Origin of the sequence: uncultured Sphingomonas sp. (genome assembly GCF_936927845.1) — a bacterium.
Taxonomy (GTDB): Bacteria; Pseudomonadota; Alphaproteobacteria; order Sphingomonadales; family Sphingomonadaceae; genus Sphingomonas.
On the sequence record NZ_CAKZHV010000068.1, the window covers coordinates 1 to 57,117 of the forward strand.

General features: G+C 68.0%; 48 protein-coding genes and 1 riboswitch (1 of these 49 only partly in view). Of the genes, 21 read left to right on the forward strand and 27 right to left on the reverse strand.

The genetic code is table 11. The features are described from left to right. The 10 genes from Q0579_RS15940 to Q0579_RS15985 form a co-directional block, all read right to left on the reverse strand. Positions 1–519, reverse strand: a 519-nt coding sequence (locus Q0579_RS15940) for a hypothetical protein (protein ID WP_298814153.1), incomplete at its 3' end; no start/stop codon positions are given. Positions 520–1,728: 1,209 nt separating this feature from the next. Further along, positions 1,729–2,271 (reverse strand): DUF1003 domain-containing protein, encoded by a 543-nt coding sequence (locus Q0579_RS15945; RefSeq protein WP_298814154.1) that lies wholly within the window; start codon positions 2,269–2,271, stop codon positions 1,729–1,731. A gap of 167 nt (positions 2,272–2,438) precedes the next feature. Continuing rightward, entirely contained in the window at positions 2,439–4,637 is a 2,199-nt protein-coding gene (locus Q0579_RS15950; RefSeq protein WP_298814156.1) for a TonB-dependent receptor, read from the reverse strand. Between the two features lie 90 nt (positions 4,638–4,727). After that, the gene (locus Q0579_RS15955) at positions 4,728–5,429 is read right to left on the reverse strand and encodes a response regulator transcription factor (RefSeq protein WP_298814163.1); all 702 of its coding nucleotides are present in this window, start codon (positions 5,427–5,429) and stop codon (positions 4,728–4,730) included. Continuing rightward, positions 5,429–8,104, reverse strand: a complete 2,676-nt coding sequence (locus Q0579_RS15960) for a sensor histidine kinase KdpD (protein WP_298814165.1) — start codon at positions 8,102–8,104, stop codon at positions 5,429–5,431. The genes Q0579_RS15955 and Q0579_RS15960 overlap by 1 nt, the downstream gene beginning before the upstream one ends. Beyond that, positions 8,104–8,688 carry a potassium-transporting ATPase subunit KdpC gene (kdpC, locus tag Q0579_RS15965; protein ID WP_298814545.1) on the reverse strand — a complete coding sequence of 195 codons (585 nt, stop codon included), beginning with the start codon at positions 8,686–8,688 and terminating at the stop codon, positions 8,104–8,106. Before kdpC ends, Q0579_RS15960 begins: the two co-directional genes overlap by 1 nt. 33 nt (positions 8,689–8,721) lie before the next feature. Next, complete coding sequence (gene kdpB / locus Q0579_RS15970) at positions 8,722–10,749, reverse strand: potassium-transporting ATPase subunit KdpB (RefSeq protein ID WP_298814167.1); 2,028 nt, start codon at positions 10,747–10,749, stop codon at positions 8,722–8,724. An 11-nt stretch (positions 10,750–10,760) separates the two neighbouring features. Further along, on the reverse strand, positions 10,761–12,464 hold the full coding sequence (gene kdpA, locus Q0579_RS15975; RefSeq protein ID WP_298814169.1) for a potassium-transporting ATPase subunit KdpA: 1,704 nt from the start codon (positions 12,462–12,464) through the stop codon (positions 10,761–10,763). A 13-nt stretch (positions 12,465–12,477) separates the two neighbouring features. Beyond that, entirely contained in the window at positions 12,478–12,567 is a 90-nt protein-coding gene (gene kdpF, locus Q0579_RS15980; RefSeq protein WP_298814171.1) for a K(+)-transporting ATPase subunit F, read from the reverse strand. Between the two features lie 105 nt (positions 12,568–12,672). Then, positions 12,673–13,569, reverse strand: coding sequence for a TorF family putative porin (locus tag Q0579_RS15985; RefSeq protein ID WP_298814173.1), 897 nt, complete (start codon positions 13,567–13,569; stop codon positions 12,673–12,675). 236 nt (positions 13,570–13,805) lie between these two features. Further along, a riboswitch (cobalamin riboswitch) is annotated at positions 13,806–14,027 on the forward strand. A 227-nt stretch (positions 14,028–14,254) separates the two neighbouring features. On the opposite strand from Q0579_RS15985, the gene Q0579_RS15990 reads away from it, so the two are divergent. From Q0579_RS15990 to Q0579_RS16005, 4 genes are read left to right on the forward strand one after another with little or no spacing between them, the layout of a single operon-like run. Then, entirely contained in the window at positions 14,255–16,198 is a 1,944-nt protein-coding gene (locus tag Q0579_RS15990) for a TonB-dependent receptor (RefSeq protein WP_298814175.1), read from the forward strand. Beyond that, positions 16,198–17,079 carry an ABC transporter substrate-binding protein gene (locus tag Q0579_RS15995; protein ID WP_298814178.1) on the forward strand — a complete coding sequence of 294 codons (882 nt, stop codon included), beginning with the start codon at positions 16,198–16,200 and terminating at the stop codon, positions 17,077–17,079. The genes Q0579_RS15990 and Q0579_RS15995 overlap by 1 nt, the downstream gene beginning before the upstream one ends. Further along, on the forward strand, positions 17,076–18,062 hold the full coding sequence (locus tag Q0579_RS16000) for an iron ABC transporter permease (RefSeq protein ID WP_298814179.1): 987 nt from the start codon (positions 17,076–17,078) through the stop codon (positions 18,060–18,062). Before Q0579_RS15995 ends, Q0579_RS16000 begins: the two co-directional genes overlap by 4 nt. Beyond that, a complete protein-coding gene (locus tag Q0579_RS16005; protein ID WP_298814180.1) occupies positions 18,059–18,820 on the forward strand; it encodes an ABC transporter ATP-binding protein in 762 nt (253 codons plus the stop codon). Before Q0579_RS16000 ends, Q0579_RS16005 begins: the two co-directional genes overlap by 4 nt. Before the next feature lie 6 nt (positions 18,821–18,826). Here the strand turns inward: Q0579_RS16005 and Q0579_RS16010 are convergent, their stop codons facing one another. Next, positions 18,827–20,326, reverse strand: a complete 1,500-nt coding sequence (locus Q0579_RS16010; RefSeq protein ID WP_298814548.1) for a DUF389 domain-containing protein — start codon at positions 20,324–20,326, stop codon at positions 18,827–18,829. A 166-nt stretch (positions 20,327–20,492) separates the two neighbouring features. Here Q0579_RS16010 and Q0579_RS16015 point away from each other — a divergent pair, with 166 nt between their 5' ends. Then, positions 20,493–21,707 carry a hypothetical protein gene (locus Q0579_RS16015; RefSeq protein WP_298814181.1) on the forward strand — a complete coding sequence of 405 codons (1,215 nt, stop codon included), beginning with the start codon at positions 20,493–20,495 and terminating at the stop codon, positions 21,705–21,707. Between the two features lie 42 nt (positions 21,708–21,749). Beyond that, the gene (locus Q0579_RS16020; RefSeq protein ID WP_298814550.1) at positions 21,750–22,913 is read left to right on the forward strand and encodes an acyl-CoA dehydrogenase family protein; all 1,164 of its coding nucleotides are present in this window, start codon (positions 21,750–21,752) and stop codon (positions 22,911–22,913) included. A gap of 27 nt (positions 22,914–22,940) precedes the next feature. On the opposite strand, the gene Q0579_RS16025 is transcribed toward Q0579_RS16020, so the two are convergent. Further along, positions 22,941–23,210, reverse strand: a complete 270-nt coding sequence (locus Q0579_RS16025) for a LuxR C-terminal-related transcriptional regulator (protein ID WP_298814182.1) — start codon at positions 23,208–23,210, stop codon at positions 22,941–22,943. A gap of 260 nt (positions 23,211–23,470) precedes the next feature. Between Q0579_RS16025 and Q0579_RS16030 the strand changes: the two genes are divergently transcribed. Further along, on the forward strand, positions 23,471–24,808 hold the full coding sequence (locus Q0579_RS16030) for a gluconate:H+ symporter (RefSeq protein ID WP_298814184.1): 1,338 nt from the start codon (positions 23,471–23,473) through the stop codon (positions 24,806–24,808). A 23-nt stretch (positions 24,809–24,831) separates the two neighbouring features. Continuing rightward, positions 24,832–25,509 carry an FCD domain-containing protein gene (locus Q0579_RS16035; RefSeq protein ID WP_298814186.1) on the forward strand — a complete coding sequence of 226 codons (678 nt, stop codon included), beginning with the start codon at positions 24,832–24,834 and terminating at the stop codon, positions 25,507–25,509. On the opposite strand, the gene Q0579_RS16040 is transcribed toward Q0579_RS16035, so the two are convergent. Further along, on the reverse strand, positions 25,506–25,991 hold the full coding sequence (locus Q0579_RS16040; RefSeq protein WP_298814555.1) for a gluconokinase: 486 nt from the start codon (positions 25,989–25,991) through the stop codon (positions 25,506–25,508). The two genes, Q0579_RS16035 and Q0579_RS16040, sit on opposite strands and share 4 nt — an antisense overlap. A gap of 232 nt (positions 25,992–26,223) precedes the next feature. Here Q0579_RS16040 and Q0579_RS16045 point away from each other — a divergent pair, with 232 nt between their 5' ends. Together Q0579_RS16045 and Q0579_RS16050 are read left to right on the forward strand one after the other, a co-directional pair. Next, positions 26,224–28,476 carry a glycoside hydrolase family 3 N-terminal domain-containing protein gene (locus tag Q0579_RS16045; protein ID WP_298814188.1) on the forward strand — a complete coding sequence of 751 codons (2,253 nt, stop codon included), beginning with the start codon at positions 26,224–26,226 and terminating at the stop codon, positions 28,474–28,476. After that, complete coding sequence (locus Q0579_RS16050) at positions 28,473–29,531, forward strand: SMP-30/gluconolactonase/LRE family protein (RefSeq protein WP_298814190.1); 1,059 nt, start codon at positions 28,473–28,475, stop codon at positions 29,529–29,531. Before Q0579_RS16045 ends, Q0579_RS16050 begins: the two co-directional genes overlap by 4 nt. Before the next feature lie 9 nt (positions 29,532–29,540). On the opposite strand, the gene Q0579_RS16055 is transcribed toward Q0579_RS16050, so the two are convergent. The 8 genes from Q0579_RS16055 to rnd all read right to left on the reverse strand — a co-directional run bounded on the left by Q0579_RS16055 (position 29,541) and on the right by rnd (position 38,923). Beyond that, positions 29,541–31,190 (reverse strand): GGDEF and EAL domain-containing protein, encoded by a 1,650-nt coding sequence (locus Q0579_RS16055; protein WP_298814192.1) that lies wholly within the window; start codon positions 31,188–31,190, stop codon positions 29,541–29,543. Between the two features lie 63 nt (positions 31,191–31,253). Continuing rightward, positions 31,254–33,581: a xanthine dehydrogenase family protein molybdopterin-binding subunit gene (locus Q0579_RS16060; protein WP_298814194.1), complete on the reverse strand. Its 2,328-nt coding sequence runs from the start codon at positions 33,579–33,581 to the stop codon at positions 31,254–31,256. Beyond that, positions 33,578–34,561 (reverse strand): xanthine dehydrogenase family protein subunit M, encoded by a 984-nt coding sequence (locus Q0579_RS16065; RefSeq protein ID WP_298814196.1) that lies wholly within the window; start codon positions 34,559–34,561, stop codon positions 33,578–33,580. The genes Q0579_RS16060 and Q0579_RS16065 overlap by 4 nt, the downstream gene beginning before the upstream one ends. After that, a complete protein-coding gene (locus Q0579_RS16070) occupies positions 34,558–35,085 on the reverse strand; it encodes a 2Fe-2S iron-sulfur cluster-binding protein (RefSeq protein WP_298814198.1) in 528 nt (175 codons plus the stop codon). Before Q0579_RS16070 ends, Q0579_RS16065 begins: the two co-directional genes overlap by 4 nt. Before the next feature lie 115 nt (positions 35,086–35,200). Continuing rightward, positions 35,201–36,271 (reverse strand): phosphoesterase, encoded by a 1,071-nt coding sequence (locus Q0579_RS16075; RefSeq protein WP_298814200.1) that lies wholly within the window; start codon positions 36,269–36,271, stop codon positions 35,201–35,203. A 38-nt stretch (positions 36,272–36,309) separates the two neighbouring features. Next, complete coding sequence (locus Q0579_RS16080; RefSeq protein ID WP_298814202.1) at positions 36,310–37,368, reverse strand: metallophosphoesterase; 1,059 nt, start codon at positions 37,366–37,368, stop codon at positions 36,310–36,312. 101 nt (positions 37,369–37,469) lie between these two features. Then, complete coding sequence (locus tag Q0579_RS16085) at positions 37,470–37,754, reverse strand: I78 family peptidase inhibitor (protein ID WP_298814205.1); 285 nt, start codon at positions 37,752–37,754, stop codon at positions 37,470–37,472. After that, the gene (rnd, locus tag Q0579_RS16090; RefSeq protein ID WP_298814207.1) at positions 37,751–38,923 is read right to left on the reverse strand and encodes a ribonuclease D; all 1,173 of its coding nucleotides are present in this window, start codon (positions 38,921–38,923) and stop codon (positions 37,751–37,753) included. Before rnd ends, Q0579_RS16085 begins: the two co-directional genes overlap by 4 nt. A 146-nt stretch (positions 38,924–39,069) precedes the next feature. Between rnd and aspS the strand changes: the two genes are divergently transcribed. After that, positions 39,070–40,893 carry an aspartate--tRNA ligase gene (gene aspS, locus Q0579_RS16095; RefSeq protein ID WP_298814209.1) on the forward strand — a complete coding sequence of 608 codons (1,824 nt, stop codon included), beginning with the start codon at positions 39,070–39,072 and terminating at the stop codon, positions 40,891–40,893. A gap of 91 nt (positions 40,894–40,984) precedes the next feature. Continuing rightward, positions 40,985–42,400, forward strand: coding sequence for an APC family permease (locus Q0579_RS16100; RefSeq protein ID WP_298814211.1), 1,416 nt, complete (start codon positions 40,985–40,987; stop codon positions 42,398–42,400). Between the two features lie 36 nt (positions 42,401–42,436). Here the strand turns inward: Q0579_RS16100 and Q0579_RS16105 are convergent, their stop codons facing one another. Further along, positions 42,437–43,072 (reverse strand): carbonic anhydrase, encoded by a 636-nt coding sequence (locus tag Q0579_RS16105; protein WP_298814213.1) that lies wholly within the window; start codon positions 43,070–43,072, stop codon positions 42,437–42,439. A gap of 51 nt (positions 43,073–43,123) precedes the next feature. On the opposite strand from Q0579_RS16105, the gene lipA reads away from it, so the two are divergent. Then, entirely contained in the window at positions 43,124–44,056 is a 933-nt protein-coding gene (gene lipA, locus Q0579_RS16110) for a lipoyl synthase (RefSeq protein ID WP_298814215.1), read from the forward strand. After that, entirely contained in the window at positions 44,056–44,538 is a 483-nt protein-coding gene (locus Q0579_RS16115) for a type II toxin-antitoxin system RatA family toxin (protein ID WP_298814217.1), read from the forward strand. The genes lipA and Q0579_RS16115 overlap by 1 nt, the downstream gene beginning before the upstream one ends. Here the strand turns inward: Q0579_RS16115 and Q0579_RS16120 are convergent. The 3 genes from Q0579_RS16120 to Q0579_RS16130 are packed head-to-tail and all read right to left on the reverse strand — an operon-like array spanning position 44,478 to position 46,671. Further along, on the reverse strand, positions 44,478–45,026 hold the full coding sequence (locus Q0579_RS16120; protein WP_298814219.1) for a CinA family protein: 549 nt from the start codon (positions 45,024–45,026) through the stop codon (positions 44,478–44,480). The genes Q0579_RS16115 and Q0579_RS16120 overlap by 61 nt on opposite strands. Beyond that, positions 45,023–45,550: a hypothetical protein gene (locus Q0579_RS16125; protein ID WP_298814221.1), complete on the reverse strand. Its 528-nt coding sequence runs from the start codon at positions 45,548–45,550 to the stop codon at positions 45,023–45,025. The genes Q0579_RS16120 and Q0579_RS16125 overlap by 4 nt, the downstream gene beginning before the upstream one ends. Then, on the reverse strand, positions 45,547–46,671 hold the full coding sequence (locus tag Q0579_RS16130) for a bifunctional 2-C-methyl-D-erythritol 4-phosphate cytidylyltransferase/2-C-methyl-D-erythritol 2,4-cyclodiphosphate synthase (protein ID WP_298814222.1): 1,125 nt from the start codon (positions 46,669–46,671) through the stop codon (positions 45,547–45,549). Before Q0579_RS16130 ends, Q0579_RS16125 begins: the two co-directional genes overlap by 4 nt. 104 nt (positions 46,672–46,775) lie before the next feature. Here Q0579_RS16130 and dusB point away from each other — a divergent pair, with 104 nt between their 5' ends. From dusB to hflX, 7 genes are all read left to right on the forward strand, one after another. Then, positions 46,776–47,774 carry a tRNA dihydrouridine synthase DusB gene (gene dusB, locus Q0579_RS16135; RefSeq protein WP_298814224.1) on the forward strand — a complete coding sequence of 333 codons (999 nt, stop codon included), beginning with the start codon at positions 46,776–46,778 and terminating at the stop codon, positions 47,772–47,774. Beyond that, the gene (locus Q0579_RS16140) at positions 47,774–48,835 is read left to right on the forward strand and encodes an ATP-binding protein (RefSeq protein ID WP_298814227.1); all 1,062 of its coding nucleotides are present in this window, start codon (positions 47,774–47,776) and stop codon (positions 48,833–48,835) included. Before dusB ends, Q0579_RS16140 begins: the two co-directional genes overlap by 1 nt. After that, complete coding sequence (gene ntrC / locus Q0579_RS16145) at positions 48,835–50,274, forward strand: nitrogen regulation protein NR(I) (RefSeq protein ID WP_298814229.1); 1,440 nt, start codon at positions 48,835–48,837, stop codon at positions 50,272–50,274. Before Q0579_RS16140 ends, ntrC begins: the two co-directional genes overlap by 1 nt. A 91-nt stretch (positions 50,275–50,365) precedes the next feature. Then, entirely contained in the window at positions 50,366–52,567 is a 2,202-nt protein-coding gene (locus tag Q0579_RS16150) for an ATP-binding protein (RefSeq protein ID WP_298814231.1), read from the forward strand. 4 nt (positions 52,568–52,571) lie between these two features. After that, the gene (locus Q0579_RS16155; protein ID WP_298814233.1) at positions 52,572–53,942 is read left to right on the forward strand and encodes a sigma-54 dependent transcriptional regulator; all 1,371 of its coding nucleotides are present in this window, start codon (positions 52,572–52,574) and stop codon (positions 53,940–53,942) included. A 102-nt stretch (positions 53,943–54,044) separates the two neighbouring features. Then, positions 54,045–54,566: an RNA chaperone Hfq gene (gene hfq / locus Q0579_RS16160; RefSeq protein WP_298814558.1), complete on the forward strand. Its 522-nt coding sequence runs from the start codon at positions 54,045–54,047 to the stop codon at positions 54,564–54,566. A 25-nt stretch (positions 54,567–54,591) separates the two neighbouring features. Beyond that, complete coding sequence (gene hflX, locus Q0579_RS16165; RefSeq protein WP_298814235.1) at positions 54,592–55,884, forward strand: GTPase HflX; 1,293 nt, start codon at positions 54,592–54,594, stop codon at positions 55,882–55,884. Between the two features lie 8 nt (positions 55,885–55,892). Here hflX and mazG read toward each other — a convergent pair whose 3' ends face one another. After that, positions 55,893–56,633, reverse strand: a complete 741-nt coding sequence (gene mazG, locus Q0579_RS16170) for a nucleoside triphosphate pyrophosphohydrolase (RefSeq protein ID WP_298814561.1) — start codon at positions 56,631–56,633, stop codon at positions 55,893–55,895. Positions 56,634–56,979: 346 nt separating this feature from the next. Beyond that, a protein-coding gene (locus tag Q0579_RS16175) for a MerR family DNA-binding protein (protein ID WP_298814237.1) crosses the window boundary here: on the reverse strand, positions 56,980–57,117 show its 3' end. Its footprint extends 267 nt past the window's final position; the window shows 138 of its 405 coding nt (coding positions 268–405); the start codon falls outside the window, past its right edge; its stop codon occupies positions 56,980–56,982.

Genomic DNA, 57,117 nt, shown 5'->3' on the forward strand with positions numbered 1-57,117 from the left:
AGCAGCAATGTCTCGATCCTCGCTGCCAGCGAAATAATCGAGCAATGCCCTATCGGATGAGAGTGTCAGCATCGTGCTATTGGTCGTAACGGGTGACAGCACGAAAGGCTTTGCCGCACGCCCTTGCGCAGCGGCGCCTGCGACAAAGCGGGCGGGTGTCGTTGCCAGTAGTGCGGTAAGCAGGAAGCCCGTTGCCGGGTGACGAGCGGCACCGGGTGCCGCGATCACTCCACCAAGACTGAATCCGATTACGCACACCGGCCCACGTCGCTCCAGTGCAATCATGAGCACATCGATTTCAGCGCGCGCGCGGTCCGCATCGCCATTGCCTGCACGGACGCGGTCTATGCCTAGATAGGCGGGAACGACCACTGTCGCGCGTTCCGCCCATGCCGTAAGCAAATGGTTGAGCGTCGCATGCCCGCCGAGACCTGCCAGCAGACGCTCGTAAGGGCCACCGAACAGATAGACGATCGTACCCGCCGCCGCGTGCTTCGGGACCGTGACCAGCGTAGGCATAACGCCGCTTGCTCCAAGAAAGCCTGCTGTCGTCAGTCTGAATCCGACACCCGCGAAGGTCCGGCCGCAGGTGAAGTCATTCCTCTCTCGAAGCCAGTTGCTCGCCGCGAACACACGCGAGCGAATGTCGCTCCCGCAAGACACGAATGGCGCTGGCGGCGGCATATTGGGAACGGGAGTGAACTGGGCCTCTGGATCGGGGAGGGCCATGGTTTCCCCCGCAATGATCAACCTCCGGGTGCCGGCACCCGCAGTGTCATGTGCCCACGCCTGCGCCGGCTGACGAGCGGCGCGGTAGTCATCGCCCTCTGCGACGGCGGACGCGCTCGCGCCCCCCATCTTTGGATGTCAGATGCTGATCGGCACGGCCTGTCAGCGATATGTGCCAAGTCACAACGGGGCAGGAGTTCTCGCAAATGAACGTGCAGCGGGAAACGCGGCCCCGCGCACGATGACGCTCTCAAAGCGAGTTTTGCTTTCCTAAAAACCTGTTCCCGATTATAGTCACGGAAATTGGTGGTTCGGGAAGGCGCGCACCGCCCGCTGGCTGCTCCTCTACCATGACCGGGTTGCTGGCAACGAAGTCATCATGACGCAAGAGGAACTCGGCGTCCTGCTCAGCTGCCGGCTATCCGGCATCACGAACGCGGTGGCACGACTAGAAGGAGTGGGTGCACTCAAGGGACATCGTGGTCGGGTGGTCTCCGGGATCGAACCCGGCTCGAATTGCTCGCTGGGGGTGCGTATGGCTTCGCAGAAAGCGAATACCGTCGCTTGTTGCACGCGCCTGTCTGAGCGGGTTGGTTTTGTAGGCGCGACAGCCATGCCGGATCGGGCATGCCAACAGTCGGACGTCCGTACACCAGACAGCATTAGGATTTAACATACTCTATCCAATCGGCCTGGGCTGAAGTCTCGTGCGGCAGGCGTGCTTCCTGTCGCAGAGGCTGGTATCGCAGCGGTATCGCAGAAAGTCGACGTTCTTGCTACGTTCTGGTTGGTATCGCTTCAGAAAAGCGTGGAAAAACAATGATTGGCGCAGCTTTTCAGGCAATGGCATTGCGAAGGTCAGGGGTTCGATCCCCCTCGGCTCCACCATTCCTCCAGGCTCTTGTGGCCTGATCCGACATCATGATCGATCAGCGAGCGTCGCGTTATTCCAGTGTGATCGTTTGATCCGCCGGTCGGCTCGTCTGATAGCCGCGCACGTCAGCGCGTTTCTTCTTCCGCCGCCTTGCGCCCCTCGATCTCGTCGAGCACCGCTTCGGGTGCGACGTCGCTTTCGACCTCTTCCATCTCGTGCGGGATGTCGATCGACATCTTGGCGGCGATCGCGTTCACCACGGTGGCGAGCTTGGTGAGTTCGTGCTCGGCGAGCAGGTTGATGTGAAGGTCCAGGTCGGCGCGCTTGTCCGCGGCCTGTTGCATCCGGTTCTGGCTGATCAGCACGAAGGTCGACAGGAAGATCGCCTCCACCGAGGCTTCGGATGCGAGGATGACGAAGCTGGGATCAAACGGCTTGATGCCTGGCAGAACGCCGGCGTTCAGCACGATCCAGGCGGCATAAACCGCCAGGTGCAGGTAAACGAAGCGCATGCTGCCGGTGAAGCGGGTGATCGCCTGCGCGACGCGGTCCTCAACCGATGCCGATGCGGCGTCGGTGGTGCGGCGGTGTTCGAGCGCGCTGATGTTGCGGTGGAGCGCGGCGCCGAGCTGCTTCGGCTCGGGGTGGGGCGCAAAGGAGCCGCTCATCGCCGACAAACCGTCATCTGCACCTCACCCGATCCAACCACGAGCCGGCGCGGCCGGCGACGCAGTCCGAACAGGTGGGGGCGCGACACGATCCGCCGATCGTGCCACGCCCGCCTCCCGCTTGATCGAGGTCAGTCAGAAAGCGTCGGTATGGGCGTCCATGCGCGTCACAGGCCGAAGCGGATCGTCGCGCGCAGATCACGCCCGACGAGCGGGGCGAAATCCTTCAGGAAGCTCGAGGCGCGGCGCGCGTTGACGTCAAAGATGTTGTTGGCACTCAGCACCAGTTGCGTCTTGTTGGCGCGGCCGAACGGCAAAAAGGCGAGGCTGGCGTTGACCAACGTATAATCGTCGGTTCCGGTCTCGAACGCGGCGGTGCGGTTCTGCTGAAACAGATGCTCGACCTCGGCGCGGGCGGTGAAGGCATCGCCCTGAGCCTCGATGCCGCCGAGCACGCGCGGGGCGGGGATGCGCGGCACGGGGCCTTGGTCGACGACGTTGGCGTGAACATAGTCGCCCAGCACGTCGGCGTTGATCCGGGTGGTGCCGAGCGTGAACAGGTTCGCCGACAGATCGGCCTCGAACCCGTAATAACGCGCGTCCGCCTGATTGTATTGGAAGCAGGGCAGGTCGACCGCGCGACCGGCCGCGCCGAACTGCACCGCGGCGGCTTCGCAGATCGCGGGATTGACCTGGTTCTCGTAGATGAAGTTGGTAATCCAGTTGTAATAGGCCGATGCGTCGAAGTTGATGCGATCGGTATGCGCGTGGAGCGTCGCCTCGAGCCCCCAGCTACGTTCCAGGCGGAAGTCGGGATTGCCGAGTTCATAAGCCTGGGTGCCGGCATGGCCCCCGTTGGCGAACAGTTCCTCCGCCGACGGTGCACGCTCGGTGTACGAACCGTTCAGGCCGAGTCGGAGCGCATCGGAGCCGTAACTTGCACCGAGTGAGCCCGAGAAGGCGCCGTAGTTGCGCGTCCCGGTGAAGAAACGCTGGTCGAGATCGGTCTTGGCGGCCTGATCGGCCCATTCGTAGCGCGCACCAGCCTCCGCCTTGAGCTTGCCGAAGTCGAACTGTTGCAGCGTGAACAGGCCGGTCTGGTTGGTTTCGTTGCGCGGCAGAAAGGCTTCGTCACCGACGACGTTGAACTGGCGGTTGAAGTATTGCACGCCCGATGCACCAGACCAGGCGCCGCGCCGCGCCTGAACCAGCTCGAGACGCCCCTCCAGGCCATTGTTGTAAAAGGCGGTGCCAACCGCGCCATCGGGTTCGAGCTCGAAATGGCGATAGGTCGCCTGGCCCGCGCGGATGCGGATGCGATCAAGGAAACCGCCGCCGGTTTCGACCTCGCCGCGCAGATCCACGCGGTTCTGCACGAGGTCGAGCCGTGGTGCCTCTTGTTCCTGACCCACCGCGGTCGCGTAGCGGATCGGGATGCCATAGACGCTGTCGTAATGGCTGTAACTGATGCCGAGCTGGCCGGTGTCGGTGATGATGCTGGCGCCGACGCCCGCGGTCCACGTTTCCGACTGCGTGTTGGGCAGCTTGCCGCGGATGGCGGCGTTGGCGGCGAAATCGATCGGCTCCTCGCCAGGCTCCACATCCTGCGGCAGACCGACCTGGCTGAGCGCGGCGGCCCGCGCGGCGCGTGAGAGAGCGTACCCGCCAATGCGCAGGTTGTCGGTCTTCAGGTACGATCCGTCGGCGTGGAGGACGAGGTGCTGCCCGACCGCGACATCGCCGGCGAGCTCGCCCGAGCGCTCGTTCGCGGCCGAGCCGTAATTGGCGATGCCGCTGAGGCGATAACCGTTCGTGGGCACGGTGCGCGGGATACGCGTGTCGACCACGTTGACGACGCCGCCGACCGCGGACGAACCGAACAGCAACGCGCTTGGGCCCCGAAGCACCTCGATCCGCTCGGCGAGCAGCGGGTCGACGACGACCGCATGGTCGACGCTGGTGTTCGATACGTCGATCGCGCCGATGCCGTCGGTCAGCACGCGGATACGCTCGCCCTGGAAGCCACGCAGGATCGGGCGCGATGCCGAGGGGCCGAACGAGGTCGCCGAAACACCCGGCAGGCGCGACAGCGTTTCGCCGATCGTTGGCCGCAAGTCGCGCGTCAGCGCCTCGCCCGAGAGGACGGAGGTACCTTGCAGCACGTCGCGCTCGCTGCGCGCAACGGGTGCGGTGACGATCACGTCACCGATCGTCGGCTGACGCGCGGAGGTGGCGACGGTCGCTGATCCGGCGTCCTGCTCGGTGTTGGTCGCGGCCGTGCCGCCCGAGGCGGACTGCGCGAGAGCGGGGGTCGCGACCGCAACCGCGGCGAGGCTGACGGTGACACGCAAGAACTTGGTCATCATGGCTTCCCTGAACACGTGACGCCGCGCCTAAGAGCAACCGCGCCGTACATCAAGCGCTATGTTACATCATCGCATTGGAGAATAGGACGATCACGGATCAGCGCGCAACCGGTAGCCGACGCCGAGTTCGTTCGCGATCACGCTGCCGACCGGAGCAGGTGCTTCGAGTTTCTGGCGCAGGTTGCGGATGACAATGCGGAGATAGTCGATCCTCGGGTCTTCCTCGCCGCGCCACGCCGCCGCGATGATCCGGTCGTGGGTGAGGACGCGGCCGACGTTCCGCGCCAGGATCGCGAGCACGTCATACTCCTTGCGGGTGAGATGGACGTCCTGACCGGCGCGGTGGACGGCGCGGCGATTCAGGTCGATCGAGAGATCGCCGCGGCGGACGATCTCGGGCAGGGCTTCCGCCGTCCCGCGATGCCGCAATGCGGCGCGCAGGCGGGCGAGCAGCTCATCGGTGTCGAACGGCTTGGTGACGTAATCCTCTGCACCGAGATCGAGCGCGGCGACCTTTTCCTGCGTCGCGTCGCGCGCCGAAATGACGATGATGGCGCGCGCATCGCCGGCACGCAGCAGCGGGATCAGCCCCAACCCGTCGCGGTCGGGCAACCCCAAGTCGAGCAGCACCGCGGCGGGTTGCGCCGCGGTTACCTCGGCCAGCGCCTCGCGGCCGTCGCGCGCCTCGGCGACGGCGTAGCCTGCACGCTCCAGCGTGTTGCGCAGCAGGCGGCGGATCGCGACCTCGTCGTCGACGACGAGGATGGTGGCGGCGGCGTTCGGCTCTGGCATCAGGTTAGCTGTTCGGGCGCGGGATCGCGGACGATCAGCGCGGCGGGAAAGGTGAGGGTGAAGGCAGCGCCGGCGCCATCGTGACGATTGGTCGCCTCCACCGCCATCCCCATCGCATCGGCGAAGGCCTTGACGATCGCGAGGCCAAGCCCGGTGCCGCCGACCGCACGATCCGAGCCCTCCAGCCGGCGAAACGTCTCAAACACCTCACTCTCGCGGCCGGGTGGCAGGCCGGGGCCGTGGTCGAGCACCGACAGGCGCAATTGTCCGTAGCGATGCGCACCCTCGATCACGATCTCGCTGCCCGGATCGCCGTAGCGCCCGGCGTTGTCGAGCAGATTGAGGAGGCAGTGGTGAAGCAATTGCGGGTCGGCGCGAACCAGCGGCAGGTCCGGCGGCACCTCCAGCTGTAGTGCATGGCCTTCGAGCGCGCGGCGCGCGTCGTGCGCGGCGCCGGTCACCGCGTCGCTCAGGTCGATCGGCTCGACGTGGAGCGTCAGCGCGCCCGCCTCGACCCGCGCCATGTCGAGCAGATTGGCGACAAAGCGATTGAGCCGGTTCGCCTCCGCCTTGATCGTCGCGGTGAGCTCCGGAGTCGCGCCGCGATCGAGCTGATCGGCGGCGGCGAGAACCGCAGTGAGCGGCGTACGCAGGTCGTGGCTGACCGACGACAACAGCGCCGCGCGCAGCCGGTCGCGGGTGCGGACCGCGTCGACGTCGCGCATCTCCGCTTCCAGCCGCAGACGTTCGAGGACGAGTGCCGACTGGTCGATCAGGCTGGCGAGCAGCGGCAGGCGATCGGCGCGGATCGGATCGCCGCCGGCATCGTGTGCCGCGCCCAGCACGCCCAGAACGCGGTCGCCGGCCTTGAGCGGCTGAAACAACCATTCCGACGCGGCGAGCGTGCCCGACCCCTTGCCCGCAATTGTCGCATTGTCGAACGCCCAGCTCGCCGCGGCCTGATCCATCAACTCAAGCCGGTAATCGGGATCGCTCGCGGCCTGCACTGCCAGCACGCCACCGGCCTTAGGCGCGAGCAGTACCACCTGCACGCCGAACAGCCGTTTTACGTCGTCGCAGATCATCTGCGCGGCGGTGACCGGATCGTTGATGCTGCTGAGCTGGCGCACGAAGCCAGCGAGCGTCGCGTTGGTGCGCGCACTCGCGGCGGCGAGATCGGCCTGCGCGCGGACGCGTGCGGTGAGCTGGCTGGTCGCGACCGCGACGCTCAGCAGCACGATGATCGAGACGACGTTCTCGGGATTGCTGACCGTCAGCGTGCCGGTTGGGGGCAGGAAGAAGAAGTTGTACGCGAGGCTCGATGCGATGCCCGCGAACAATCCGGTTCTGAGCCCGAACAGACTCGCCGCGACCATAACCGGCAACAGGTAGAGCAAGGCGACGTTGCCGAGGTCGAGCACGTGGAACAGCGCGCTGGCGACGGCGGTGATCGCAGCCACCCCGGCGAGGGTCAGGGCGTAGCCGGTTGGAGATCCCCAACCGGGCGCTCGCGTGCGCGTGCCCGCCGCCGGCGCGATCGCATCGTCGACGGGTACCACGTGGACGGTCACGCCGGGCGTTTCGCGCACCAGCCGGTCGACCACCGAACCATGGCGCAGCTCGAACCAGCGCGAACGCTTCGACTTGCCGAGCACGAGCTGGGTGGCGCGCGCGTCGGCGAGGAAACGCTGGATGCCGTCGATCACCGCTGGCGCGGGAACGGTCGCGATCGCACCGCCGAGCTGGCTCGCGAGCCGCATCGTCTCGGCGACGCGCGTGTGCTCGGCGTCGGAGAAGCCCTGCGTTCGCGGCGTTTCGATGAACAGCGCGGTCCATGGCGCCTTCAAGGCATCGGCGACGCGCTTGGCCGCGCGCACCAGCCCGTCGGCGCCCGGCAGTTCGGAGACGGCGACGACGATCCGGTCGCTTCCTGCCCAGGTGCCGCCGACGCCCAGGCTGCGGACATGGTCGAGCATCTGCGCGTCGACCGCCTGCGCCGCGCGCCGCAGCGCCAGTTCGCGCAGCGCCGACAGGTTCGATTTGGAAAAGAAATGCCCGAGCGCGCGGGTGGCCTCCTGCGGCAGATAGACCTTGCCCGCCTTCAACCGTTCGATCAGTTCGTCGGGCGGCATGTCGACCACCTCGATCTCGGCAAGCTCGAAAATCCGATCGGGCACCGTTTCGCGCACGCGGACGCGCGTGAAGCTCGCCACCACGTCGTTCAAACTCTCGACGTGCTGGATGTTGACGGTGGAATAGACGTTGATGCCCGCGGCGAGCAGTTCCTCGACATCGCCGTAACGCTTGGGGTGCCGCGAACCCGGCGCGTTGGTGTGGGCGAGCTCGTCGACCAGCACCAGCCGCGGCGCACGAGCGAGGATCGCGTCGAGGTCCATCTCGTGGAGGGTGCGGCCCTCGTAGGCGACCGCGCGGCGCGGCACGATCTCCTGGCCGCGGGTGAGTGCTTCGGTTTCGGCGCGGCCGTGCGTTTCCACCACGCCGACGACCACGTCGACACCGTCGCGCCGGCGCGCCGCGCCTTCCGACAGCATCTCGAACGTCTTGCCGACGCCCGGCGCCGCACCGAGGAAGATCTTCAAACGGCCGCGACCCTCCTGCGCGGCGGTGCGCAGGAGGGCGTCAGGATCGGGTCGCGCGGGTCCCGGTGCCCCCATCAACGGCGCGGCGACCCCACCAGCGCATCGAGCGCGCGGTTGAGCGCGAGCATGTTGACGCGCGGATCACCGAGCAGCGGGCGAACGGTGATCCGCGCCACGAGCGAGCGTATCGTCGCGAGCGGCAGGCCGCGTGACCGGGCCACCCGTGCGGCCTGTGCCTGCGCGGCGGCGGGCGACAAATCGGGGTCGAGTCCAGAACCGCTCGCGGTGACCAGGTCGGCGGGGATGGCGCCGGTCAGCCCCTCCGCGCGATGCTTCGCCACGTCGGCCCTGACGCGGTCGGCCAGCGCCTGCGCGTTGGGGCCGAGGTTCGACCCCGAGGAGGCGAGCCCGTCATAACCCTTGCCCGCCGCCGACGGTCGCGTCTGGAAATAGCGATCGCTGGTGAAGGCCTGTCCCACGACTGCCGACCCGATCACGCGCCCGCCGGCGTCGCGTACCAGACTGCCATTCGCCTGCGCCGGGAAGGCCGCCTGCGCCACGCCGGTGATCGCCAGCGGATAGGCGAGCCCGAGCAGCGCGGCGAACAGGATCGTCATGACGATCGCCGGGCGCAGCGCCGTGGTCAGATCGCGTGTCATCGTCGTGCCCATCGTATCCATGTCTTTCACTCCTTACGCGAGCCCGAGCCCGCCGACCACGAGGTCGATGATCTTGATGCCGACGAACGGCGCAACGAGGCCGCCCAGGCCGTAGACGGCGAGGTTGCGCGCGAGCAGCGGCCCGGCCGCCATCGGTTTGTAGGCGACGCCCCTGAGCGCCAGCGGCACCAGCAGCGGAATGATGACCGCGTTGAAGATGATCGCGCTGAGGATCGCCGATTGCGGCGTTGCCAGACCCATGACGTTCAGGATACCGAGCCCGGGGTAGAGCGTGACGAACATCGCGGGGATGATCGCGAAATATTTGGCGACGTCGTTCGCGACCGAGAAGGTGGTGAGCGCACCGCGCGTCATCAGCAACTGCTTGCCCAGGCCCACGACCTCGATCAGCTTGGTCGGATCGCTGTCGAGATCGACCATGTTGCCCGCCTCGCGCGCGGCCTGGGTGCCGGTGTTCATCGCGACGCCGACATCGGCCTGCGCGAGGGCGGGCGCATCGTTGGTGCCATCGCCGCACATCGCGACGAGCTTGCCGCCCTCCTGCTCGCGGCGGATCAGCGCCAGCTTGTCCTCGGGCGTTGCCTGCGCGAGAAAATCGTCGACCCCGGCCTCTGCCGCAATCGCGGCGGCGGTCAGCGGGTTGTCGCCGGTGATCATGACGGTGCGAATGCCCATCGCGCGTAGTTCGCCGAAGCGTTCGCGGATGCCCGCCTTCACCACGTCTTTCAGGAAGATCGCGCCGAGCAGGCGGCCGTCCTTCGCGACCGCGAGCGGGGTGCCGCCCGCGCGCGCGATCTCATCGGTGATGCGGCGCAACTCGGTAGCCGCAGCGGTTTCATCGCTGCCGGGATTGGCACGCAGGATCGAGTCGACCGCGCCTTTCTGGATCAGCGTGTCGCCAAAGCGTACGCCCGACACGCGCGTCTGCGCGGTGAAGGGGATGACCTCCGCACCCGCCGGCATCGCGCGCTGCAAATCGTGGCGATCGCGCGCGAGCACCACGACCGAGCGGCCTTCGGGCGTTTCGTCGGCGAGGCTGGCGAGCAGTGCCGCCTCCGCCAGCTCGACCTCGCTCGCGCCGCCGACGCTGCGGAACTCGCTGGCGGCGCGGTCGCCGACGGTGATCGTGCCGGTCTTGTCGAGCAGCAGCACGTCGATGTCGCCCGCCGCTTCGACTGCGCGGCCAGACTTCGCCAGCACGTTGAAGCGGACCAGCCGGTCCATGCCCGCGATGCCGATCGCCGACAGCAGCGCCGCGATCGTCGTTGGGATCAGGGTGATCAGCAACGCGGCGAGGATCGCGACCGGGATGCTGCCGCCCGCGTAAGCCGCGAAGCCCGGGATGGTGCCGACCGCGATCAGGAAGATGATCGTCAGCCCGACGAGCAGGATGGTCAGCGCGATCTCGTTCGGGGTCTTCTGCCGCTCGGCGCCCTCGACCAGCGCGATCATGCGGTCGAGAAAGCCCTGGCCGGGATCGGCGGTGACGCGAACGGTGATGCGGTCGGAGATGACGCGCGTGCCCGCGGTCACCGCCGAACGGTCGCCGCCCGCTTCGCGGATCACCGGCGCACTCTCGCCGGTGATCGCGGCTTCATTGACGGAGGCGACGCCTTCGATCACTTCGCCATCGGCGGGGATCAGCTCGTTGGTCTCGACGACGACGAGGTCGCCGGCGCGCAACTGGCTGGCGGCGACGGGTTCGCGGCGCCCGTCCTTCAGCCGCGTGGCGGTGAGTTCGGCCTTGGTGGCACGCAGGCTTGCCGCCTGCGCCTTGCCGCGCCCTTCCGCCAGCGCCTCGGCAAAGGTGCCGAACAGGACGGTAAGCCACAGCCACACCGCCAGTTGCGCCTTGAAGGCGATCGATAGGTCGTCGTGACCGAGGACGAGCAGGATCGTCATCAGTGCGGCGACCGCAGCGGTGACGAACATGACCGGATTGCGCACGAGTTCGCGCGGCGAGAGTTTGAGAAAGGATGCCCGGATCGCGGGGACGACGAGGTCCGCGGTGAACAGGCTCTTTGCTTGGCTGCTGGCCATAGGTGCCTCGGTTAGAACAATTGGCCGCGGACGGCGGAGACGTGGTCGGCGATCGGCCCGAGCGCGAGGCTCGGCAGGAAGGTGAGACCGCCCAGGATCAGCACGATGCCGACGAGCAAGCCCACCCACAGGCCGCCGGTGGTCGGGAACGAGCCCGCGCTTTCGGGCGTGTGCTTCTTCGCGGCCAGGCTGCCCGCGATCGCCAACATCGGTACGATGATGAAGAAGCGCCCGACCCACATCGCAACCCCCAGCAGCCCGTTGTAGTAAGGCGTGTTGGCGCTGAGCCCTGCAAAGGCGGAGCCGTTGTTTCCGACTGCGCTGGTGAAGGCGTAGAGGATCTCGGAAAAGCCGTGCGGCCCCTTGTTGAGCGGTCCGGCCAATCCTTGTTGCAGCACCGACGACAAGGCGGTCAGGCCCAGGATCATCAGCGGCAACACGGCGATCGCGAGGACGGCGAGCTTGACCTCGCGGCTCTCGATCTTCTTGCCGACATATTCGGGCGTGCGGCCGACCATCAAACCGGCGACGAACACCGCCAGGATCGCGAACAGCAGAAAGCCGTAGATGCCCGCGCCGACGCCGCCGATCACGACTTCACCCAATTGAATGTTGAACAGCGGGATCATGCCGCCGAGCGCGGTGAAGCTGTCGTGCATCGCGTTGACCGCGCCGCATGAGGCGGCGGTGGTGACGACGGAGAAGAGCGCGGATGCGGCGATGCCGAAGCGGACCTCCTTGCCCTCCATGTTGCCGCCCGCGATGCCGAGGCCGTGCAGCACCGGATTGCCCGCGGCTTCCAGGGCATAGGTGACGGTCACGCCGGCGAGGAACAGGATCACCATCGCCGACAGGATCGCCCAACCCTGGCGCGTGTTGCCGACCGCCTTGCCGAAGGTCCAGGTGAGACCGAAGCCGATGACGAAGATCGACAGCATCTGCACCATGTTGGTGAGCGCGGTCGGGTTCTCGAACGGATGCGCGGAATTGGCGTTGAAGAAGCCGCCACCGTTGGTGCCGAGCATCTTGATCGCTTCCTGGCTGGCGACGGGTCCGAGAAGCAGCGACTGACGCGCGCCCTCCAGTGTTTGCACGTCGACGACGCCCGCCATCGTCTGCGGCACACCCGAGGCGACCAGGAACAGCGCGTAGATGATGCAGAGCGGCAGGAGCAGATAAAGCGTGATCCGTGTCACGTCGGCCCAGAAATTGCCAATCGTCGCCGCGCTGCGCCGCGCAAAGCCGCGGAAGAGCGCAAAGGCGAGCGCGATGCCGGTCGCGGCCGACAGGAAATTGTGGATCGTCAGCCCGAGCATCTGGCTGAGATTCGACATCGTCGTCTCACCGGCGTAGCTCTGCCAATTGGTGTTGGTGGTGAAGCTGACCGCGGTGTTGAACGCGAGGTCGGGCGACAGCCCGGCGAGCCCCTGCGGGTTGCCCGGCAGCACGCCCTGCAGTCGCAGCACCGCGTAGGTGAAGAACAGCAGCGCGGTGTTGAACAGCAGCATGTGGAGCGCGTAACGGCGCCAGCCCTGCTCGGCGCCGGGATCGACCCCGGCGAGGCGGTAGAACCCGCGCTCGACGGGCGCGAGCACGAGGTGGAGCGGCGTGCGCCGCCCCTCGTAGAGCGCGAACAGCCACGCGCCGACCGGCTTGGTCAGCGCGAGCAGGATCGCGACGAAGCCGAGGATCAGACCCCATCCGGCAATGGTCATGGTACCGCTCCTTTCAGAAGCGCTCGGGGCGGAGCAGCACCGCCACCAGGTAGACGAGAAGCCCGACCGCGGTCAGCGCGGCGAGCCATAGATCAAGGGTCATCGGTCGCTCCTCACGCGTCGTCGCACAGGCGGGCGTAGGCGAGCGTCGCCGCGAGCAGCCCGAGGACAATGGCGATCCACAAAAGATCAAGCATGGGACGAATCCTCAGAACGCGGCGGTCAGCGCCACGAGCAGCGTGCCGTTGGCGATGTTGCCCGAGCCGTCCTGGCCCTTGCTGAAGCTGGGACGCAGATAAGCGGCATCGCGGTTCGAGATGTCGGTGTCGACGTAGCTGACGCCGAGCGTCAGGTTCTTCCATGTCGCGTCGGCGCCGAGCGACCAGTCCCAGTAGCTGCCGGTGGGCGAAACCGCGGTCGCGTTCGGGCCCAGGCCGTCCTGACCCCAGCTATGGCCGACGTGCGCGCGTGCGGTGACGGGCGTGCCAGCGAGCGCCAGCGCACCGTCGCCCCAGAGATAGAGATTGTCGTCCTTCGCGCCCGGATGATTGTAGATGCCCCCAGCCGCGTCGGCACCGGTGTTGTACCATTTGCCGATCGCCTGCTGCCTGGGCGCGTAGGCCGCGCCCGCGGTCAGCGTGGCAGGGCCGGCGGTGCCGGTCAGCTTGGCATAGCCTTCCGCGAAGTCGGTCTTGTCCGCGCCGCCAGGATACATGTACCACGTCAACCCGACATCGAGCGTGGCATCGTCGGCGAGCTTCGCCTTGTAGCCGCCGATCAGGTCGAGCTCCATGTTGGCGCCGCCGAACGTGCCCCAACCGGCCAGGTTCGACGCCCAGGTGCCGACGTACAGACCGCTGTCGTGTGCGACGGTGATGCCGCCTTGAACCGCCATCTGACGATCGGACTGCGACACGCCGCGAAAGCGATAGTCGGACATGATGGCGACCGAGCCGCTGACCGTGATCGGCTGTGGCGGTGCGGCCGGGGCGACGGACGCGGTCGGTGCGGCGGCGTCCGCGTGCCCGACCGCTTCGGTCTGCGCGTGCGCGGCGACGGGTAGTGCGAGCAGCGACGCCGCCGCGAACCTACCGATGAACCTCATGTCTTGCCCCCTTACTAGGACGAGCACGCGTCGACGATCGACGCATCCTCAGGGGCAGCCGATTAGGCCCATCTCGCGTAGTAATTCGAGAGCGATTGCGGCCTTTCGCGTATAGCTGGCGTATAGTTCGGCGCGGTGCGACGGCCGCGCGTGGGCGTGATGCTTGCCCGAGCGAAAGGGCTTTGCGACGCGCGCGCGCTCGGCTAGGGGCGGCGCGTCGACGGCGGGTTCGCCCGCCCCAGACAGATCGCGACGGTGCCCCGAGAGGGGCTGAAACGGGAATGCGGAACGGGCGCGAACGGCGTCCGAAACCGCAGCTGTCCCTGCAACTGTGAGCGGCGAGCGAGATGCGCACGCGGCGGCACCGATGCCGTCGCAGCCACTGGGGCAACCTGGGAAGGCGCGTATCGAGCGATGACCCGCGAGCCAGGAGACCTGCCGACGCGCGTCGCTCATTGCTCGGGTCCAGGGGATGGCCAGGGCACGGAGAACCTCCGTCAGAGCGACAGTCCGGACCTCGGCAGGCGTGTGCTTGCCGGGTGTCCTGCCGTGCGGTCCGGGGCCGCGAGCGGCGTGACGGGTCGGAGGGCGAGCGTCCGCCGGCCGCCCCGTCGCGCGCGCGTCCGCTGGTCTCCGGCGGACAGCCCCAGCCACGCGGTTCGTCGCGACGCGTGAGGGAAGAAATATGAAGAATATCGCGAAATCAGTCTCGCTTCTGGCGCTGGTCGCCGCCACGCCCGCCTGGGCGCAGAGCGATCCGACGTTGCCGACCAAGGATGCGGCAGGGAATGACATCGTCGTCACCGCCTCGCGTTCGGGCGACGCGGTGGAGGTGAAGAACCTGCCGGCGTCCGTCACGCTGCTGACCAACGCCGATCTGGCCGAACGCCAGACGCGCATCGTCTCGGACGTGCTGCGCGACGTGCCCGGGCTGGCGGTCAGCCGCGCGGGTGCTGTCGGCGGGCTGACGCAGGTGCGCGTGCGCGGCAGCGAGAGCAACCACGTGCTGGTGCTGGTCGACGGGATCAAGGCGTCCGACCCGTATCTGGGCGAGTTCGATTTTGGCACGCTGCTGGCGGACGAAGCCGCGAAGATCGAGGTGCTGCGCGGGCAGCAATCGTCGCTCTACGGCTCCGACGCGATCGGCGGCGTGATCCAGTACATCACGCTGACCGGGCGCGAATTGCCCGGCGTGTCGCTGCGCGCGGAGGGCGGGTCGTTCGGGACCGCGAGCGGCGGCGCGCGGTTGGGCGGCTATTCCGACACGCTCGATTATGTCGCCTCGGCGTCGGCCTATCACACCGACGGCTATCCGACCGCGCGGGTCGGATCGCGCGACGTCGGCTCGACGCTGGTGAACGCGACCGCCAAGGTGACGTGGACGCCGTCCCCCGTGTTCAAGCTGACGGGCGTGGGACGCTACGGCTACGTCGACGCAGACACCAACAATTCGGACAATGATTCGACCAGCCCGCTGTTCGGTTACACGATCGACTCGCCCGGCACCTTTTATCGTCAGAACGCCTTTTACGGGCTGATGCGCGCCGATCTGTCGCTCGCCGACGGGCGCTGGAACAACGCGCTGACGGGTCAGTTCGCCGACACCAACCGCAAGGGCTACGAAGCCGACGTGCGTACGTCCGGCGACAAGGGGCGGCGCTACAAGGGCACATACGAGACGAGCTTCCGTTTCGGGAGCGAGCGCGTCGTCAATCGCCTGACGGGCGCGGTGGATTTCGAGCGCGAGGAGTTCGAGAACACGACGCCGTCGGACTTCGTGTTCCGCGGCCGCCGCTCGACCGAGAACTGGGGGTTCGTCGGTCAATATGAGCTGACCGTCGATGATGCACTGTCGGCGGGCGCGAGCATCCGGCAGGATCAGAACAACCGCTTCGACGACGCGACGACATACCGGCTGCAGGCAGGCTACCGTCTGCCGATCGGGCTGCGCGTACGCGGTGCGTACGGGACGGGGGTCAAGAACCCGACCTATTACGAATTGTTCGGCTATTCGGACGGCCGCTACATCGGCAACGCCAACCTGAAGCCGGAAAAGTCGAAGGGCTGGGAAGCGGGTGCGGACTGGGACATCGCGCGCGGCAAGGCGACGGTCGGCGCGACCTATTTCGACAGCAAGCTCGAGAACGAGATCTACACCACCTATCCCGCGCCCGACTTCATCGCGACGCCCGCCAACCGCGACACGCGGTCGAAGCAGCACGGCATCGAGGCGTTCGCCAGCGCGCGACCGATCCCGCAGATCAAGTTCGACCTCGCCTACACGTGGCTCGATGCGACCGAGAACGGGGTCAACGAAGTGCGTCGCCCGCATCATATCGGCAGCGTCAACGCGACCGTGTTCAGCGACGACCAGCGCTTCTCGGGCACGCTGACGCTGCGCTACAACGGGCGGCAGGATGACCTCGCCTACACCGATCCGAGCTACGTGCCGGTACGCGTGTCGCTGCGCGAGTACGTGCTGATGAACCTGAACGCGGAATACAAACTCACCGACGGGCTGACGCTGTTCGGCCGCGTCGACAATCTGCTGGACGAGCATTACGAGGACGTGTTCAGCTTCGCATCGCCCGGCCGCAGTGCGATCGGCGGGGTGAGGGCGCGGTTCTAATGCGCTGGCCGGTCGCGCTAGCGCTGCCGCTCGCTGCTTGTAGTGGCGGCGGCGAGGCAGCGCCGCGCGCGACCGCCAGGCCGATGCGCGTGATGAGCACGAACCTGTGCACCGACCAACTGGTGCTGGCGCTGCTGCCGCCCGCTCGAATCGCGTCGGTGACGTGGCTGGCGCGCGATCCCTCGGGTTCGTTGCTGACGGCGGCGGCGGCCCGCGTTCCGATCAACCACGGCAGCGCGGAGGACGTGGTGTACCAGCGCCCCGACCTGGTCATAACCGGGGCGACAAGCACGCCCGCGACGCGCGCGATGCTTCACCGGCTGGGATACCCGGTGGTGGAGGTGCCGCATGCCGCGAGCTTCGAGGCCATCCGGGCCGCGACGCGGCAGGTCGCGCGCGCGGTCGGCGAGGTCGCGCGCGGCGAAGCGCTAATCGCGCGGATGGACGCGCAACTGGCCGAGCTCGGGGGCGATCCCGCGCCGCCGCTGCGTGTGGCGGCGTGGGACGGCGGTGGCTTCGGGGCGAGCGAGGGCACGTTGTTCAACGAGGTGCTAGTCGCAGCCGGCGCGGTGAATGTCGCGAGCCGACCGCCCGCCAAGAGCTACCGTCGGGCGGACGCCGAGGTGCTGTTGCAGGCCGCGCCCGACGTGCTGATCAAGGGCAGCGCAGCGGACCGTGCACCCGGCCGCCGCGCTGAGTTCGAGCGGCATCCCGTGGTGCGGCGCTTCTGGGGCGAGCGGCGCACGATCGCGCTGCGTCAGGCGTGGTTCGGCTGCGGTACGCCGTTCGCGGCGGAAGGTGCGCGGCGGCTGCGCGACGAATTGCGCGCGGTCGCACAGGGATTGCCGACCGCTCCGGTCGTACCGGGCTACCGACCATGAGCCGCTGGCTGATCCCGCTGCTGCTCGTCCTGTTGTTGGGGGCATGTACCGTTTCGCTGCTCGCGGGTACGGTGTGGCTGTCGCCCGCGCGTGTTCTCGCGTCGCTCACCACCGGGCGGGTCGATCTGCCCGGACTGATCGTGGCGCAGATACGCATGCCGCGGCTGGTGCTCGCGCTCGCGATCGGCGCGAGCCTTGGGCTGTCGGGAGCGGTGCTCCAAGGGCTGACCCGTAATCCGTTGGCCGAGCCGGGCCTGCTCGGCATCACCGCGGGCGGATCACTGGGAGCGGTGATCGCGATCTATTTCGAGTTCGCGACCGGCTTCGCGCTGGCGACGCCGATGTTCGCGCTCGCCGGCGCATTCGGAACCGCACTGATCGCCTTGTTGCTCGCGCGGCGCGGCGGCAATCTGTCGCTGATCCTGACCGGGGTCGCGATCAGCAGCATCGCATCGGCGGTGACGATGTTGGCGCTCAATCTCGCGCCCGATCCGTTCGCCAATTACGAGATCATGGCGTGGCTGATGGGGACGCTGGCGGATCGCAGCTGGGATCACGTCGCGCTGTCACTGCCGTTCGTGCTGCCGGGCTGCGCGTTGCTGTACGCGACCGCGCCCGCGCTCGACGCGCTGACCTTGGGCGAAGCGCAGGCCGAGAGCCTGGGCACGCATGTCGCGCGGACGCGCGTCCTGGCACTCGCGGGGACGGCGCTCGCGGTCGGTGCCTCAACCGCGGTGGCGGGGTCGATCGGGTTCGTCGGGTTGATCGCGCCGCATCTGGTGCGGCCGCTCGTCGGGCATCAGCCCAGCCGCGTGCTGGCGCCCGCGGCTCTCGCGGGTGCGCTGCTCGTCACCCTCGCCGACGTCGCCTCGCGCACGTTGGTCTTCAACGGCACGCCGCTCAACATCGGTGTGTTCACCAGCCTGATCGGTACGCCCTTCTTCCTGTGGCTGGTGCTCCACCTGCGGAGGCGGACGCCATGAGCAACCTGATCCTAGATCAAGTCGGCGTGGTGCGCGGTGACCGGCGGGTGCTGGACGGCGTCGACGTGACGTTCCAGGCAGGGCGGCTGGCGGCGGTGATCGGCCCCAATGGCGCGGGCAAGAGCACGCTGCTCAGCGTCGCGACGGGATTGTTGCAACCGAGTACGGGGCAGGTCAGGTTGGGAGACACCCAGCTCGCCGCGATGCCGCGGCGTGTGCTGGCGCAGCGGCGCGCGTACCTGCCGCAACGCGCGGTTGTCGAGTGGCCGATCAGCGTCGAACGCGTCGTGGCACTCGGCCTCACGCCCAGCTTGCCAGCGTTCGGCGACCTGCCGGCCACGATGCGCGCGCGCGTGGCCGACGCGCTGGCACGCTTCGACCTCGCCGATCTGGCGGCGCGGCCCGCGACCGAGCTGTCGGGGGGCGAACTCGCGCGCGTGATGATGGCGCGCGCGACCGTCGGTGAGCCCGAGCTGCTGATCGTCGACGAGCCGACCGCGGGGCTCGATCCGCGTCACGCGGTGGAGGTCGGGCGCCGGCTGCGCGCGTTGAGCGACGGCGGCTGCACGGTCGTTATCGCGCTGCACGACCTCGATCTGGCGCGACGTATCGCCGATGACGTCGTCGCGTTGAAGGACGGGCGTGTGCTCGCCTCGGGGCCAACGCGCACCGTCTTCACCACCGATACCTTGTCGGCGCTTTACGACGCCGCGATCGAGGTCATCGGCGACGGCGGCATTCGTTATCGCAACTGGTAGTGCGGGTCACGATGCGCCGCGTAGCGTGAATGCCTGTCCGGCGGGTGGTGCGGGCAGCGGACGAACGCCGCGTTCGCGCAGCAGCGCCGCGATCGCGAGCGCGCGACGTTGCGGCAGCGTCGGGCGCTCGGGTGCGGTTGCCGCATCGGGCAGCCCGGGAACGAGCAGGCCGGGGATGTTCCAGCGTCGCGCCTCCCATGCCGACAGCAGCACCGCCTCGCGCGCGTCGTCGTCGAGCTGATCGGCACCGGTCGCGAACCTGATCAACGGCAGCGATTGCAGCGGCGGGATGATCGCGACCTCCCACCCGTCGGCCTCCGCGGCGGCGCGCGCCTCCAGTGCACGATAGGTGTCGGGCGTGGCGCCCGGCAGCGTGCCGGCCACCGCGGTTGCACGACGATGCTCGCGGTCGAGCGTCACCGCGTCGACGGGTACACCGGCGGCGAGCGACACCAGCTTGGCGATCGTGGCCGCCGCCGCGTCCTCGGCCGCAGCGATGTCGGACGCCTGGCGCAGTTCGGCACGCTGCGCGTCGATCGCGCCCGCCGAGGGATCGAGCAGGACTTGGTCGAGCTGCAACCGCACCGGACGGTTCAATCGCCTGGCGATTTCGGCTTCGAGCTTGCGGCTGTCCTGCGCGCCGGCGCGCGGGGCGATCACGACCGAGCGGATCGCGACCGGATCGCGGTCGAAACTGAGCTCGAGTTGCGTAACGCGCGCGTTGGCGCCGAAGCGGTCGCTCAGGATCGAGCGCACCTGGCTCGCCGCGACCGTTTCACGCGCGATCTGGCTGAGCGCGATTCCGAGCGGCACCGCCATAACGACGAAGACGAGCAGCAGCAGCGCGGTCTGCGTCCAGCTCTGCCGCTCCGATAGATGGTGACCGAAGCCATAGACGCGCGCCATGATCGTGGCGGACAGAGCGATGGTCAGGAAGTTGGTGACGAACAGCGCGAGCGAGCCACCGAGCACGGGCATGTTCCACGTCGCGACGCCGTAGCCGACTACTGCCAGCGGTGGCATCAGCGCGGTCGCGATCGCGACGCCGACGATCGTTTCGCCGCGCCCGCGGATGATCGCGAACGTGCCCGCCAGCGCGGCGAACAACGCGACGAGCAGGTCGAACAGATTGGGGCGGGTACGCGCCAGGATTTCGGCGGTCGGTGCCTTGAGCGGCGAGGCGACGACGATCAGCGCGGTGAACGCGACCGCCGCGCCCGCGCCGATCGCGAGCGCGGTCAGCGCGCGCCGCATCTCGGCGAAGTCGAACAGGGCAAGGCTGAACCCGAGGCCCAAGATCGGGCTCATCAGCGGCGAGATCAGCATCGCGCCGATCACGACGGCGGGCGACGATAGCAGAAGGCCCAGGACCGCGATGCCCGCGGACATCATGACCATGAAGGCGTAGCGGCCCGACCAACCGCTCTCTTCCACGATCCGCTCGACCACCTTCTCGTGATCGACCGATGCCACCAGTCGTTCGCGCCACCACGTCTGATGCGACATCCAGTCGCGGCCGGGCAGGGCGGCCGGTCGTGCCGCGGGATCGCTCACGAGGCGCTCAAGGCTGGGATGCGGTTGGTCATGCCCCTTCACTGCGTCGGCAGGACCGTGAGTACAAGTCGTCGGAACCATCCAGCCGGCCGACCGGTTCGCGGTTGGGGAGGGACGGATGTTGATCACGATCATGGCGGTGCTGATCGCGGCAGGGGTGGCCGCGTACTTAAGTTTCGGGCGGTTCGCCCGCGGCGAGGCGTGGCGTGCGACGGTGACCCCACTCGCGTCGATCATCGGCTCGGGCTTTCTGATCTGCGGGCCGCTGCTGGCGCGCGAGTTCGGCTCGGCCGCGATCCTGGCGATGGCGGCGCTGCTCGCGATCGCCTACGCGGTCGGCGCGGTGGTGCGGTTCAACATCGTCCATGTCGAGAATATCGCGCCCAAACTGGCGCTGAATGATCCGATGGCCTGGGCGATGCGCGCGGCGCAGGTGATGCTGGCGATCGCTTACGCCGTGTCGGTCGCTTATTACCTGAAGCTGCTGGCCGAGTTCACGATGAAGCCGCTGGCAGTGCCCGAGGCGTGGCATGGCCTGGTCGCCAACGCGCTGGTCACGTTGATCATCCTGGCGCTGACCGCGCTGACCTTCTCCGGCGACATCCGCAAGATCGAGCATGCCGCGCACGCCAGCGTTTCGGTGAAGCTCGGCATCATCGGCGGGATGCTCGCGGCGCTGGCATCGTGGTGGATCGGTCGCGACGGTCCGCCGCTGGTCCTGCCGCCCGCGGAGGTCAAATGGTCGGGCATCCCGCTGCTGCTGGGATTGCTGATCACGGTGCAGGGGTTCGAGACTTCGCGCTACATGGGTGACCATTACGATCAGGCGACACGAGTGCGGACGATGCGCTACGCGCAGTGGCTGTCCTCGGCGATCTATCTCGCGTTCCTGGCGCTGCTGACGCCGTTTCTGACCCAGGCGCGCGAGGCGGAGGGTGTGGCGGGTATCCTCGACATCATGGAACTGGTCGCCCCGATCATGGGCGTCTTCGTGCTGGTCGGCGCGGTGTCGAGCCAGTTAAGCGCGGCGATCGCCGATTCGATCGGGTCGGGCGGTCTGCTGGTCGAGGTGTCACGGCGCAAGCTGAGCGTGCGCAATGCCTTTATCGCGGCAAGCGCGCTGTCGATCGCGGTGGTGTGGTTGACCGATCCCTTCTCGGTCATCGCGCTGTCGTCGCGCGCGTTCGCGTTGTTCTACGCGATGCAGGCGCTGCTCGCCTTGTGGGTGTCGTTCCGCACCGGGGCGGGCAGCATGGCGGCGCGGATCGGGTTCGTGCTGGTCGGGCTGGTGTGCGTCGTCGCAGCACTGGCGGGTGCGCCGGCGGAAGGCTAGGCGCGCTTGCCAGGCCGGGTGGGCGCGGACACACTCGCGCGCATGGACATCCCCGCTGCCCGGTCCGACTTTCCCGAAATCCGCGACGCGGTGCGCGCGTTGGTGCGTGAGTTCGGCGACGCGTATTTCCGCGAGATCGACGAAGCGCGCGATTACCCGGCGGCGTTCGTCGAGGCGCTGACGCGCGCCGGATGGATGGCGGCGCTGATCCCCGAAGAATATGGCGGCGCCGGGCTCGGCCTCACCGAAGCGTCGATCATCATGGAGGAGATCAATCGCGCCGGCGGCAATTCGGGTGCCTGCCACGGGCAGATGTACAACATGAACACGCTGCTGCGGCACGGACTGCCCGAGCAGAAGCGCCGCTTTCTGCCCGACATCGCCGCCGGACGGTTGCGGCTGCAATCGATGGCGGTGACCGAGCCGACGACCGGCAGCAACACCACCGCACTGACGACGCGTGCCGAGCGGCGCGGCGACCATTATGTCGTGACCGGGCAGAAGGTGTGGACCAGCCGCGTCCAACATTCCGACCTGATGATCCTGCTCGCACGTACCGCCCCGGTGGGCGAGGGGCGCAAGACCGATGGTTTGTCGCTGTTCCTAGTCGATCTGCATGCCGCGATCGGTCGCGGGCTGGAGGTCCGGCCGATCCGCAACATGGTCAATCACGAAACCAACGAGCTGTTCTTCGACGGGCTGGCGCTGCCTGCCGACGCACTGATCGGCGAGGAAGGGCGAGGCTTCCGCTACATTCTCGACGGGTTGAACGCCGAGCGCGCGCTGATCGCGGCCGAGTGTATCGGTGACGGTTACTGGTTCATCGAACGCGCGGCGCGATACGGATCGGAGCGGGTCGTGTTCGACCGGCCGATTGGGCGCAACCAGGGCGTGCAGTTCCCGATCGCGCAGGCGTATATGGAGGTCCGCGCCGCCGACCTGATGCGCTACGAGGCGTGCCGCCTGTTCGACGCTGGCGAGCCATGCGGTGCGGAGGCCAACATGGCCAAGCATCTGGCGGCTGACGCGTCATGGAAGGCGGCGAACGCGTGCATGCAGACGTTCGGCGGGTTCGGATTCGCGGCGGAATATGATGTCGAGCGCAAGTTCCGCGAAACGCGGTTGTACCAGGTCGCGCCGATCAGCGCGAACATGATCCTGTCCTACGTCGGCGAGCACGTGCTCGGCATGCCGCGGTCGTTCTGACGCGCGACAGCGACGAACGCGGTGCGCCTAGCCGGCGAGCCGTTGATCGTAACCCATCGCCTGCGCTGCCATCGCGACCTGCGTACGATTGCGTACGTTCAGCTTGCGCATCAAGGCGGTCATGTGCGCCTTGACGGTCGCCTCGGCGATGCCGAGGTCGTAGGCGATCTGCTTGTTGAGCAGGCCCGAGCGGACGCCGTTCAATACCTTGAGCTGGGTCGGGGTCAGCCGAGCCGAAGCGGGCGGCGCGAAGGTCACCACCGTGTTGCCCGTGTCCTGCGCTTGCTGACCGTTCATCCGCCTACCTCCCTTGAACCGGCCGATCGGCCGTGGCCCGCGCCTCGTCTCGCGCGAACTCGTTGTGAGTCATTGCTAGCGCAAGTGGTACGACAAGTTCAAGAGTGTTGGTCGTATCAGAGCTCAATTTGCGGCTGTTTCGGCTTGCTCACGCGCCGACCTGTCGTACAGATGTCAGCAATATGGCCGCACGAGCGGCCATTAGGGGAGGGTGCGTTGGTGAACCGTGATGCTGCACGAGCCGAGGTGAGCGAGGCGTCGTGATCGCGGCGGACGTGCACCTGCTCGCTGCCGCGCTGGCAGGGATCGCGCTGTCGGTCGTGCTGATCGTCAAGGCACGGTTCCACCCGTTCATCGGGTTGCTGTGCGGCGCATTCGTGGTCGGGACGTTGGCCGGCCTGTCGGTCGCCGATACCGCGAAAGCGGTGCAGAAGGGTGCGGGCGACATCCTGGGCGGCACCGGATTGGTAGTCGCGCTGGGCCTGGCGCTCGGTGCGATGCTGCAATTGTCGGATGGCGCAGGAAGTATCGCGCGGGCGGCGCTGCGCTGGTCGGGGTCGAGGGGTGCACCCTGGGCCGCGCTCGCCACCGCGCTGATCATCGGACTGCCGCTGTTCTTCGAGACGGGATTGGTGCTGCTGCTGCCGATCGTCGCGGCGGCAGCGGCCGCGCTGCCGGGCGCGGGTGACGCCGCCAAACTGCGGCTGATGCTGTCGGCGATCACCGGCTTGTCGGTCGTCCATGCGTTGGTGCCGCCCCACCCAGGGCCGCTCCTGGCGGTCGAGGCGCTCGGCGCCGACCTCGGGCGCACGATCCTCTACGGCGTGCTGGTCGCGGTGCCGACCGCGGTGATCGCGGGTCCGCTGCTCGCGCGCGTGACCACCCACGGTATCGCGCTGTCACCGCCGACGCTCGCGCCCGCACGAGCCGCGGTGCAGGCACCGCCGATCGCGCGCGCGCTGGCGGTCGTGCTGCTGCCGGTGGCGCTGATCGCGGCGGGGCAGCTCGCGGTGCTGCTGCCACGCGATGCGGCGGTCACCGGGTGGCTGGCGGCGGCGAGCAATCCGGTGCTGGCGCTGCTGATCGCGTGCCTCGCCGCGCTGCCGCTGCTGTTCGGGCGCGAGGCGCTGCGTGCACCCGTCCAGGCGGCGATCTGGGCCGAGACGATGGCGCCCGCGGGTGCGATCCTGCTCGCGATCGGCGCGGGCGGCGCGCTCAAGCAGGTGCTGGTCACCGCCGGCCTGTCCGACCTGTTGGTGCGCGCCGCAGCGGGCGCCGCGCTGTCGCCGGTCCTGCTCGCCTGGGGCGTGGCGGTGTGCATCCGGCTGGCGACCGGTTCGGCGACGGTGGCGACGATCACCACCGCGGGGGTGATGCCGGGCGTGGTCGCGGCGAGCGGCGCTGCGCCCGAGTGGATCGTGCTGGCGATCGGCGCTGGATCAGTGTTCTTCAGCCACGTCAACGATCCCGGCTTCTGGCTGGTGCGCGGCTATCTCGGCACCGATACCGCGGGCACGTTTCGCACATGGTCGGCGCTGGAAACCGTGATTTCGGTCGTTGGCCTGCTCTTGGTGTTGGCGGCGAGCGCGCTATTCTGATCGCGAACAGGGGAGGGCCGGCATTGGGTCAGGAACGGCTGACGGATCGCGCCTATACCGCGATCGTCGAGATCATCAACGCGGACGACCTGAGCGTCGGCGACCGGCTGCCGTCGGAAGCGCGGTTGGCGGAGATGTTCGGCATGTCGCGCACGATCGTGCGCGAGGCACTGGCGCGGCTGGCGTCGGACGGCATCACCGAGCCGCGGCGCGGGGCGGGCTCGTTCGTGAAGAGCCGCCCGTCCGACCGCATGCTCGCGTTCATGCCGGTGGCCGAACTACCCGCGACACTCGGCACCTACGAGGTACGCTTCGTGCTGGAAGCCGAGGCGGCGCGGCTCGCCGCGGTGCGACGTTCGGGCGAGGAGATGGCGGCGATCGACGAGGCGCTGGAGGCGTTGCGCACGGCATTGCTGTCGGACGCGCCCGCGCACGACGAGGACATGGAGTTGCACCGCCGCATCGTCGCGGCGACCGCCAATCCGGCCTTCGCCGCGGCATTCGACGCGCTGGTCGCCGAGGTGGAGAAGGTGATGCGCGCGGGCGTCGATATTTCGCGCTCACGCCCGCCCGAGGTGATCGGCGCGATGATGCGTGAGCATGAGACGATCGTCGATGCGATCCGCGCGCAGGACGCCGACAGTGCCGCGCTCGCGATGCGCTGGCATCTGTCGGAAGGGCGCAAACGGTTGATGCCTTAGGCGTCTTCCAGCCACGACACCGCGGCGCGGCAGAGTTCGGGCGGGCTGTGGTGCGAATCGAGCGCCAGCACCGGCTCATCGGGCGCGGGGCGCTCCAGCGTGTCGAGCTGGCTGTCGAGCAGGCTGGGCGGCATGTAATGCGCCTGCCGGTGTTCGAGCCGGTGGAGCAGCTCGTCGCGTTCGTTGTCGAGCAGCACGAAGCGGACGCGCCCGCCCGCCGCCGCGGTCAAGCGGTCGCGGTAGCGTCGCCGAAGCGCCGAGCATGTCGCGACCGCGCGTCCGCTCGATCGCGCGGCGTCGCCGAGCGCGTGACCCAGCCGGTCGAGCCACGGCCAGCGATCGGCATCGGTGAGCGGGTGGCCGGCGCGCATCTTCGCGACCGCGGCGGCATCGTGGAAATCGTCGCCTTCGAGGAACGGGCAGTCGAGCACGCGCGCGAGGAGGGCACCAAGCGTCGACTTGCCCGATCCGCTGACCCCCATGACGATGATGGCGAGCGGCGCCTCTGCCTCGTCACGGTTCCGGGTCACGCGGTGCTGCTCCTTCGTTGCATCGATCGCCGCGGCTCTAGGCGGCGGGGCATCAACGCGGAAGCGGGACCAAGGTCGCAATCGGCGTGGGCTGGCGGGCGCTGCTTCTACGACCAAGGTCCGGTCGCGACGAGCACACGCGCGCGCTATCTGCCCGGGCGAAAGCGGTTGAAGGGGTGCGCGCGTGATTGAGGTGGGAACAGGCGTGCGGATGGGGCGCCGCGACGTGATGAAAGCAAGCGCCCTGCTCGCGGCCTCCGCCTGGGCGCCGGTCGCGACCGCGCGCGACACGCGTGACCACGGCGCGCGCATCCGCGATCTGTTGTCGCGCATGACGCTGGCCGAGAAGATCGGGCAGATGAACCAGATCGCGGGCGGGCGGCAGAAAGCGCTCAATTCGCGGCTCGACGCCGGCATGCTCGACCGGGTGCGCCGCGGCGAGATGGGCTCGTTCCTCCACGTCGCCGGGGCCGAGCCGCTCAGGCGATTGCAAAAGATCGCGGTTGAGGAATCGCGGCTCGGCATCCCATTGCTGTTCGCGATGGACGTGATCCACGGGTATCGCACCACGCTGCCGGTGCCGCTCGCGCTCGCCGCGGGCTGGGATCCGGCGATGATGGAACGGGCCGCCGCGCTGATGGCGGAAGAAGCGTGGGCGGCCGGGCTGCACTGGACCTTCACGCCGATGGTCGACGTCGCGCGCGATCCGCGCTGGGGCCGCGTGGTCGAGGGGGCGGGCGAGGACGCGTATCTCAGCAGCCGCATGGCGGAAGCGCAGGTCCGCGGGCTGGAGGGGCCGGTGCGACGCGCGGGTGAGCCGCCGGCCAAGGGTCGCGTGCTGTCGTGCAGCAAGCATTTCGTCGGCTATGGCGCGGTCGCAGGCGGGCGCGATTACGACAGTGCCGACGTGTCCGAGCGGACGCTGCACGAGGTCTATCTGCCGCCGTTCCACGCCGCGATGCGCGCGGGCTCTGGCAGCTTCATGACCGCGTTCAACGACGTTGCGGGCGTGCCGATGACCGCGAACGAGGCGCTGGTGGGCGGCGAATTGCGCGGACGCTGGGGCTATCAGGGGCTGGTCGTCAGCGACTGGAATGCGATTCCCGAGTTGATCAACCACGGCGTGGCCGCGACCCCGGCCGAGGCCGCCGCGCTGGCGCTGCGCGCGGGCGTCGACATGGACATGGCGAGCAGCACCTACGCCGATCATCTGGCGACCGCCGTCACGGCGGACGCGTCACTCGTCCCCCTGATCGACCAGGCGGTGACGCGCATCCTGACGACGAAGGCGCGGCTGGGCTTGTTCGACGATCCATACCGCTTCGGCGACGCGGCGCGCGAGAAAGCACCGCTCGCGCGCGGAACGGCACGTGAGCTGGCGACGCGCTCGATCGTGCTGCTGCGCAACGAGGGCGCCGTGCTGCCGCTCAAGCCCGCCGCGCGGATCGCGCTGATCGGTGCTCTGGCTGATGACGCGTCCTCCGCGCTCGGATCGTGGCGCGCGCGCGGGCAGACAGAGGATGCGGTGACGCTGCGCCGCGCGCTGCCGCAAGCGACGTTCGATCCCGGCACCGACCCCGCCGCCGCACGCGTCGCTGCAAGCGCCGATGTCGTGTTGCTCGCGATCGGTGAGGATTACGACATGACGGGTGAGGCGCGCAGCCGCTCGGACATCGCGCTGCCGGGGGCGCAGCAGGCGCTGATCGATGCAGTCCGCGCGGCCGGCAAGCCGATCGTCGCCATCCTGATGGGCGGCCGACCATTGGCGCTGGAGCGCGCGCTTACCAATATCCCGGCGGTTCTCCAGACCTGGTTCCTGGGGATCGAGAGCGGTCCGGCGATCGCCGATGTATTGTGGGGCAAGGTGTCGCCCGCGGGCCGATTGCCGATCGAAATGCCGCGCACGACCGGGCAATTGCCCATGAGCTACGCGCACGTGCCGACCGGGCGACCGGCAAACCCCGACCTGGCGGTCGACAGCGCGCGCTATCACGACGGCGCCATCGGGCCGCTGTTCGCGTTCGGTCACGGCCTGAGCTACGCGCGCTTCCGCTACTCGCCGCTGACGATCGAGCAGCGCAGCGATGCGGCGGTGATCAGCGTTGCCGTCACCAACGACGGCAGCGTGAAAGCGGACGAGGTCGTTCAGCTCTACGTGCGCGATCCGGTCGCTTCGGTAGCACGCCCGATCGCCGAGCTGCGCGGGTTCGGCCGCGTCGCGCTCGCGCCGGGTGAGCAGCGAACGGTGCGCTTCACGCTCGATCACGCGCAAGTGGCGTTGTGGAAGGCAGGCAAATGGGTGATCGAGGCGGGCGCAATCGAGGTGATGGTGGGCAGCTCGTCGGCCGACATCCGGCAGCGCGGACGCTTCAGCGTCGCCGCGGGCGAAGGGACCGTACCCGCGGCATCGATCGCGACACTGGTGGAGGTGGTATGAGCGTGGACGACCGGGCGATGGCGGGAATGACGCGCCGCGCGGCGATGATCGGCGGCGCGGCGGCGATCGCCAATGCGGCGGTCGGCTTCGCGGCGATCGCGCGACCCGGCGGCCGCATGCCCTCGGCGGGTACGATCACGCGCTTCGATCCCGCGCTCGACCGCTTGCTCGATCCATCCGCGCCGATCGAGCTGATCGCGCGCGGGTATCAATGGGCGGAAGGCCCGGTGTGGGTCAAGGAGGGTGGTTATCTGCTGTTCTCCGACGTGCCCGCCAACACGGTACACCGCTGGACCGCGCGCGAGGGCGCGCAACCGTTCCTCCAACCCTCCGGGCTCAACGGTCCGATCCCCGCCGGCATCCGCGAGGCGGGCGCGAACGGGTTGGCGATCGACGCGTCGGGCGCGCTGGTGATGGCGGATTCGGGCACGCGCGCAATCGCGCGGGTCGACCTGGCGACGAAGCGCAAGACGATCCTGGCCGATCGATACCGCGGCAAACGCTTCAACAGCTGCAACGACGTGACGATCGCGCGCGAGGGCACGATCTACTTCACCGACCCGCCCTATGGCCTCGCGGAAGGGGATTCCTCGCCCCTGAAAGAGCTGGCGTTCAACGGTGTTTATCGCCTGCGCCCCGGCGGCGCGGTGGAGTTGCTCGACGGCAGCCTCAAGCGGCCGAACGGTATCGCGCTTTCACCGACGCAAGATCGATTATACGTCGGCTGCTCCGACGAGTCCGCGCCCGAAATCCGCGTCTTTGATCTGGCGCGTGACGGATCGGTCGTGCAGGGCCGGCAATTGGTCGACTTCACGCCCGAGTTCAGGCGCGGGTTGCCCGGCCTGCCCGATGGCATGAAGGTCGCGCGCAGCGGGCATCTGTTCGCGAGCGCGCCCGGCGGGCTTTACGTGCTGGCGCCCGATGGGCGCAAGCTCGGGTTGATCGCGCGTGGCAAGCCGATCGCCAATTGCGCGTTCGGCGAGGACGGGCGAACGCTGTTCATGGCGAGCAGCGACGCGATCCTGCGGCTGCGCTTGCGGGCCAAGGTCGCCTGAGCGGCCGGCTCAGGCCGCCATCCGCCAGGTTCCGCGCCCGGCCGCCTTCGCCTCGTACAGCGCGCGGTCGGCGCGCGCCATCACCGCGCGCTCGGTCACCAGCGGCGAGGCCGACCAGGTCGCGCCCGGACTGGCGCCGACGCGCAATTCGCTGTCACCGCACGCCTCGTACCGCCCCTGCAAAGCGGTGACGGTGCGTTCGGCGAGGAACGCCAGCTTGGTCACGTCCGCGCCGACCAGCACCACGGCGAACTCGTCGCCGCCCAGCCGCGCAACCAGATCGTCGTGGCGCACCGCGCCGCGCAGGCGAATTGCGGTTTCGACCAGGATCGCGTCGCCCGCCTCATGGCCTAGGTGGTCGTTGACCTGTTTGAACCCGTCCAGGTCGACCAGCATTACTCCGCAGGCGAGATCGCCCGGCAGTGCGCGCAGGCGGCTTTCCAGCCCGCGGCGGTTCAACAAACCGGTGAGCGGATCGGTCGTCGCCTGCACCTCGGCCCGGATGCGCCGTTCGTGTTCCTCGGTCAGGTCGATCGTCACGCCGACCAGTCGCTCCGGACGACCGTCCTCGTCGCGCAGCAGCCGACGGTCGCAGCGCATCCAATGCACGCCGCTGTGCGTCTGCAGGCGGTATTCGACCGAGGAGCGGTCGCGCTTGCCCTCGATCAGCTCCTGCAGGTCGGCGTTGGCGCGATCCTCGGGCAGGATGTGTGCGCTGAATTCCTGTAGGTCGTACGGTCCGGTGCCAGGCCCGGCGACGAACTGGGCGAGTTGCTCCGACGTCTCGAACGCACCGCTTGCGATGTCCATGTGCCACGATCCGCCGCGCACCGCCGCGGTGATGAGCGACAGCCGCGCATTCACCTCCAGCAGGCGACGCTCGGCCTCGCGCTGCTGCGTGATGTCCTCGACATGGCCGAAAAAGCGGGTGACGCGGCCCTGGTCGTCACGCACCGCCGACACTTCCAGCTTGGCGTAAACAAGCGTTCCGTCGCGGCGCAGGAAGCGCTTTTCCATGTTGTAGCCAACGCGCTTGCCCAGCAGCGTTTCGCGCAGCTGCCGCAGGTCGAGCTCGATATCGTCGGGGTGCGTCAGCTCGACGATGCTGACCCCGATCAGCTCCACGGCCGGTCGCCCGACCATCGCCGCGAATTTCGCATTGGCGCGCACGATGCGCCCCTCGGTGTCGACGATCGTCTTGCCCGCCGGCGCATTCTCGAACGCTTCGGCGAACATCGCCTCGCTGCGGGCGATCTCGAGCTGGAGGTCGTCGCGGTTGCTGATCTGCGTGACCAGCACGATGACGCCGAGCACGCGACCCTCGGCGTCGCGGTCGGGCATGTAGCTGCCCTGGACGCGACGCCGATGATCGTGGTCGAAGATGTGGTATTCGTAGGTGACCTCTTCGCCCTGCATCGCGCGGTGCAGTTGCGCGGCGATCTGGGGATAATTGCGGTCGCCGACGATCTCCCGCACGTAGCGGCCGACGATCTGCTCGGGTGCGATGCCGCGCCAGCGCGCGTAGGTCTGGTTGGCGTAGCGGTAGCGCAGGTCGGGGCCGAAATAGGCCACGAGCCCGGGGAGCAGGTCAAGGATGTGCCGCGGGGTGAGCGTCTGGTCTGGCTCGTGCGTATCCCCGGGCTGGATCGGCGAGGTCATCGCCGATCCTTAATCGCGCCTCGGTTAACAACCTTCTTAGATGATTACCCGGCGAGGACGGGTTTACAGCAGCTTGTCGAGCGTGATCGGCAGGTCGCGCACGCGCTTGCCGGTCGCGTTGAACACCGCGTTCGCGACCGCGGCCGCGACCCCGGTGATGCCGATCTCGCCCACGCCGCCCGCACCCATCGGCGCGTGTGGATCGGGCACGTCGGTCCACATCACCTCGATCTCGGGCACGTCCATGTGCACGGGCACGTGATATTCGGCGAGGCTGGGGTTCATGATCCGCCCCTTGCGCTCGTCATACTGCGTTTCCTCCATCAGCGCGAGGCCGAGGCCCATGATGATCCCGCCGCGGAACTGGCTCGCGGCGGTCTTCGGGTTGAGGATGCGCCCGCAGTCGAACGAGCCGAGGAAGCGCGACACGCGCAGCTCGCCCGTCACCGCATTGACGCGCACTTCGCAAAACATGGCGCCGTGTGAGTGCATCGACCAGTGCGTCGTCTCGAGCGGGGAGGGCGGCTCGGCCTCGACCACCAGTTCGTCACGCTGCGCGCGCGACAGGATGGAGGCATAGCTCTCGTGCGCGGACGGATCGTCGATCTTTGCGAGCCCGCCGTTCACGCCGGTCACCGCGTCGGCGTCGAGCCCGGCGAGCGGCGAGTCGTTGCCCGCGAGCTTAAGCAATTCGGTGACGAGCGCGCGGTGCGCCGCCATGACCGACGCGCCGATTGCCGCGGTCTGCTGCGACCCGCCCGCCATGACGGTGCCGGGCAGCGTGCTGTTACCGTAGTTGAACGCGACCTGCTCCATCGGCAGGCCGAGTCGGTCGGCGGCGACCTGCGTCTGCGCGGTCGCGGTACCCATTCCCATGTCGTGCGCGGCGATGTCGATCACGGCACCGTCGGCTCGCAGCGTGATCCGCGCCGCGCCGCCGGGCATGCGGTAATAGGGGTAGGTCGCGGTCGCGACACCGGTGCCGATCAACCATTCGCCCTCGCGCCTCGTGCCGGGCGCCTGACGTTTGGACCAGCCGAAACGTTCGGCCCCGTCGCGAAACGCCTTCTCTACCTCACGCGAGGAGAAGGGTGCGCCGGTCGTCGGATCCTTGTCAGGCTCGTTGCGCAGGCGCAGCTCGACCGGGTCGAGGCCGATGTCGTGCGCGAGTTCGTCGATCGCGCTTTCCAGCGCAAAGGTGCCGACCGCCTCACCGGGCGCGCGCATGAAGGTGTTGGCGACCATGTCGAGATAGGCGACCTCGACGTCGAGCTTCATCGTCTTGGTCGCATAGGCGCTGCGCGCGGGCAGGATGAACGGCTCGGGCAGCACATTGTGGTGGCTCATCGCGGTCGTGCCGGTGTGGATCAGCGCGTCGAAGCGTCCGTCCGCATCGGCGCCGAGCGCAACACGCTGTTCGGTGATCGTGCGCCCGCCGACGATGCGATAGACCCCCTCGCGCGAGAGCATCAGCCGGACCGGGCGCCCGGCCAGTTTCGATGCGGCGGCGGCGAGCACCTGATGTTGCCACAACCCCTTGCCGCCGAAACCGCCGCCGACGAACGGCGAGGTGACGTGGACCTGATCCTCGTCGATCCCGAACACGTGGCCGAGCGACCAGGCAGTGTGCGCGACCATCTGCGACGCATCGTGGACGCGCAGGTGATCGCCGTCCCACGCGACGGTGACCGCGTGAAGCTCGATCGCGTTATGGCTGTGCCGCGGCGTGGTGTAATGCTGGTCGACCTTGTGCACCGCGTGCGCCAGCGCTTCCTCGGCGCTGCCGTTCTCGAACTTGAGCGGCTGTCCCATGAACTGGCCGGGTTCGACGCCCTTGGCCTTCGCCTCGGCGAGCGCGGTGACCGCGTGCTCCTCCTCGTAGGCGACGTGGATCAGCGCGGCGGCGTGGTCGGCCTGTTCCTGCGTCTCGGCGAGCACGAGTGCGACCGGTTCGCCGTTCCAATACACCTTCGCGTCCTGCATCACGGGTAGGTCGTTACCGCCGCACGCTTTTTCCGCGGTCATGAACAGCGGCATCGGCTTCATGCGCGGCGCGTTGCGGTAGCTCATGACGAGGGCGACGCCCGGCGCAGCCTCAGCAGCGGTGGTGTCCAGCGCGCTGATCGTGCCCTTGGCGACCGTGCTGAACACGAGGCTGGCGTAGAGCATGCCGTCGAGCGGGAATTCGGCCGCATAGGGTGCGGCGCCGCGCACCTTGACGGGACCGTCGACGCGCGAGACCGGGCGGCCGATATGGCCGTGCTGCGCGCGGATCAGTGGATCGGGCTTGCCGCCCGGCATCCAGCTGTCGGGGGCCATCTGAACCGCCTTCGCCATCACGGCCGATGCCGCGCCCTGTACCGCCTGCTTGGCGTCCTCGACGACCTTCATGCGTCCACTCCCGCCAGTTCGGCCAGCACGGCCGTCATTGTTCGTTTCGCGAGCTCGACCTTGAAGCCGTTGTCGCTGAGCGGCACTGCCTCGGCGAGCTCGGCCTCGGCCGCGGCGCGGAACGCATCGGGCGATGCGACCTGACCGCGCAACATCTCCTCCGCGCGCGACGCGCGCCACGGCTTGTGCGCGACGCCGCCGAGCGCGAGGCGCACGTCGCTGATGCGACCGTCTTCCAGCTCGATCGCGGCGGCGACCGAGACGAGCGCGAAGGCGTAGCTCGCGCGGTCGCGGACCTTGCGATAGGTCGAGTGCGCGGCGATCGACGCGGCGGGCAGTTCGACCGCGGTGATCAGCTCGCCGGGCTCCAGCACCGTGTCGATCTGCGGCTGGTCGCCGGGCAGGCGGTGCAACTCGGTCAGCGGCAGCGTGCGCGTGCCGCCTGCCGAGGACAGATGCACCACCGCGTCGAGCGCTGCGAGCGCGACGCACATGTCGCTCGGGTGCGTCGCGACGCAGGCATTCGATGCGCCCAAGATCGCGTGGATGCGGTTGAACCCGCCATGCGCGTCGCAACCCTGGCCGGGTTGCCGCTTGTTGCAACGCGAACCCTCGACATCGTAGAAATAGGTGCAGCGCGTCCGCTGGAGCAGATTGCCGCCGACCGTCGCCATGTTGCGGATCTGCGCGCTCGCGCCTGCGAGGATCGCGCGCGCAAGCACCGGATAGCGGGCGCGGACCCCAGGGTGCGCCGCCAGCGCGCTGTTGGTGGTGCCCGCGCCGATCATCAGCCCGCCGTCCGGCGTTTCGGTGATGTCGCGCGACAGCCCGGTCACGTCGATCAGCGCCGCCGGGCGCTCAACCGTTTCGCGCATCAGATCGACCAGGTTGGTGCCGCCGCCCAGGTAGCGCGCGCCACGTGCGGCGAGCTGAACCGCTTCGCCCTGATCGGTCGCGCGATTGAAGCTGAACGGGGTCATTCCGCTGCCTCCAGCACCTTGGCATCGCTCGTGCCGTACACTTCCAGGATCGCGTCGACGATCCCGTTATGCGCGCCGCAGCGGCACAGATTGCCGCTCATCCGCTCGCGTACCTCATCGCGGGTCAGCGCGATCGTGTCCGCGTCGAGCGCGCCGGTGACGTGGCTCGGCATGCCGCGCGCGATCTCGTCCGCCATCGCCACCGCGGAACAGATCTGCCCGGGCGTGCAGTAACCGCACTGGAACCCGTCATGCTCGACGAAAGCGGCCTGCAGCGGATGGAGCGCGTCAGCGTCGGCCAGCCCCTCGATCGTGGTGACCGCGCGTCCGTCATATTGGACCGCGAGTGCGAGGCAGGAAACGATCCGCTCGCCGTCGACCAGCACGGTGCAGGCGCCGCACGCACCCTGATTGCAGCCTTTCTTGGTGCCGGAAAGGTGCAGTTGTTCTCGCAACAGGTCGAGCAGCGACACGCGCGGATCGCTGGGCAGGGGGACGGGCGATCCATTGACGGTGATCGGCATGACGCTTCTCCGATGATGCAACGTATATTAACCCGCCGGCCGAACCGCGGCAATCAGGCTGACCGCTCGGATGGTCGTAGATTGCCGCTGCAAAGGGCTCGCGTCACGCCAGCCGTCACTCGTCCAGCGGCAGCACCGCGTCGGGAAAGCCGAGCCCGGCGACGAAGGCGTTCCACCCAGCGATCGGCAGCGCCCCGCCGGTCGCCTGCGCGTGGCCGTTGCCGTAACGACCGTCGGCACCCGCGGGCCGATGCTCGGCAAGAAAGGCGAGCAGATCGCGCCCGCCCGCCGATCGCGCGGCAAAATGCACCCAGCCGCGTCGATAGCCGCTATTGGCGGCGATCACGACCTTGTCCTTCAACCGCCCGCGCCATTGCTGCGCGATCAGCGGGTGGATCTGGCAGGGCGAGGAGAAGAGGATCAGCGCGACGTCGCCGATCACGCGCGGCGGGACCCGGCGTGCGGCCTCGACCGCCTCGCGCACCTCGACCTTGGCGGCGACCAGCGCGCGCGCGTCGTCGCTGTCGCCCTTTGTGACGACCTTGGGGCCATCGGCCGCGAGCAGCAGCCGCAGCGCGGGCGCCGCGTCGGCCGCGCCCGTTCGCCTGGGCGCGTTGACGAGCGAGGTCGCGTCGCGCAGCGCGGTCTTGCCCCAGCGTTTCTGCGCGTCGGCCAGTTCGGGGAAGGCATCTTCGGCGGCCATGTCGCCGATCAGCCCGAGTGCCGCGAGCCATTGCAGGTCGCCTTGGTCACCGAGCGCGGCGGCGGCCCACCAGGCGATCAGCGCGCTGGTCGGTTCGGGATCGAGCCCGTGTCCGCTCAGCGTCACGCCATCCGGCGGCGTGCCGGTCGGGCGGTGATGGTCGATCGTCAGCGTTGGCACGCCCGCGAGCACGGGTTCGCCGCGCGTGCCGAGATCGGCGACGATTAGCCCGGCGGGATCGAGCGCGCGCAGGCGATCGGCGAAGGCGGGCTCCCACGGCGTTTCGCCCTTGCCGACGATCGCGGGCACGGCCTCGCGCCCGCTCGCCTCGAGCGCGCGCACCAGGATCGCGACAGCGGAGAGGCCATCAGCGTCGAAATGCCCGGCAACGGCGATGCGGCCGTCGGACACGTCACCCAGGAAATGCGCCATTCCTTCGCGCGCAAGCCCGCGGGGATCATCGTTGGTGAGCGAACCGATCATCGCGCTAGAACCGTTCGGCCCCGCGCGGGTTCATCGGCTCACGCGCGGTGGAGCGTGAAGCGCGTCATTTCCGATGAGCGCCCCAGCCGGAGCGCGAAGCCCGGCCACAACCCGGTGCCGTTGCTGACGTACAGCGTCATGTCGCCGACTTGGTAGGCGCCCGATACGAAGCCGCCGTTCGCAGGCTCCAGCAGCTTCGCCATGCCGGCGATCATCCCGCCGTGCGTGTGCCCCGACAATTGCAGCGCCACGCCCTTGGTCGCCGCCGCCCGCGCATTGCGGGGTTGATGGTCGAGCAGCACGATCGGCGCACCGGCGGGAGCGCCGGCGAGGGCGGCGGTGAGGTCGGGGCCCGCCTGTCCGGCGCTGCGCGCCGAGGCGTCGGTCACGCCCGCGATCACCAGCGCCGCGTCGCCACGCCGCAGCACGACATGGGCGTTCGGCATCATGCCGATGCCGAGCCCGCTCAGGTGGCGCATCCATTCGGCATAGTTGAATAAATATTCGTGGTTGCCCGGCACCGCCCAGACGCCGTCCGGCGCGCGCAGATCCGCGAGCGGCGCCACGTCTGCGCGCCGCATCGCGACCGAGCCATCGATGAAGTCACCCGTCACCACGATAGCATCCGCCCCCGCCGCGTTGGCACGTGCGACCACCGCGTCCCCCCAGCGTGCGGTGAACAGCCGGCTGAGATGCAGGTCGGTCAATTGCAGCAGTCGATAGCCCTCTAACGCGGGCGGCAGTCCGGGGATCGCGACCGCTACGTCCTTTACCGGCGGCACCCGCGCCGCGTTCGCCACGCCGACAGCCGCGAGCAATCCCGCGAGCCCGGCAGCCGCGTAGCGCGCCGCATTGGGAACGCCGCCGCGCCCGACCAGCCAGCCGAGCAGCGCGACCACGTCGAGCGCGACTTGGAACACCGCGAGCAGCAGGATGGCGCCGAACGCCCAGTTGAAGATCAGCACGGCGGCGCGCGGAAACTCGGGCGCGAATACCGAGCCTGACGAGAAGCGGCTCCACAGGTGGAATTGCGACGCCGCGAGCAGCAGCACGACGCCGACGAGCTTCACCCAGCCGGGGATCGACAGCGGCAGCAACCACCGCGCGATGACGAGCAGGCTGGGTAGCGAGAAGAACAGGTGAAAGATGGCGTCACTCCTCGCGCAACGATGGCGCCACGATCACCGGCTGGAGTTGATCAGCCGCAGGTCAGCCGGACCACGCGGCCGCTCGCATCCGTTTCGATGTTGAGCCGATCGGCGCGGTAATCCATCGTCAGCATGTCGTCCGTTGCGTAGCGGCGGACGATGCGCGCGCCGCTCAGCCGCAATGCCTCGGCTTCAACCGCGTCGGCCGGCTGCCCAACAAGATGTTGCACCGGCTCGGCCTTGCACCCGCCCGTCGCCGGGATCGCGACCGGCGCGTTCCGCGGCGCGCAGCCGCCCAGCACCGCCGCGGCGATCAGCGTTCCCCCGCGGATCATTCCGCTTCGGCCCGCGTCATCTTCAGCCGTCCGCCGGTCACCGCGAACGCCATGCGTCCCTCGACCAGGTCGAGCGCGTCACGGCCGAATTGGTCGAAGCGCCAACCTTCCAGGATCGACAGACCGCTGCGCACCCCGGCCGCGAGTGCTTCGAGATCGTCCGAGCGCGCGAGCAACCGCGGCGCCACGTCGATGTCGCGCGCGCGGATCTTGAGCAGCAATTTCAGCAGGTCGGCAACCAGCACGCCATCCTTGCCAAGCCCGGGTTTGCGATCGTCGCGCGCCGGCATCTCGTCGGCCGGAAGCCGTCGGGCATGCTCGATCGCCGCCATCAACCGCGCGCCGATCTCGTTCGAGGCCCAGGTCTGCGACAAGCCGCGCACCTTGGCGAGGTCGGCTTGCCGACGCGGGGGGTGGCCGGCGAGGTCGCCCAGCGTCTCGTCCTTGACGATGCGCCCACGCGGCAGGTCCTTGCCCTGCGCCTCCAGCTCGCGCCAGCGCGCGATCGCCTTCAACCGGCCGAGCACGTCGGCCTTGCGGCTCGACACGCGCACGCGCTTCCACGCGACGTCGGGATCGTTGGCGTAATTGGCGGGATCGGCCAGCCGCTCCATCTCCTGGTCGAGCCAGGCACCGCGCCCGGTCTTCTTCAACCGTTCGAGCATCTTCGGGAAGATGCGCGACAGATGCGTCACGTCGCCGATCGCGTAATCGACCTGGCGGTCGTCGAGCGGGCGCCTGGACCAGTCGGTGAAGCGCGCGCCCTTGTCGACCTGGATGCCGAGCCAGCTGTCGACCAGGTTCGAGTAGCCGATCTGTTCACCCTGGCCGAGTGCCATCGCCGCGACCTGCGTGTCGAACAGCGGATGCGGGGTGCGGCCGGTCAGGTTGTAGATGATCTCGATGTCCTGCCCGCCGGCGTGGAAGACCTTGAGCACGTCCTCATTCTCGGTCAGCAGCTCCAGCAGCGGCGTCATGTCGAGCCCCGGCGCCTTGGGGTCGATCGCGGCGGCTTCCTCGCTGTCCGCGATCTGGATCAGGCAGAGCTCGGGATAATAGGTGCTCTCGCGCATGAATTCGGTGTCGACCGTCACGAAGGGCGCATCGGCGAGGCGGGCGCACAGATTGGCGAGCGTCGCGCTGTCGGTAATCAGGGGGTGAACGTGCATAAGCCGCGCGTCATAGCGGGGCGGCGCGTGCTTGACAAAGCGTGGTTGGAAGGGGAGGGCGCGCGGGTTCCCGGCCGGGTATGACAGGTACCCGACGGCTGCCACCAATCCCGGTTTCGCCGGGGTGACGATCAAGAGACCCGCTCATGCACGCCTATCGCTCGCACACCTGCGCCCAACTGACCGCCGACAATGACGGCGACACCGTTCGCCTGTCGGGTTGGGTGCATCGCAAGCGTGACCATGGCGGCGTGCTGTTCGTCGACCTGCGCGACCATTACGGCATCACGCAGATCGTGGCGGACACCGACAGCCCGGCGCTGGCGCTGCTGGACTCGCTGCGGGTCGAGTCGGTGGTGACGATCGATGGCAACGTGAAGCGCCGTTCGGAGGCGACCGTGAACCCCAATCTCGCGACCGGCGAGATCGAGGTCTACGCGCGCGCCGCGACCGTGCAGAGCCACGCGGCCGAACTGCCGATGCCCGTCTTCGGCGACGCCGAATACCCGGAAGAAATTCGGTTGCGGAACCGCTTCCTCGATCTGCGCCGCGAAAAGCTGCACGCGAACATCATGCTGCGCTCGAGCGTGATCGCCTCGATCCGACGCCGCATGGTCGACCAGGGCTTCACCGAGTTCCAGACCCCGATCCTGACCGCGTCGTCGCCCGAGGGCGCGCGAGACTATCTCGTTCCCAGTCGCGTTCATCCCGGCAAGTTCTACGCGCTGCCCCAAGCCCCGCAGATGTTCAAGCAGTTGCTGATGGTCGCGGGCTTCGACCGTTATTTCCAGATAGCGCCGTGCTTCCGCGACGAGGACGCGCGTGCCGACCGGAGCCCGGGCGAGTTCTACCAGCTCGATTTCGAGATGAGCTACGTCACGCAGGAGGACGTGTTCCAGGCGATCGAGCCCGTACTCCACGGCGTGTTCGAGGAGTTCGCGAATTGGCAGGGCAAGGGGCGGACCGTCTCCGCGCTGCCGTTCAAGCGTATCCCGTACCGCGAATCGATGCTGAAATACGGCAACGACAAGCCTGACCTGCGCAACCCGCTGATCATTGCGGACGTGAGCGACCAGTTCGTCGGCTCGGGCTTCGGCCGCTTCGCCTCGATCGTCGAGGCCGGCGACGTGGTGCGCGCGATTCCCGCGCCCGGTACGCACGAGAAGAGCCGCAAGTTCTTCGACGACATGAACGCCTGGGCGCAGGGCGAGGGCTTTGCCGGGCTCGGCTACGCCACGCGCAAGAACGGCGAATGGGGTGGGCCGATCGCCAAGAACCACGGCGAGGACAAGATGTCGGCGATGGCCGACGCGCTCGGCCTTGGTCCGAATGACGGACTGTTCTTCGCCGCGGGCAAGGAAGCGCAGGCAGCGAAGCTCGCCGGGTTGGCGCGCACCCGCGTCGCCGACCAGCTCGGGCTGATCGACCAGAACCGGTTCGAGTTCTGCTGGATCGTCGACTTCCCGATGTTCGAATATGACGAGGACAACAAGAAGGTCGATTTCAGCCACAACCCCTTCTCGATGCCGCAGGGCGAAATGGAGGCGCTGGAGAGCAAGGACCCGCTCGACATCCTCGCCTATCAGTACGACATCGTCTGCAACGGTGTTGAGCTGTCGTCGGGCGCGATCCGCAACCACAAGCCCGAGATCATGTACAAGGCGTTCGAGATCGCCGGTTACACGCAGGCCGACGTCGATACGAACTTCGCCGGCATGATCAATGCGTTCAAATATGGTGCGCCGCCCCATGGCGGTTCCGCACCGGGCATCGACCGCATCGTCATGCTGCTGGCGGATGAGCCGAACATCCGCGAGGTCATCGTGTTCCCGATGACGCAGAAGGCGGAGGACTTGATGATGGGCGCGCCGAGCTTCGTCTCCGCCAAGCAGCTGCGCGAACTCAACATCCGCGTCACCGGCGACGGCCCAAAGGACATCGACGAGGCGGTCAGCAAGCGCGCGGGCTGATCCGATCGCGCTTGGAATAATAGGCGATGGCGAGGGGCTGGCACCCCCTCGTTAACCATGCCAGAAGCCCCGCCTGATAAGGCGGGGGACGATGCCACAACCAGATACCGGAACGCCGGCGGCGGCGCCGTCGCGGGCGCCTGATGCGGCGCCGACGCCGCTCGCGCGCAGCCTGGGCGTCGCGGGCGTGTTGTTCCTGACACTGTCGGTGACGACGCCCGCCTCGTCGGTGTTCGTGATCGTCCCGGGCATGTTGCAGGTCGCGGGGACGGGCGCGATCTGGGCGACGCTGATCGCGGCACTGGTGTGCGTCGCCACCGCCTACATCTACGCCGAGCTGTCGTCGGCGTGGCCGGTCGCTGGCGGCGAGTATGTGATGGTCGCGCACACGCTGGGTCCGCTCGCCGGGTTCGTGATGCTCGGTATCAACGTGTTCAACAATTTGATCTTTCTGCCGGTCGCCGGGCTCGGCATCCGCGAGGTGCTGGTCGGCGTATTGCCCGCGCTGCCGCAGGTGCCGACCGCGATTGCCGTGGTCGGCGCGTGCACGTTGATCGGATTGCTCAACATCCGCGTCAACGCGCTCGTTACCGGGCTTTTCTTGGCTGTCGAGGTGATGGCGCTGCTTGCGGTGACGGCGCTTGGGCTGGTCGATGTCCAGCGCAACCCGCTCGAATTCCTCACTTACCCCGAGATGGCCGCGGGGCAGGGGCTCGCGCCCGCATCGCTGACCTCGATCGGCGTTGCTGCTTCGATCGCGATCTTCGCCTTCAACGGTTACGGTGCGGCGGTGTATTTCGGTGAGGAAATGCTCGAGGCGCCGCAGCGGATCGCGCGCTCGATCATGCTCGCGCTCGTCTTCACGCTCGCGCTCGAAGGACTGCCGCTCCTCGCGGCGTTGATGGGCGCGGTCGACCTGCGCGCGATCCTCGCCTCGTCCAACCCGTTCGGCGATCTCGTCACCGCGATGGCGGGGGAGCGCGCGGGGCAGGCGATGGCGCTGGGTGTCGCGCTCGCGATCGTCAATGCGATCATCGCCTGGGTGCTCGCCTGCGCGCGCTTCTTCTACGGTACAGCCCGCGATGGATCGTGGGGGCGGCCGTTCGATCGCTGGATGACCGCGATCCACCCGCGCTGGGGCTCGCCGCATCTCGGCACGCTGATCGTCGGCGGCGTCGGCATGGCCTTGTGCTTCCTGCCGTTGCGCCTGCTGGAGGTGTGGAGCGGGGCGGGGCTGATCGCGATCTACGCCGGGATTGCGGTCGCGGCGATGATCGGGCGACACTCGGGCGCGTCGCGTCACGCGACCTATCGCATGCCGCTCTACCCGCTGGCGCCGATTGTGACGCTGATCGCGCTCGCGCTGATCGCGGTGGCGACGTGGCAGGACGTGGAGGAGGGGCGACCCGCGATCGTCGCGACGATCATCCAGATCGTCATCGCCGCGGGCTATTACCTGCTCGTGCTCCGGCGGCGGCGCTGGCAGGCGGTGGTGCCGACCGCCTGAAAGGCAGCCGGCACCAGATAGTATTCGGGTATAACCTTACGCGGGCTCGAACGCACCCTCGCCGTCCTGCATCACGCGCAGCTCGCCGTGCGCGATGCCGAACCAGGCGCCGCGCAGCTTGAGCTCGCCCGCGTCCTCGCGTTCCTTGACGAACGGGAAGGTACGCAGGTTCTTGATCGAGGAGCGGATGCCCTCCCACTCGATCGCGGTCTGCGCCTCGGGGCCGGTGCCCTTCTCAGCCACGACCTTCTCGCGCGCCTCGTCGAGCAGGCTGATCCAGTCGGCGACGAAGCCGCCCGCACCCTTCTCGGCGTCCTTGAACCCCTGCGACAGCGCGGCCGCGCAGCCGCCGCACGAGGCGTGGCCCATGATCAGGATTTCGCCGACCTTCAACTGCGTCACCGCGAATTCGAGTGCCGCCGACACGCCGTGGTAGCCGCCGCCGGTTTCGAACGGGGGCACGAGATTGGCGACGTTGCGGATGACGAACAGCTCGCCGGGCTTTGCATCAAAGATCTGCGTCGGATCGACGCGACTATCGGAGCAGGCGATGATCAGCACGCGCGGCTTCTGTCCCTTGGACAGCGTTTCCCACTCGGCCTTCTCCTTTTCCCAATCCTCGCTGCGGAAGCGGTGGTAACCCTCAATCAGGCCGGCAACATCCCTTGGCATTCTAAAGCTCCTACGTTGTTTAAGAGGTCAGACGACGCTATCTCGCGCCGCATGAACGACACGAACTCGCTTCTGGCTCCCGCCCCGGCTGCGGCGCGCGCGCGCAAGCCCGACTGGATCCGCGTCAAGGCGCCGACCTCGACCGGGTTCGCCGAAACCAAGCAATTGATGCGGCGCCTGAACCTCGCCACCGTGTGCGAGGAGGCCGCTTGCCCGAACATCGGTGAGTGCTGGACCAAGAAGCATGCAACCGTGATGATCCTGGGCGACACGTGCACGCGCGCGTGCGCCTTCTGCAACGTCAAGACCGGCATGCCGCGCGCGGTCGATCCGCTCGAGCCCGAGCATGTCGCCGTGGCGGCGGCCGAGATGGGGTTGCAGCATATCGTCATCACCTCGGTCGATCGCGACGATTTGCCCGATGGCGGCGCGTCGCAGTTCGTGAAGGTGATCCAGGCTCTCCGCCGCAACACGCCGTCGACGACGATCGAAATCCTGACACCCGACTTCCGCAACAAGGCGCAGGCCGCGGTCGAGTCAATCGTCGAGGCGCGGCCAGACGTGTATAATCACAATCTGGAAACCGTACCCCGGCTCTACCCGACGATCCGACCCGGTGCGCGCTACTACGCGTCGCTCCGCCTGCTGGAGAGCGTGAAGCGGCACGATCCATCGATCTTCACCAAGTCGGGCGTGATGATGGGGTTGGGCGAGGAGCGGCTGGAGGTCCATCAGGTGATGGACGACATGCGCTCCGCCGACATCGATTTCCTGACGATGGGCCAGTATCTGCAACCCACGCCGCGACATGCCAAGGTCGCCGATTTCGTGACGCCCAAGGCGTTCGACGCTTACGCCGCGATCGCGCGCGCGAAGGGTTTCCTGCTCGTCGCCTCGTCGCCGCTGACGCGGTCGAGCTATCACGCGGGCGACGATTTCGCGAAGCTGCGCGCCGCGCGCGAGGCGAAACTGGCCCGCGCCTGATGCCCAAGCATTCTGAAACGCGCGCGCTACCGTACACGCCGGAGCAGATGTTCGACATGGTGGCGGACGTGCGCCGCTACCCCGAATTTCTGCCCTGGGTGACGGCGATGCGCGTGCGGCAGGACAGCGACACCGAGACGGTGGCCGACATGATCGTCGGCTTCAAGGGCCTGCGCGAGACGTTCACCTCGAAGGTGAAGAAGCAGCGGCGCGAGACGATCCACGTCGAATATGTCGATGGACCGCTCAAATACCTCTACAACGACTGGCGCTTTCGCGACGACGGTAAGGGCGGCTGTCTCGTCGACTTCTCGGTCGACTTCGCGTTCAAGAATCGCATGTTCGAGATGCTGGCGGGGCAGGTGTTCTCGGTGGCGCTTCGCCGCATGATTGGTGCGTTCGAGACGCGCGCGGCGGTGCTCTATTCCGCCTCGACCGCGGGGCCGGGCAGCAGCAGTTCGAGCGCGCACAGCGCGGCTTGAAGCCGAACCCCGCCGCGGCCAATATCGCCGAAGTTCTTGCGATCGGCGATAATGTCGGCCGGGTCGCCGTGCCGCTCCGCGCGCGCGAAGACCACAGTGCCGACCGGTTTTTTCTCGCTGCCGCCACCGGGCCCTGCAACGCCGGTGATCGCGACCACGACGTCCGCGCCCGATTTGGCGAGCGCGCCCTGCGCCATGCTCCACGCGGTCGCGATCGAGACCGCGCCGAACGTGTCGAGCACGTCGCGGCTGACGCCCAGCATCGCGATCTTCGCCTCGTTGGCGTAGGTGACGAACCCGGCCTCGAGCACCGCGGACGATCCCGCCACCTCGGTCAGCGCGGCGCAGACGAGCCCGCCGGTGCAGCTTTCCGCCACCGCGACGCGGCGCTTCGCGGCGATATTCTCCGCCACGACGCGGCGCGCCGCCTCGAGCAGTTCGACCGGTAGCACGCTGTCGCTCGCCCCTTCGCCCGCATTCTCGCTCATTGGGTGGCCTTCGCGGCGCAGATCGGCAGATCAGGGGCGTCGCGCATCGCCCCGCGGGCGTGCTCGGCCTTGATGTACTGGAGCGTCGCGACGACGATCCCGGCGGTATTGCGCGCGGGCAGCGGCTCGAGCAGCGTGACGAGGCGATCGAGCGTCGGGCAATCGCGTGCTTGAAGCCGCCCGGTGATCTGCGGCGCGAACAGGCTGGTCAGCATCGGGCGCGCATAATTGCTCATCAGCAGCAGTTCTACCGACGGATCGCTCAGTTTCGCGATCGCCTGTCTCGCCGCGGGCCAGGCGCGATCAGCCTCGGCGTCATATTTGGCGATGAACGGCCCCGACGTGCGACGCAGCAGACTGGTCGCGGGCAGCGCAGCGCAGACGCGCCCCGCGTCGCGGATGATCGCGGGCATGCTGACCAGCGCGATCGACTCGGCCTCGGCCTGGTTGAGGCACGGTGTCTGCGCGGCCGCGGGCGACGCGCTGACCGACAGTGCGACCGCGAGCGCGAGCAACCGCTTCACGCGAGCGTACCCAGCAGGCGGATCGTCGCCACTGCCTGCGCCGCAATGCCTTCGCCGCGTCCGGTGAAGCCCAGTCGCTCGGTCGTGGTCGCCTTCACGCTGACCCGGTCGACGGGCAGGTCGAGTAACGCGCCGATCCGCGCCTGCATCGCGGCGCGGTGCGGGCCGATCTTGGGCGCTTCGCACATGATCGTCAGGTCGACGAAGGTGACGCGGCCGCCACGCGCCTCGACCAGGTCACGCGCGTGGATGAGGAACTGCCCCGACTCGGCACCCTTCCACTTGGGATCGCTCGGCGGAAAATGCGTGCCGATGTCGCCCGCCGCGATCGTGCCGAGCACCGCGTCGGTGATCGCGTGGAGTGCCACGTCGGCGTCGCTGTGCCCCGACAGGCCCTGATGGTGTGGGATCAGCACGCCGCCGAGCCACAATTCCTCGCCGTCCTCCAGCCGGTGGACGTCGAAGCCGCTTGCCGAGCGTGTCTCGTATCCGATGCGCGCCTCGGCCGCGGCGAAATCGGCGGGGTAGGTGACTTTCTCGAGCATCTGGTCGCCCTGCACCAACGCGACGCTGCCGCCAAGCGCGCGCACCATCTGCGCGTCGTCGGTGGGGGCGTCGCCCAACCATTCTTCGTGCGCGCGCAGCAGCGTGGCGCGGCGGAATGCCTGCGGAGTCTGAACGCGGCGCAGCGGCTCGCGCGCCACCAGCGTGCCATCGGTGTGGACCAGCGTATCGGCGACCGGCAGGACCGGGACGGCGCCGTCGTGGCTCGCCAGCGCATCGATCAGGCGGTCGATCACGACACCCGGCACGAAGGGCCGCGCCGCGTCATGGACCAGCACGATGTCGGCGTCCTCGCACGCTTCCAAACCCGCCGCGACCGAGTCGTGCCGCGCCGCGCCGCCCAGCACGAAGCGCGCGTGCGGAACTGCGTCTTGCAGCATCGCTTCCTGACCAGCCCCGATCACCACGACCACGTCGTTGATCAGGGGGTGGGCGGCGAGCGCCTGGTAGCTCCACGCCAGCATCGCCCGTCCGGCGAGCGGGGCGAATTGCTTGGGTCCGGCCTGGCCCGAGCGCGAACCGGTGCCGGCGGCGACGATGATCGCGGTGACTGTCATCGCACGGGCGCCTAGTCGCATCGCGCCCACCTTGCCACCCCCGCCGTGCCACCCCCGCCTTGCCACCTTTGGCACGAACCTTTACTGCCTAAATAACAGGCACCATGCAGAAACTCACCCCCATTCAGATCGGTCCGGTGCGGATCGACCAGCCCGTCGTGCTCGCGCCGATGACCGGCGTGACCGACCAGCCGTTCCGCACGCTCGTGCGTCGCTACGGCTCCGGCCTCAACGTCACCGAGATGATCGCGAGCCAGGCGGCGATCCGTGAGACACGTCAATCGCTGCAAAAGGCGATGTGGCACCTGTCCGAAGAACCGGTGTCGATGCAGCTCGTCGGCTGTGCACCGTACGAGATGGGGGAGGCCGCGAAGCTCGCGCGCGACAAGGGTGCCGCGATCATCGACATCAACATGGGTTGCCCGGTGCGCAAGGTGACCAACGGCGACGCGGGCTCGGCGTTGATGCGCGACCTCGTGCTCGCACGCGCGATCATCGAAGGTGTGGTGAAGGCGGTCGATGTGCCGGTCACGCTCAAGATGCGGATGGGCTGGTGCCACGACAGCCTGAACGCGCCCGAACTCGCGCGCATCGCCGAGGACCTTGGCATTCGCATGGTCACCGTCCACGGCCGCACCCGCAACCAGATGTACAAGGGCTCGGCCGACTGGCGCTTCATCCGCAAGGTGAAAGATGCCGTGTCGATCCCCGTGATCGCCAACGGCGACATCTGCGGGATCGAGGACGCCGAGGCCGCGCTGGAGCAATCGGGCGCTGACGGCATCATGGTCGGGCGTGGCGCTTATGGCCGCCCGTGGCTGCTGGGTCAGTTGATGACCTGGTTCGCCGAAGGCCGCCGTGTGCCCGATCCGTCGCTCGACGAACAATATCACGTGATCGCCGAACATTACGAGGCGATGCTCGAACATTACGGCCCCGTCACCGGCGTCAACATGGCGCGCAAGCATATCGGCTGGTACACCAAGGGGATCGACGGCTCGGCCGTGTTTCGCAACAAGGTGAACCAGGAGCCCGATGCGAACCGCGTGAAGGCGATGCTGCGCGACTTCTACGCGCCGTATCTGACCCGCGCCGCGGCGTGATGCTCGCCGCACGCGACCCGAGCGACGCCGATCTGATCGCGGCGCTGCCGGTCGCGACCTTGGTGCTCGGCCCCGACGACCGGATCGCGCGCGTGAACGCCGAGGCCGAGACGCTGCTCAACATGTCGCAGCGCGCCTTGCTGGGGCGGCGGTTGGACGAGGTGCTGACGGGCGCGAGCGGCGCGGCGCGGCGGTCCGACCACGCCGCCGCGATCTTCGACACGTCGGTCACGACGACGCGCGGGCTGGTGATCCGGGTCGATCTGGTCGAGGCGGCGATGCCCGATCGACCGGGCTGGCGCGTGCTGACGCTTCACAATGTCGCACCCTCGCGCCGGCTCGGACAGACGACCGACCGCGCCGCCGCCGCACGATCGGCGGTGGGTGCCGCCGCAATGCTCGCGCACGAGATTAAGAACCCGCTGTCGAGCATCCGCGGCGCCGCGCAACTGATCGCCGATGGCGCGGCGGCGGACGAACTCTGCAGTCTGGTGATCAAGGAGGTCGATCGCATCGCGGCCTTGATCGACCGCATGGAGGATTTCACCGATACGCGCCCGCGCGCGGTGTCGGCGATCAACATCTATCCCTTGCTCGCGCACGCGCGTGACGTCGCGCTCGCCGGTTTCGCGCGCGGGATCACGGTGGAGGAGCGCTACGATCCCTCCTTGCCGCTCGCACTCGGCAATCACGACGCGTTGCTTCAGGTGATGCTCAATCTGCTGAAGAACGCCGCCGCGGCGCTCGGCTCGCTCGGCGAGCGCCGGATCACGCTCGCGACCGCCTATCGCCACGGCATCACGGTCGCGGCGAAGGATGGGGGCGGCGGTCGCGTCGCGCTGCCGATCGAGATCTGCGTGATCGACACGGGACCGGGCGCGCCCGAGGACATCGCCGAGCATCTGTTCGATCCGTTCGTCTCGGGCAATCCGGAAGGAAAGGGACTGGGCCTCGCGCTCGTCGACAAGCTGATCCGCGACATGGGTGGGCTGGTGCAATATGCGCGCGAAGGTACACCGCACGCGACCGTGTTCCGCATCCTGCTGCCGCGTGCGACCTGATGGCGGCCGCCGACATCCTGCTGGTTGACGACGACGACGCCGTTCGCCTGGTCGTGGCGCAGGCGCTGCGCCGTGCCGGGCACCAGGTACGCACCGCCACCTGCCTTGCCGAACTCGATCGCGAATTGCGCGCCAAGGTGCCCGACGCGCTCGTCACCGATGTGGTGCTGCCCGATGGTGACGGGATCGACCATGCGACCCGGATCGCGGGCGATAATGCCGACCTGCCGATCGTCGTCCTCTCGGCCCGCAACACGCTGACGACCGCGGTGCGCGCGAACGAGGCGGGCGCGTACGACTATCTGCCCAAACCGTTCGACCTCGACACGCTGACCCGCACGGTCGCCGCCGCTCTCGCGCGTGGCCGCGGTGCGCCGGCACCACCCATCGATGAAGCGGACGCGTCGCTGCCGCTGATCGGTCGCTCACCCGCGATGCAGGAGGTCTACCGCGTCATTGCGCGCGTGGTGTCGAACGACCTTACCGTGCTCGTCTCGGGCGAGTCGGGCACCGGCAAGGAACTCGTCGCGCGCGCGATCCACGACCTGGGCGGAAGGCGCCATGCACCGTTCGTCGCCATCAACATGGCCGCCATCCCCCGCGATCTGATCGAAGCGGAGCTGTTCGGGCACGAACGCGGCGCGTTTACCGGCGCGGCGCAGCGTACCGCAGGTCGGTTCGAGCAGGCGGCGGGTGGCACCTTGTTCCTCGACGAGATCGGCGACATGCCGCGGGACGCGCAGACCCGGTTGCTGCGGGTGCTGCAGTCGGGTGAATATACCACGGTCGGGGGCACGCGCGCGATCCGCGCCAATGTCCGCATCGTTGCGGCGACCAACCGCGACCTGCACGGCGCAATCGCCGACGGACAGTTTCGCGAGGATCTGTTCTACCGCCTGAACGTGGTGCCGATCTCGCTGCCGGCGCTCCGCGAACGGCGCGGCGACGTGGCGGAGTTGGCGCGGCATTTCCTTGATCGCGCCGCCGAGGACGGGCTGCCGCGCAAGACGCTCGACGACAGCGCGGTGGCGGTGCTCGAAGCGCACGACTGGCCCGGCAACGTGCGCGAGCTGGAAAACCTGATGCGGCGGCTCGCCGCCTTGTCACGCGACGATCGCATCACCGCCGCCGATCTTCGCGTGCCGCTCGGGACGGGCGAAACCGCGCCCGGTGGTTCTGCGTCGTGCGACCTTGATCACGCGGTCGCTGCGATGATCGAGCATCTGTCGCGCGTCGATCCGCGCGCGCTCGACGATGGGACGCTACACGCTCGTCTGGTCGCCGCGGTCGAGCGGTCGATGATCGAGGCGATGCTGCGGCGGCACGGCGGCAACCAATTGCGTGCGGCGCGCGCGATCGGGCTCAATCGCAACACGTTGCGTAAGCGGCTCGACATGCTCGGGATCAATCCCGGTGACCCCGGTTCGGCGGCGGTTTAGCCTCCGTTCACCGAAATATGTGTTTTCCATGCAACACTGATGGTGTAGCGCGCCGGTGATGCATGCCGGCGCGCAGCCCGCTTCACAATCGATGATCACGCCGACGCGCAGGCTGTCGGTGACGCCGGCGGTCGAACTGGGCGTGTTGGCCGCGGTGCTGGCGGTTGCGCTCGGCAGTTACTTCATCGTGCGCGGCGAGGGTGACCCGAAAGGTCTGCTCGCGCCCCCTGTGATCGCATTGGTGTTGGTCGCGAACCTGGCGGGCGGTATTGCGCTGATGATGCTGGCTGGGCGCCGCATCGCGCGGCGTCGTGCCGCACGGTCGCCGGTCGGCGGCGAGGGTCGGCTGCACGTCCGGCTGGTGCTGCTGTTCTCCGCGGTCGCCGCGGTCCCGGCGTTGCTGGTCACGATCTTCGCGTCGCTGCTGTTCCAGTACGGCGTGCAATTCTGGTATTCCGATCGCGCGCGCAGCATGTTCGAGAATGCAGCGAGCCTCGCACAGGAGAACTACCGCAGCGAACTCAACCGCGTGGCGCAGGAAACCGCGACCATGTCGAGCGATCTCGCCAATTACCTGCGCACCGATACGATCGACAGTAAACGGTTCAGCGAGGGACTCGCTTATCAGCTCTACCTGCGCAACCTGTCGGAAGCGCTGATCGTCAACCGCGGGGCGGACGGTGAGCTTCGTACGCTGGCGTTGCTCAACCCGTATGACCGGCCGTTGGAACGCGTCGTCACGCCCAAGATGGTCGACAAGCTGGAGCGCGGCGGCCCGACGGTGATCGTGCAAGGATCGGATCGCGCCGGCGCGCTGACGCGGCTCGATTATCAGACCAACACCTATCTCTATTCCGCGCGTGTGTTCGACCCGCAATTGTCGGCGCAGATCGACCGCGGCGCGGCGGTGCTGGGCGATTATCGGCAATTGCTGGAACGCGCGCGCTCGCTGCAATTGCGGTTCAACGCCGCCTTGCTGATCATCTCGCTGCTGATCGTCGGCTTCGCCGTGTGGATCGCGCTGCAAGTCGCGGACCGGCTGGTGCGACCGGTCGGTGAGCTGGTCGAGGCGGCGCGGCGCGTGGCGAACGGCGATCTTGCCGCGCGCGTCGCCAACACGCTCGAGCGCGACGAAGTGGGCGTCCTCTCTAACGCGTTCAACGCGATGACCTCGCGGTTGGAAACGCAGAATACCGCGCTGGTTACCGCGAATACCCAGTTGGAGAGCCGCCGCGCGCTGATCGAGGCGGTGATGTCGGGGGTGTCGGCGGGCGTGCTGTCGATCGCGGAGGACCGCACGATCCGGCTGATCAACAGCTCGGCACAGACCCTGCTGGGGCTGGATACCTCGCCGATCGGACGCCCGCTCGCCAGTGTCGCGCCCGAGCTCGATCAGCTGCTGTCGGATGGCGCACGCGAAGGTGCGGTCCAGGTGTCGGTCGCGGGCGAGCAGCGCACCTTTGCCGCGCGCGTCGCGCGCGACGGGTCGGGACCGATCATCACCTTCGACGACATCACCCAGCAATTGACCGATCAGCGCCGCGCCGCCTGGGCCGATGTCGCGCGGCGCATCGCGCACGAGATCAAGAACCCGCTCACCCCGATCCAGCTCGCCGCGGAGCGGTTGCAGCGCCGCTACGGCAGCAAGGTAGAAGCGGGGGACACAACGTTCGCGCGATTGACCGACACGATCGTGCGGCAGGTCGGCGATCTGCGCCGGATGGTGGATGAGTTTTCGTCGTTCGCGCGGATGCCGAAGCCGGTGTTCCGGCACGAATCGCTGCTCGATATCGCGCGGCAGACGATGTTCCTTCACGAGGTGGCGCATCCGCGCATCCACTTCACGCTCGAACACGACGATCCAGCGCCGACGTTGGTATGCGACCGCCGCCAACTCGGCCAGGCGCTGACCAACGTGGTCAAGAACGCGGTGGAAGCGGTCGAGGCGTCCGACCGCGTCGACGCGGCGATCACGATGCGATTGGCAGGCAACGACCACCGTGTGACGATCAGCGTCGCCGACACGGGCGTGGGCTTGCCCGCGGAGCGCGAGCGGATCGTGGAGCCGTACATGACGACGCGCGCGCGCGGCACGGGGCTTGGGCTCGCGATCGTCAAGAAGATCGTCGAGGAACATCACGGATCGATCGCGTTCGATGATCGTCCGGGTGGCGGCACGATCGTGACCCTGGCGTTCGAACCCGCACTGCTCGAACCGCTTGCACTCGATAACGACCAAGAAGACCAGCCCGACGATCGCACGATCGCCGCTTTGACCAGGAGCCGGAACTAACCGCATGGCGATCGACATCCTCGTCGTCGACGACGAACTCGACATCCGCGAGCTCGTGGCCGGCGTGCTCGAAGACGAAGGCTATGACACGCGCGTCGCCGCCGACAGCGACAGCACGCTGGAAGCGATCGCGACGCGGCGGCCGAGCCTGGTGCTGCTCGACGTGTGGTTGCAGGGCTCTCGGCTCGACGGACTTGAACTGCTCGACGAGATCAAGCGGCGCGATCCCTCGATCCCCGTGCTGGTGATCTCGGGCCACGGCACGCTCGACACCGCGGTGGCGGCGATCCGCAAGGGCGCGGCCGATTTCATCGAAAAGCCGTTCCAAGCCGAGCGATTGCTGCTGATGGTCGAGCGTGCGACCGAGACCGAGCGGCTGCGCGCCGAGGTCGCCTCGCTGCGCGCCGCAGCGGGCAGGGCGGTTGACCTGACGGGCAACTCGACCGCGATCAATGCGGTGCGCGCGACGTTGAAGCGGGTGGCGGGCACCGGCAGCCGCACGCTGATCATGGGGCCGGCGGGCGTGGGGAAGGAGGTTGCCGCCAGGCTGCTTCACGGCTGGAGCCAGCGCGCGCACGCCAATTTCGTCTTGATGAGCGCGGCCGGCATGGCGCCCGAGCGCGTCGAGGAGGAACTGTTCGGGGTCGAGGAGAATGGCGATCTGAAACGCACCGGCCTGCTCGAACAGGCGCACGGCGGCACGTTGTTCCTCGACGAGATTGCCGACATGCCGATCGCAACCCAGGCGCGCATCCTGCGCGTGCTGACCGACCAGAGCTTCACGCGGGTAGGGGGCACGCGCGTCGTCAAGGTCGACATCCGCGTCGTCTCGGCAACGGCACGCGATCTGCCGGTGGAGATCGCGGAAGGGCGTTTCCGCGAGGACCTGTATTACCGGCTGAACGTCGTACCCGTCGTGATCCCGTCGCTTGCCGAGCGGCGCGAGGACATTCCGCCGCTGGTTGAGCATTTCGTCGCGCATTACGCCGCCGAGCGCCGGGTGGCGGTGCCGCAGATCGCAACGGAGGCGATGGTGGCGCTGCAATCGTACGATTGGCCGGGCAACGTGCGTGAGTTGCGTAACGTCGTCGAGCGCACGATCATCCTGGCGCCGGGCAATCGCATTGGGCGGATCGATGTCGACCTGCTGCCTGCCGAGGTATTAGGCGATCAGGCATCGGGCGCGGGAAGCAGCGCGATCATGGGTGCGCCGCTTCGCGAAGCGCGCGAAACGTTCGAGCGCGAATATTTGCGCGTTCAGATCCGGCGCTTCTCGGGCAATATCTCGCGCACGGCGAGCTTTATCGGGATGGAGCGATCCGCGCTGCACCGTAAGCTCAAGCTGCTGGGTATCACCGAAACGCGCGACGATTGAGTCGCCGCGAAGTTATCGCGCCCGCGGCACTGGACGCGAGGCGACACGTTACATAGCTTCATCCATACACGACCTATCAATGCCGACGCCGGGCACCGGCGCATCGCGGGGAACCTCCCGCCAAGAACATGGAAAGACCTCATGGCCGACAAGCAGACCTCGCTCCAGGACCTGTTCCTCAATTCGCTGCGCAAGACCAAGACGCCCGTCACCATGTTCCTGGTCAAGGGTGTCAAGCTGCAGGGCATCGTGACCTGGTTCGACAATTTCTCGGTGCTGCTGCGCCGCGACGGACAATCGCAGCTGATCTACAAGCACGCGATTTCCACGATCATGCCGGCGGGGCAGATCGACGTGGAGGGAATCGTCGGATCGCTGGGAGAAAGCACCCGCAAGCAGCCGTTGTTGCAGGACATTTTCCTGAATGCGGTGCGCAAGTCGGAGGACCCGGTGACGATGTTCCTCGTCAACGGCGTGATGCTGCAGGGCGCGATCGCCGCGTTCGACCTGTTCTGCATGCTGCTGCAGCGCGACGGCATGTCGCAGCTCGTCTACAAGCACGCGGTGTCGACGATCCAGCCGTCGCGCCCGCTCAACCTTGCCGAGGAGCAGGACGAGGATTGAGGCAGATGCAGGCGGAGATACGCGCGTGAGCGGCGGGTTCGAGCGTGATCGCGACGAGTTCGCGCGTGGTGCCAAGGCGATCGTGGTGTTTCCCGATCTGGGCGCATCGTCGCGCGATGCGGACGCGCGCCTGGACGAAACCGCCGGGCTCGCCGCCGCGATCGGGGTTGAGGTGGTCGACCGTGTGGCACTGCGCGTGCGCGCGCCGCGCGCCGCGACGTTGATCGGTAGCGGTCAGATCGAGGAGCTGGCGGCACGGGCGCGGATGGAAGACGCGCAACTGATGGTGTTCGACGGTGCGCTGACGCCGATCCAGCAGCGCAATCTGGAAACCGCGCTCGAAACCAAGGTGATCGATCGTACCGGGCTGATCCTCGAAATCTTCGGTGAGCGCGCGGCGACCGCCGAGGGGCGCTTGCAGGTCGAGCTCGCGCACCTCGATTATCAGTCCGGTCGGCTGGTGCGCAGTTGGACCCATCTCGAGCGGCAGCGCGGCGGTTTCGGCTTTCTGGGCGGACCGGGTGAAACGCAGATCGAGGCGGATCGCCGCTTGATCCGCGACCGCATGGCGCGACTGCGGCGCGAACTCGATCAGGTCACACGGACGCGCGGGCTCCACCGCGAACGGCGACAGCGTGCGCCTTGGCCGGTGATCGCGCTGGTCGGCTACACCAATGCGGGCAAGTCGACGCTGTTCAACCGTCTGACCGGCAGTCACGTGATGGCCGAGGACCTGCTGTTCGCGACGCTCGACCCGACGCTGCGGCAGATCTCGCTGCCCGGCATCGACAAGGCGATCCTCTCCGACACCGTGGGGTTCGTCTCCGAGTTGCCGACGCAATTGGTCGCGGCGTTCAAGGCGACGCTGGAAGAAGTGGTGTCGGCCGACCTGCTGATCCATGTCCGCGACATTGCGCATCCCGACAGCGAGGCACAGCGCGCCGACGTGGAGGCGGTGCTGGAAGAGATCGGCGTGTCCGACACGACGCCGCGGATCGAGGCGTGGAACAAGCTCGATCTCATCGATCCCGCCGATCGCGAGGCATTGCTGGCCGACGCGCATCGTCGCGACGACGTGATGACGATCTCGGCACTGACCGGGGAGGGGGTCGACGAGCTGATCCGCCAGGCGGCCGCGCGTCTGACCACGGGGCATCGCCGCTACGTGATCGCGCTCGATCCCGCCGACGGTGCCGGCGCGGCGTGGTTACATCAGCACGGTGAAGTCTTGTCGCAGCACGTCGAGGGAGACCGCGCGCGCTACGAGGTGCGGATGGCGGAACGTGACTATGACCGCTTTCAGCAACGGGCGACCTGATCCGGATTTCAGGCCGCTTCGTTCGATCGCTTGACGCGCTGCCACCGGGCTTCCAGCTCATCAAGGCTCAGGCCCGATAGGTCACCTAGCTGCTCCATCGCACGAAAACGCTGCTCGAACTTGCCGGTGGCGCGACGCAACGCGGCTTCGGCGTCGACACCGAGGTGCCTTGCCCAATTAACGGTCGCGAACAGCAGGTCGCCAATCTCGTCCTCTCGCTCGTCCTGACTGACAGCGGCGGCGACTTCGCGCAGTTCTTCGTCGATCTTGTCGCGCGGACCCGCTGCGTCGGGCCAGTCGAACCCGATACGCGCCGCGCGTTTCTGGATCTTCTCCGCACGCTGAAGCGCCGGTAGGCCGAGCGCGACACCGTCCAACGCGCCACTCGCGCCCTTGGCGCTGCGTTCGGCCGCCTTGACCTGTTCCCACAGGTGATGGCCGCCATGCTCGGCATCGCCGAAGATGTGGGGATGGCGGCGCTCCATCTTGTCACTGATCGTGGCCGCGACATCGTCGAACGTGAACAGGCCGGCTTCCTCGGCGATGCGGCTGTGGAACACGACTTGGAGCAGGAGGTCGCCGAGTTCGTCCTTCAGCTCGGCGTGATCACCGCGGGTGATCGCGTCGGCAACTTCATATGCTTCCTCGATCGTGTAGGGCGCAATCGTCTCGAACGTCTGCGCACGATCCCATTCGCAGCCGTCGTCCGATCGCAAGCGACGCATGATGCCGAGAAGCCGCTCGATCATCGTAGTCACGCACTCCAACGGGTGTTGCCGCCAGTTAGAAAAGACACATTCTGCGCTAGATAGAAATGACACTCGTGGTGGCAGCGGGAGCAGCGTGGAGCCCCCCAAGCAGCGCAGCGCTGCTCCCGCTGAAGCGGCGTCGTCACGGCTCCTGCGCCCTTGGCGCGAGCTGGTCGAGGCGCCCGACGACGTGCGCATCACCGCACCGATCTTTATGTCTGGCGCGTCGATTCAAAGCCCCTCCCGCGATCGTCAGGGTCGTTGGCGAGCGGGGCGTGACCGGCGACAATGTCCGCGCCCGCCTCCCACCGGTTCATGAAATCGCGCAACTGACCGTCGAGTGCCGCTAGCCCTCGAAGGCCGTGAGGATCGGACATGGTCCCTCCGCACCTGACCCGCACTCATGCGCGAGCCGGCGAAGCGAGGCGCGCACCCGCTCGAGCTCCTCAATCTTCGCGTCCAGTTCGGCGATGCGCTCGCCGGC

Bases quoted from the DNA above. Each gene is read 5' to 3' on its own strand.
- Q0579_RS15945 (WP_298814154.1), bottom strand. From the start codon at position 2,271: ATGAGCGGCTCCTTTGCGCCCCACCCCGAGCCGAAGCAGCTCGGCGCC.
- Q0579_RS15950 (WP_298814156.1), bottom strand. From the start codon at position 4,637: ATGATGACCAAGTTCTTGCGTGTCACCGTCAGCCTCGCCGCGGTTGCG.
- Q0579_RS15955 (WP_298814163.1), bottom strand. From the start codon at position 5,429: ATGCCAGAGCCGAACGCCGCCGCCACCATCCTCGTCGTCGACGACGAG.
- Q0579_RS15960 (WP_298814165.1), bottom strand. From the start codon at position 8,104: ATGGGGGCACCGGGACCCGCGCGACCCGATCCTGACGCCCTCCTGCGC.
- kdpC (WP_298814545.1), bottom strand. From the start codon at position 8,688: ATGACACGCGATCTGACCACGGCGCTGCGCCCGGCGATCGTCATGACG.
- kdpB (WP_298814167.1), bottom strand. From the start codon at position 10,749: ATGGCCAGCAGCCAAGCAAAGAGCCTGTTCACCGCGGACCTCGTCGTC.
- kdpA (WP_298814169.1), bottom strand. From the start codon at position 12,464: ATGACCATTGCCGGATGGGGTCTGATCCTCGGCTTCGTCGCGATCCTG.
- kdpF (WP_298814171.1), bottom strand. From the start codon at position 12,567: ATGACCCTTGATCTATGGCTCGCCGCGCTGACCGCGGTCGGGCTTCTC.
- Q0579_RS15985 (WP_298814173.1), bottom strand. From the start codon at position 13,569: ATGAGGTTCATCGGTAGGTTCGCGGCGGCGTCGCTGCTCGCACTACCC.
- Q0579_RS15990 (WP_298814175.1), top strand. From the start codon at position 14,255: ATGAAGAATATCGCGAAATCAGTCTCGCTTCTGGCGCTGGTCGCCGCC.
- Q0579_RS15995 (WP_298814178.1), top strand. From the start codon at position 16,198: ATGCGCTGGCCGGTCGCGCTAGCGCTGCCGCTCGCTGCTTGTAGTGGC.
- Q0579_RS16000 (WP_298814179.1), top strand. From the start codon at position 17,076: ATGAGCCGCTGGCTGATCCCGCTGCTGCTCGTCCTGTTGTTGGGGGCA.
- Q0579_RS16005 (WP_298814180.1), top strand. From the start codon at position 18,059: ATGAGCAACCTGATCCTAGATCAAGTCGGCGTGGTGCGCGGTGACCGG.
- Q0579_RS16010 (WP_298814548.1), bottom strand. From the start codon at position 20,326: ATGTCGCATCAGACGTGGTGGCGCGAACGACTGGTGGCATCGGTCGAT.
- Q0579_RS16015 (WP_298814181.1), top strand. From the start codon at position 20,493: ATGTTGATCACGATCATGGCGGTGCTGATCGCGGCAGGGGTGGCCGCG.
- Q0579_RS16020 (WP_298814550.1), top strand. From the start codon at position 21,750: ATGGACATCCCCGCTGCCCGGTCCGACTTTCCCGAAATCCGCGACGCG.
- Q0579_RS16025 (WP_298814182.1), bottom strand. From the start codon at position 23,210: ATGAACGGTCAGCAAGCGCAGGACACGGGCAACACGGTGGTGACCTTC.
- Q0579_RS16040 (WP_298814555.1), bottom strand. From the start codon at position 25,991: ATGGGGGTCAGCGGATCGGGCAAGTCGACGCTTGGTGCCCTCCTCGCG.
- Q0579_RS16050 (WP_298814190.1), top strand. From the start codon at position 28,473: ATGAGCGTGGACGACCGGGCGATGGCGGGAATGACGCGCCGCGCGGCG.
- Q0579_RS16055 (WP_298814192.1), bottom strand. From the start codon at position 31,190: ATGACCTCGCCGATCCAGCCCGGGGATACGCACGAGCCAGACCAGACG.
- Q0579_RS16060 (WP_298814194.1), bottom strand. From the start codon at position 33,581: ATGAAGGTCGTCGAGGACGCCAAGCAGGCGGTACAGGGCGCGGCATCG.
- Q0579_RS16065 (WP_298814196.1), bottom strand. From the start codon at position 34,561: ATGACCCCGTTCAGCTTCAATCGCGCGACCGATCAGGGCGAAGCGGTT.
- Q0579_RS16070 (WP_298814198.1), bottom strand. From the start codon at position 35,085: ATGCCGATCACCGTCAATGGATCGCCCGTCCCCCTGCCCAGCGATCCG.
- Q0579_RS16075 (WP_298814200.1), bottom strand. From the start codon at position 36,271: ATGATCGGTTCGCTCACCAACGATGATCCCCGCGGGCTTGCGCGCGAA.
- Q0579_RS16085 (WP_298814205.1), bottom strand. From the start codon at position 37,754: ATGATCCGCGGGGGAACGCTGATCGCCGCGGCGGTGCTGGGCGGCTGC.
- rnd (WP_298814207.1), bottom strand. From the start codon at position 38,923: ATGCACGTTCACCCCCTGATTACCGACAGCGCGACGCTCGCCAATCTG.
- aspS (WP_298814209.1), top strand. From the start codon at position 39,070: ATGCACGCCTATCGCTCGCACACCTGCGCCCAACTGACCGCCGACAAT.
- Q0579_RS16100 (WP_298814211.1), top strand. From the start codon at position 40,985: ATGCCACAACCAGATACCGGAACGCCGGCGGCGGCGCCGTCGCGGGCG.
- Q0579_RS16105 (WP_298814213.1), bottom strand. From the start codon at position 43,072: ATGCCAAGGGATGTTGCCGGCCTGATTGAGGGTTACCACCGCTTCCGC.
- lipA (WP_298814215.1), top strand. From the start codon at position 43,124: ATGAACGACACGAACTCGCTTCTGGCTCCCGCCCCGGCTGCGGCGCGC.
- Q0579_RS16115 (WP_298814217.1), top strand. From the start codon at position 44,056: ATGCCCAAGCATTCTGAAACGCGCGCGCTACCGTACACGCCGGAGCAG.
- Q0579_RS16120 (WP_298814219.1), bottom strand. From the start codon at position 45,026: ATGAGCGAGAATGCGGGCGAAGGGGCGAGCGACAGCGTGCTACCGGTC.
- Q0579_RS16130 (WP_298814222.1), bottom strand. From the start codon at position 46,671: ATGACAGTCACCGCGATCATCGTCGCCGCCGGCACCGGTTCGCGCTCG.
- dusB (WP_298814224.1), top strand. From the start codon at position 46,776: ATGCAGAAACTCACCCCCATTCAGATCGGTCCGGTGCGGATCGACCAG.
- Q0579_RS16140 (WP_298814227.1), top strand. From the start codon at position 47,774: ATGCTCGCCGCACGCGACCCGAGCGACGCCGATCTGATCGCGGCGCTG.
- ntrC (WP_298814229.1), top strand. From the start codon at position 48,835: ATGGCGGCCGCCGACATCCTGCTGGTTGACGACGACGACGCCGTTCGC.
- Q0579_RS16150 (WP_298814231.1), top strand. From the start codon at position 50,366: ATGATCACGCCGACGCGCAGGCTGTCGGTGACGCCGGCGGTCGAACTG.
- Q0579_RS16155 (WP_298814233.1), top strand. From the start codon at position 52,572: ATGGCGATCGACATCCTCGTCGTCGACGACGAACTCGACATCCGCGAG.
- mazG (WP_298814561.1), bottom strand. From the start codon at position 56,633: ATGATCGAGCGGCTTCTCGGCATCATGCGTCGCTTGCGATCGGACGAC.